Consider the following 57,421-nt stretch of genomic DNA (forward strand, 5'->3'; position numbering starts at 1 on the left):
CCGCGACCCTCGCGACGCCCGGGACCCTCGCGACGCCCGGGACCAGCGCGACCAGCGCGACGCCCGGGACCCTCGCGATGCCCGGGACCAGCGCGACGTCCGCGGCGCCCGGGACCAGCGCGACCCTCGCGACGAGCGCGGCGCCCGGCGGGCCGATGACCGCGACCGGCGGGCCGTGCCGGGCGAGCGTGGCACCGACTCGCGACTGCGCCGCCCCATCGACAACGAACTGGACATCACCGACTCACGACTGCGCCGCCCCGACGCTCTCGACAGCACCGACTCACGACTGCGCCAGGCTGGCCGGATGGGCGAGCGCACCGCGTTCTGGGACCCGGCCGACGAGCAGGACCTGGCGGCGCGCCGTTCCAGTGGCTACGACCGCGCCTCCACCGGCTACGAACGCACCTCCTCGCCCCAAGACCGCGCCTCCACCGGCTACGAACGCACCTCATCGCCCCAAGACCGCGCCTCCGCCGGTTACGAGCGCACCTCGGGATATGAGGACGCTTCGTCCGGGCCCGAGCGCACCTCCGCCGGGTATGCGCGGCGCCCGGACCAGCACTACCGCGACGAGCGCCCGGAGCAGGACGTCCGCCGGCATGCCCGGCGCGACGGAGAATCGGCGCCGGTAACCGCGATCGGCGACTACGACCGGGGCTTCCGACCGGTCGGCGGCACGGGTTGGGACGACCCACGCGGCGGCGAGCAGGAGACGTGGTCCTCGGACTCCCGTGAAACCGGCTGGACCACCGACGAGAGCTGGTCCGAGGACGGCAGCCGCGTCACCGCCTGGGACATCGACGGCGAGTCCACCTGGAACGACGAGCCGGACACCACCGACGAAGCGGGCCTCGACCTCCCGACTTCCGAGACCGACGGTGACCAGGACCAGGGCACCGTCCCTCGCGTACTCAGCAAGGCCCCACCGCCCACCCCGGCCCGGGTGATCAGCCGCGAGGATCCCCCACCGACCCCCCGCGTGGTCAAGAAGGCCGAGCCCGAGCCGCCACGCGTGGTCGGTCCCGCCCCCGTCACCCCCGCCGCCCGGGTGGTCAGTCCGCCCGCGGCCGGCCCGACGCCGGCCACCGAGGCCCCGCGTCAGCGCCCGCCTGCTCCGGAGCAGCGCCCGCCGGCCCCGTCGTCGGACCAGCGGCCCGCTAGCCAGCGGCCATCGGTCCCGGACCAGCACCCCGACGCCGTCCAACCCTCGGCGCCGAGCCAGCACCCGGCGGCCGCGCAGCATCAGACCACCGCCGTACAAATGCCGCTGACCCCCGGCCGGCGCCCGGCCGGCGGGCAGCCCCCCGCGGCTCAGCAGTATCCCGCCGTGGCGCAACAGCCGTCGGAAACCGGCCAGCAGCCGCGCCGGCCGTCTCCGGTCCAGCCAGCCGCAGCCCCGGTCCCGCCGGTGGTTCCCGGCGGGCACCGTTCCGGGGCGGACGGCCAGGACCAGCGTCCCGCCGCCCGGCAACAGCCGGGCCAGCAGGCGCCGGGTTCGCCGTGGGACACCAGCTCACGAATGCAGCCGCCCTGGGACACCAGCGCGCGCATGCGGGCCGACCAGCCGACTCAGCCGCCCTGGGAGACCGGGACCCGGACACCCGCCCCGACGCAACCCGGCGATCCCCACGAAACCGGCACCCGAATGTCGGCCCCCGGCGACACTGGCACCCGCACGCCGGCCCCCTACGAAACCGGCACCCGCACACCGGCGCCCTATGAGACCGGCACCCGCACACCGGCGCCCTATGAGACCGGCACCCGCACACCGGCGCCCTATGAGACCGGCACCCGGATGCCGGCACCTGGCGACACCGGCACACGCATTCCGGCGCCCTACGAAACCGGCACCCGGATGCCGGCGCCGGGAGAAACCGGCACACGCACACCGGCCCCCTACGAAACCGGCACCCGGATGCCGGCGCCGGGGGAAACCGGGTCCCGCATGCAGGCGCCGTGGGAGAGCGGCAGCCGCCTCGACTCGTCCGATGGTTCACCTCGGTCGCGACGGTCTCCGCGTACCGCCCATGTCACTCTGTCCGAATCGGACGGCCCGTGGGCGATGGTCCCGGACCAGGCACCGCCGGCTTCCCTGCCGGTCAGTGGTCTCGCCCCGCCGATCGTCCCGACCGACCCGAACCAGCCCGGCGTTCCCGGCCAACCGCCGGGCGACGGACGCCCGGCGGCAATGCCGCCGTCGGCTGCCTACCCGGCGCCCGCACAGCCGATCAACCCGGCCACTCGCGAGCCCGGCCATCGGTCCGGGGCCATCCCGCCCGCCGCCTACACGCAGCCGCAGCACGGTATGCCGGGTGCCTCGGTGCCGCCGGCGCCTGGCACGTGGCCGGTCTCGCCGGCCGCGCAAGGAACGCCGGCTGTGCAGGGAACGCCCGCTGTGCAGGGAAGGACGGCAGCCCAAGGAACTACCGCCGCGCAAGGAACGACGGCGGCGCCGGGCTTTGCTGGTGGACACGGATCGGCTGCGGACATGCCTGCGGCCAGTCGGCCGGCGATGGGTGCGGAGGCGCGTGCCGCCGCTCCGACGCCCTCGGGTCAGGATCCGAGCGCCTGGCCTCGGCCGCCGATTCCCGCCGGCACCGACGAAGCCCGCCCGGCCGCGCCGACACCGGGCCAGCAGGCGACATCGGCCGCGTCGGCACCTGGCCAGCAGGCGATGCCGGACCAGCAGCTGCCGGGGGCGGCGGCGCCGGACCAATCGGGCTTGGCCGCGACAACGCAGAACGAGCAGCCCCGGACCGCGCACAGCGGGCGGCCGACGTCGCTCGCCTCGGCGCCGACCAGCCCGTCTGCGGGCCGCGGGAAACGCCGGGCGATCACCTCGGCGCGGGATCGGCAGCCGACCGTGGGCACGCCTGGCGAGCAGGGTACGACGCCGCGAAACGACGTTCCGACGCAGCCGCTCGCCAAGCCCGGTCACGGACCGGAAGTGGATCAGGCCGCGGCGCGCGCCGGCACGCCCGGTGCGCCGGCCGGCCCGTCCCGGCATGCCGCGCCGGAGGACCCGCCACGGACCACCGCGCCGACGAGCACGCCCGCGTCGACGGCGTTCCTGCGCCAGACCACGCCCAGCCAGGCCACTCCCGCCCAGAGCATTCCCAGCCAGAGCGTTCCCGGCCAGAGCGTTCCCGGCCAGAGCGTTCCCGGCCAGAGTCTTCCCGGCCCGAACAGCGCCACGGAAACGCCAGGTCCGGGCACGGCAGCGCAGCCAGGGACGCCATATCAGGGCGCGCCTCCGCACCAGGGAGAGCCTGGGCAGAACACCGCGCCGGGAACCACCGGTGGGGCGACGGGGCACGTCGCGGCGCTGCTGCAAGGGGCTCTCACGCAGCACGGTCAGCCGAAGCAGAACCAGGTCGGCGAACCCCCGCACGCGACGCCCGACCAGGTGAGCGCTCCGCAGTCGCACGGTGGAGCGCAGCCCGACGATCCGCGCCCAGCCGACAAAGACCAGACAGAAACGGGCTGGGCGGAAACAGGTTCGGCGGCGCAGGTCTCGGTGCCGATGAAGCGACCGCAAGCCGACGGGGTCGCACCTCCCGTCGAGGAGGAGGCACGGGTTCCCCGGCACGGTGCGCCCGAGGCCGACGCCGACACGCCCGATGCCGAGGCGGCCGAGCGGGCGGCAAAGACCGAGCGGGCGGCAAAGACCGAGCGTGCGGCGCAGGCCGAGCGGCAAAGCACGCCTGCCGGCGGGGTCGACGCCGAGCCCACCGCCGGAGCAGCCGAGGGCGGGCGGCCGGGGGCGCACGCGGCGCCGTACATGGATCCGGACGGAACTCTGCACAACCTGCGGCCGATCGGTCGGCTTGATGTGTCGGGGCCGGACGTGCAGCCGCAGCGGGACGCCGAAAGTGAGTTCGGCGGGCAGTGGTTCGCCAAGAAGGATCCGCCGCCGCCGGCGGTGAAGAACGAGGCCGACCGGGTGGTTCTCGACCTCGATCTGGCCGGGCTGTTCAACGGCGTCGCGCTCGACGCGGCACCGGACCTGGGTGCGGAAGAGACTGCGGAACAGACTGCGGAAGAGGGCGCGGAGGCGGAGCAGGGTGCGCCGAAGATCGACGTACGGGGTGAGCTCGCGGAGCTGATGGCCACGGCGGAGCCGGTCGCGGGGCAGGATCCGGCGGACCGGGAGCCGGTCGAGAGGCAGGCCCCGTTGTCCGCGGAGGACCTCGAGGCCATGCGCTGGCGGCTCGACGGCGGGACTCTGCGGGAGGTCGTCGACAACAAGGACGCGCTGCGCGAACTCGGGGAACGGCTGGACGGGCCACTCTTCGAGGAGAACGAGAACATCGCCAAGGCGGGCGTGCTGAGCGTCCGGGCCGAGGTCTACCGGCTGCTCGGGGAGCTCGGCATGGCGGCCGCCGCGAGCCGGCTGGCGCTCAACCACGCGGAGGCGGCGAAGGACATCCAGTCGACCGTCATCGCGCAGGCCGAGCTGGCGCACGTCTTGCGGCTGCGCAAGGACTACAAGGAGGCGGACAAGCTGTTCGCCAAGGCCGCGGCCGCCGACGTACCGGACACGCTGCGCAGCGTGGTGCACGAGAACGCCGGGCGGTCCTGCTTCGATCAGGGGCGGCACATGGAGGCGCTCGACCACTTCGCGCGGGCGGTACGACTCGGACGACCGGACGACCAGGAGCTCGCCGAGCGGATCGGGGTGTCGCTGGAGGCGGTCTACATCCACGTACTGCGGGACGGCTGGGGCCCGTACCCCCGGCACGGCGAGAAAGCCTAGACCGCGACGCCGTGCGGGGCCGGCGGGTGGGCCATCGCGGTCCGGCCCCGGCCACCCTGCTTCGCCTCGTAGAGGGCGGCGTCGGAGGCGGCGCCCAACTGTGCCGCAGTGCCGGCGTGGTCGGGCAGGACGGCCACACCGATGCTCAGGCCGGGCGGCCCGCCCGGCAGGGACTCGACCGCCGCCACCGCGGCGCGGATGTCGTCGGCGGCGCGGCGGGCACCCAACCGGTCGGTACGCAGGAGCACCACGAACTCGTCGCCGCCCAGTCGGCCGACCACGTCGTCGTCGCGCCGGGCCACCGTACGCAAAGCAGCCGCCACCTCCTGCAGCGCCTGATCGCCGACCGCGTGTCCGTAGGTGTCGTTGATCTTCTTGAAGTAGTCGATGTCGATGGTCAACAGGGCGATCGACTCGGGACCGCGCTTCGCCCAGGTGACGGCGCGGGCCAGCTCGCCGTCGAAGGAGCGCCGGTTGGCCACGCCGGTGAGCGGATCGGCGTACGCCTGGGTCTCCAGAACCTCGCGCAGGCGGTCGTTGCGCGACCGCAGCGAGGTCACCACGACGGCGGTGAGGATCATCGCCACGGTGAGCGAGACCCAGTCGGTGAGGCCCCGATCGGCGCCCTGGATCGGGAAGAGCACGGCCGCGGCACCGGCCGACACGCACGCCATGGACACATAGTTGGCCAGCCGGCCGAGGAAGTTCGCGGTGTAGAGCACCGGCCACAGGTAGAAGAACTGGGCGCCGGTGCTGGCGTCACCGGTGAACGCGTTGAGGAACGTCACCAGGGCGGTGCCGGCGAACGGCGCGAGGAACCACATCAGCGGCGGCACCCACTCCGGGCGCCAGCGGCAGATCACCCCGCCGAGCGCGAGCACGACCGTGAGCACCCCGAAAATGCTCACCCCGGCGACGGTACGGGTGGTCGGCAGCACCACGCCGGTGACGAACATGAACGGCCCGGCACCCATCAGGAGGTACGCGACGGAACGCGACGCCCCCGCCTGGTCCCGCAGTTGGTACCGCACGCCGCCTCCTACTTCCGGTAAGACCTTTCGGTACCGGGGGCGGACAATTGAGCCTTTCCAGAAACCGGCGCCGTCTCAGGAGGCCGGCGCGGCCTCGCGCACGCGGTCGCGGCGGGCCAGGGTGACGCCCGCGCTGGCGGCGGTGACGAGCAGCAGCGCGGCGATCTCCACCGGGCCAAGGCGTTGATGCAGGACGAGCAGTCCGGCGAGGGCGGCACCGGCCGGTTCGAGGCTCATCAGGATGCCGAAGACCCGGGTGGGAATGCGGCGCAGCGCGTTGATCTCCAGGCCGTACGAGAAGACCGACGAGAGCAGGGCGACCGCGGTCGCGCCGATCAGCAGAGACGGCTCATGGCGTACGGCACTCGCGCCCCCGGCCCCGAAGGGCAACACGAGCACGGCCGCGACGGCGAGCGACACAGCCAGCCCACCGGTGCCCGGGACGAGACCGCCGAGCTTGGCGCTGAACACGATGTACCCCGCCCAGCAGAGCCCGGCCACGAACGCGAGGAGCAGCCCACCGATCGGTGCCGCTCCCCCGTTGGCGGTGCCGAGCAGCACCACCCCGGCCGCCGCGAGCGCGGCCCACAGGAAGTCGAGCAGGCTGCGGGTCTGCACCACCGAGAGCAGCAGCGGCCCCAGAAACTCGACGGTGACCGCGATGCCGAGCGGCACACTTTGCAGCGCCAGGTAGAAAACCAGGTTCATCCCGGCCATCACCGCACCCAGCAGCCCAGCCGCCCGCCAGGCCGCCCCCGACCAGCCCCGAACCGCCGGCCGAGCGACGACCGCGACAATCAGCGCCGAGATCGACAGCCGAAGCAGCGTCACCCCCGCCGCCCCGAGATCATCGAACAGGGTACGGGCGATCGCACTCCCGAACTGCACCGAGGCGATCGACATCATCACCAGCAGCGGCGCCGGTACCCCAGTCCGTCTCACCCGGTCAGCATCTCCTGCCCCGAGCACCCCTTACCACCCGGACGCCGCCGAGGTGTGCTCCCTCACCCGCCCGGCGACCTCCACTTCCTGGATCCGGCACGCTCGAGGCCCCTTTTCACTGAAGTTGTGCTCCCTCGCCCCGGAGACCACAACTTCAGTGAACTTGCGGCCGACCACCGCAACGCCCCACCACCCGTGGCGCGGTCACGGCCGGCGGCGGGCCAACTGCGCCGGACCCCCCTGGACGACAGGGCCGCCTGCGCCGGGCCCAAGGCCGACCGGGCCGGACCCTGGGCCGTCCGCACCGGACCCTGGGCTGACAGGGCCGGACCCTGGGCCGTCCGCGCGGGCCCCGAGGCCGACAGGGCCGGCCCCAGGACCGTCCGGAGCGGGCGCGGCGCCGGCCCGGGTGAGAGCCGCGGGTTCCAACTCGGCGGCGGGCGGGTCGGCGGCCGGCGGGTCGGGCAGGTGCGGGTCGGGCAGGTGCGGGTCGGGCAGGGGCGGGTCGGGCAGGGGCGGGTCGGGGGCTGGGGCCCGGCGATGGGTGGTGGTGGGCCACAAGCGTGGGGAGCGGCGGGCGGCCAGGTCTTCGGCCCAGCCGAAGAGGAGGACCGCCAGCGCGGTCAGCAGCAGCGCCAGGCCCAGGTCGGCCAGTTCGCCGCGTCTGCCACCCAGGTCGTCGAGGGCGACCAAGGTCAGGGCGGGCCAGACGGCGGCGATGGCGATGTTGTGCCAAAGGTAGACGGTGACGGCTCGGTTGTTGAGCAGGGTCACCGCGCGGTCGAGTGGCCGCAGACGGGCGAGCCAGCCCATGGTCGGCTGCCAGCGGAGCACGATCAGCACGAAGGCCAGGGACCACAGGGCCTGCGACTCGGCGACGTCGTTGAGGTCCCAGGGGTCCTCGCCCTGGTGGCCGCGCAGCCAGGAGAGTGCGGCGGCGCCCATGATCGCGGCGAGGGGGTAGGTGATCCACGGCTTGGCGCGGGCCAGCCGGCCGTCGTGGTGGGCGAAGCCGGCGATCCAGCAGGCGCCGTAGGTGACGAAGTCCCACAGGGCGGCGTCGGCGGTGTCCGGCAGGCTGCGGTCGGTCAGGTCCAGCAGGCCCATGACCAGCAGGGGGGCGGCGACGGCGGCCCAGCCGAAGCGGCGGTAGGCGGCGTACATCACCGGGGAGAGGACGACGAACCAGAGGTACGCCCGGAGGTACCAGAGCGGCTCCCACCAGTCGATCAGTTGGTCGCTGCCGGGTGGGTCGCCGATCGGCAGCAGCCAGAACAGCAAGCGGGTGACGCTGAACGGGTGTTCGCCGTCGGTCTCCGCCCGCCAGCCGACGATCAGCATGACCGGGACGGCGATCAGGCCGAGCAGCCACAGTGGTGGCAGCAGGCGGCGCAGCCGGGCGAAGACGACCTGGCCGGCGTCGCGCTTCGCCAGCGAGCCGGCGGTGAGGGAGCCGGCCAGGGCGAACATGATGCCCATCGCGGGGAGCAGGATCGACAGCCACGGCCAGCCGAACAGGTGGTAGACGATCACCCGGACGATCGCAGCGGCACGGAGCAGGTCCAGGTAGCGGTTTCGCACTGGGAAAAATTAGCCAGCGCGGCAGTTCCGTAGACACCGATCGATCGGTTCCGAGAAACAACGGACAGGCTTACCACGAAGGAATGAACTGTCCGAATTGTCTGTGCGGTTGTGCGATCTCCTGGTGTCCCTCTCCGTCCGGCGCCGTTGATCCGGGGCATGGAGGCGACCGGGCCGGCCGGCCGCTCATGATCGGTGAGGTGTCTTCACTAAATGCGGAAACCTTGGGTGGCGGTCTGCGCGGCGGCGTCGGCGCTGTTGGTCGGGACGACCGTGGTGGCGACGACGGCGGGTGCGTCGGAGAGACCGGACTCGTCGGGGTTCCTGGCCTTCGTGCCGGCCTTCGGGGAATCCCCGCAGTCCCGGGTCAGCGCCGGTGCCACCGTCGCGGCTCGCCCCGACGATCCGGGCGCTTCGCATGCGGAGCCCGGCCGGTACGGTCAGCCCGGCCGGGCCGGCAAGCCCCGGGTGACCCGGACCTTCGACGACAACGACGGCCGCGGGGACGGCTCCGACGTGGGCGACACGGCTGCCGACGTACCGCGCAAGAAGCCGGCGCGAAAGCGCCCGGCCGAGACCTTGCCCGCCCCCGCGCGGCAGGCCGTGACCAGTTCGGATGTGACGACGAATCCGTCGGCGCGGGCGCAGCAGCAGATCCTCGCGCTGGTCAACCTGAACCGGCGGCGCAGCGGGTGCGGCAGTCTGTCGCTGGACCGGCGGCTGATCACCGCGGCCAACCGGCACGCCGCCGACATGGCGCGGCGGGCCTACTTCGCGCACGTGTCCCGCAACGGCGCCGACTCCGGCGCCCGGCTGCGCGCGGCGGGTTACCGCTGGGCGAGGTACGGCGAGAACATCGCGCGTGGGTTCAACAGTCCGTGGGACGTCGTCAACGGTTGGATGAGAAGTCCGGGCCACCGACGGAACATCTTGGACTGCCGTCTGCATCAGATGGGCATCGGTTTGGCCATCTCTCGTGATCACACCACGTACTGGGTTCAGGACTTCGCGACGCCGACGGCGTAGATCGACCCGATAAATCCTCTCAACTCCCCCCGGCGCGAACCGAAATCTCCTCACAGATTCGCGCCACGGTCGCTTCCCTTGACGCCGCGGCGGGCGTGCCTGTGCTTCGATATGCGAACACATGTCCTGGGGAGGACCAAGTTGCGAGTGAGACGGGTTTCCGCCCGCCTTGCCGGAGGCGCCATGGCGACTCTGGTGGGCGGCGGCCTCGGCATCATGGTGGTGGCGCCCACGGGCGCTTCCGCCGCGATGCGCACCGCCCCGGCCACCACGGTGGTCACCAAGGCGGCGGCCGCGAGCTGTGCCACCGGTAAATTTCAGAAGCAGGTAGAGGGTTACCTCAACACCATCGGTGGCTACGGGAAGCTCTCGGCCGACGGCAAGCAGTCCGCCGCCGACTGCGCGGCCATCAAGAGTTTCCAGGTCCGGTTCGGCGTCAAGCCGGCCTCGGGCCTGGCTGGTCCGACGACCTACGACGTGGCCAAGCGGCTCGCGTCGACAAACACGGCCGCCTGCAAGGCCAGCAAGTCGGGCCAGACCTTCTGCGTCGACCTCACCCACCAGACCACGTGGGTGATGAAGAACGGGAAGGTGCTCGTCAAGCCGACGATCACCCGCACCGGGATGAAGGGCTACCGCACGCCGGCCGGCACCTTCAAGATCAACAAGCGGACCACGAAGGAGTGGTCGGACCCGTACCACGTCTGGTTGCCGTACTGGCAGCGTTTCATCGGCGGGCGCGGGTTCCACCAGACCACCACCTACATCCACGACATGTGGCGTGGTTCGCACGGCTGCGTCAACCTGTTGCCGCAGGACGCGAAGAAGTACTGGAGCCTCGGCAAGATCGGTTCCACGGTGAAGGTCTTCGGCAAGCGGCCGGGCACCTGATCCAGCAGTTCCTGAACGCCCGGACCGAGTCAGGTCCGGGCGTTCGCTGTACGTACGTGTGTCGTCAGCATGTCGTGCCGCGGGATGAGTCGCTCGTCGCCCAGCGCCGTGCACAGCAGTAAGCCCGCACGGCTCAGGGTGTACGTCACGTCAAGGAACCGGCTCACGGTGTCGTCGTGGTGCACCACGGTCAGCTCGTCGGCCCGCTGCATCTGGTCACGTCCTTCACGGTCACGGTTGCCTGCATGAGTACGGGGCGGGGCCGGGGGACGGTTCACTCAGGGTGACTCGCCGGGTCAAGTGACGTGGCCCCGGTGTACGTGCTCCGACCGTTCACCGGACCGGCATAGAGTGACTTCTGTGTCCAGCACCCCTCGCGCCCGGCTCCGGCCGGGCGTTGTCGCGCTCTCCCTCGTCCTGCTGGTGTCCCTGACCGCCGCGTCCTGCGGCGATGACGACGACGGCGTGACCGTCGGCGCGGCGGCGCGCGGCACCGTCGACGAGATCGTCGAGGCGCCCGGCTCGGTCACCGCGCGGGCGGCCGCCACGCTCAGCGCCCCGGCCGCCGGCACCCTCACCGAGCTGCGGGTCGAGGCCGGTCAGCGGGTCAGCAAGGGCACCGTGGTCGCGGTCATCGACTCCCCCGAGCTCGAGGCCCGCCGCGAGTCCGCCGCGAAGGCGCTCGACCAGGCCTCCCGGGGCGGCGGTTCGCCGGGGGTGAGCACGTCCGGGTTCACCGCCGTGCGGCGCAAGACCGACAAACAGGCGGCGTCGGCCTTCGGGGACGCCCGCGCCGCGGCCACCAAGATCACTGACCCGAACCTGCGGGGCGTACTCCTCAAGCAGGTCGACGCGGCCGAGCAGCAATACACGGCGGCGTCGGCGTCGGCCGCCGCGACGCTGAGGTCGGTCCAGCGCGGGGTCGCTTCGCTCGGCCAGGCCGTCTCCTCCCTGTCGGCGGCCCAGAAACTGCAGGCCCAGCAGGCGTACGACCTGGCCGACGCGGCCGTCGAGGCGCTGACCCTGCGCGCTCCGGTGGCCGGCACGGTCCAGTTCGGTGGGGTCGGTTCGGCCCCGGCCACCGGCGGCGCGTCGGCGCTGAGCTCGCTGTTGTCCTCGGCCGGCGGCGCCGCGGCCGCCGGTTCGGCCTCGACGTCGCTGCCCGGCGTCGACACCGCGGTGCCGCAAGGTGGTTACGTGGCCGCCGGGACCCCGCTGATGACCATCGTCGACGTGTCCCGGCTGGGCCTGACCGCCGCGGTCGACGAGACCGACGTGCTGCTCGTGCAGTCCGGCGTGGCCGCGACCGTGGAGCTGGACGCGGCCACCGGCGCCACCTACCCGGCCACCGTCCGTGCGGTCGACCTGCTGCCCACCACGTCGGCGCAGGGCGGCGTCTCCTACCGGGTGCGGCTCGACCTGGAGGCCGGCAAGTACGACGACGGGATGACGGCGCCGACCCCCCGGCCCGGGATGAGCGCGGTGATCCGCCTCCAGGTGCGCCAGGCCAAGGACGCGGTGACGGTGCCGGCGTCCGCGATCGTCAACTCCGCCGGCCGGGACACCGTGTGGACCGTGCGCGACGGCCGCTACCAGCGGGTCGACGTCAAGGTCGGGGTGCAGGGCGAGGACGTCGTGCAGGTGACCTCGGGCCTCGACGCCGGCCAGCCGGTGGTGGTGGCCGGCGCCGACCTGGTCCGGCCGGGCGCCGAAGCCCGATCATGACCTCGGCCGAGCCGGCGATCGTCGCGGTCGACGTGACCCGCACCTACGAACTGGACGGGGTCTCCGTGGCGGCGTTGCGCGGGGTGTCGCTGACCGTGTCGGCCGACGACTACGTGGCCATCGTGGGGACCTCCGGCTCGGGCAAGTCGACGCTGATGCACCTGCTGGGCGCGCTCGACCGGCCGACCAGCGGCACGCTGCGGATCGGCGGGCGGGACGTGTCGTCGCTCGGACCGGCCGAGATGGCGCACCTGCGCAACCAGACCATCGGGTTCGTCTTCCAGTCGTTCCACCTGCTGGCCCGCACGACGGCCCGCGACAACGTGGCGCTGCCGCTGGTCTACCGGGGTGTGAGCGGTAAGGAGCGGCGCGCGAAGGCGACCGAGATGCTTCAGCGGGTCGGGCTCGGGCACCGGCTCGATCACCGCCCCAACCAGATGTCCGGCGGTGAGCAGCAGCGGGTGGCGATCGCCCGGGCCCTGGTCACCGACCCGTCGGTGCTGCTCGCCGACGAGCCCACCGGCAACCTCGACTCGGCGACCGGCGAGCAGGTGCTCGGCCTGCTCGAATCGCTCAACGGCGAGGGGGTGGCGGTCGTCCTCGTCACCCACGACCGGGAGGTGGCCGCGCGGGCGGGCCGCCAGATCGTCATGCGCGACGGGCTCATCGTCGAATGAGGATCGCGGAGGCCTGGCGGGTGGCGGTCGGCGCGCTGCGGGCCAACCGGCTGCGCAGCATCCTGACCATGCTCGGCGTCATCATCGGGGTGGGCGCCGTGGTCGCGCTCGTCGGCATCGGCACCGGCACCAAGCAACTGATCGAGCAGCAGGTCGAGGGGCTCGGCTCGAACCTGCTCATCGTGGTGCCCGGCCGGCTCGACCCGGGGGCCGCGCCCAGCGCGTCGACGCTCGACATGGACGACGTCGACGCGGTCACCCGGGTGGTCGGCGACCGGTCCCGGGTGGCGGTGACGATCAGCTCCGGGGAGACGGTGCGCGCCGGTTCGCGGGAGGCGTACGCAAGCATGCAGGGTGTTCTGGAAACGACGCCCGATGTGTTCGTCCGGCGTCTCGACCGAGGGGCCTATCTGACCCGCACGGACGTGACCACCGGGCGGCGGGTCGCGGTGCTCGGGGCCGGCGTCGCCCAGCAGTTGTTCGGCGACCGGGACCCGATCGGCCGGCAGATCACCATCGGTGGCGTGCGGTTCCGGGTGATCGGCACGTTCGAGAAGCTCGGCCAGAGCCTCGGGGTGGACCGGGACAGCGAGGTGCACGTGCCGGTGACCGCGGCGCAGCGCCTGCTCGGCACCACCCGCATCGACGGCCTGGCGATCCGCGCGCCCGACCGCGACACCATCGACACCCTCGGCCGCAACGTGGTGGCCACGCTCGTCAAGCGCCATCCCGACACCGATTTCAGCGCCGTCACCCAGGAGCAGATCCTGGGCGTGCTCGGCGACATCCTCGGCGTGCTGACCGGGGTGCTGGCCGCGATCGCCGGCATCAGCCTGCTGGTCGGCGGTGTCGGCGTCTCCAACATCATGCTGGTGTCGGTGCGGGAGCGGACCAAGGAGATCGGCCTGCGCAAGGCGGTCGGGGCGAGACCCCGGGACATCGGCGTGCAGTTCCTGCTGGAGGCGGTCCTGCTGACCACGATCGGCGGCATCCTCGGGATGAGTCTGGGCATCGCGGCCGCCCTGGCCGTCGATCGGCTGTCCCCGGTGCCGGCCGCGATCACGTGGTGGTCCCTGGCGCTGGCGTTCGGCGTCTCGGCGGCCGTCGGCATCGTCTTCGGGGTCATTCCGGCCCAGCGAGCCGGCCGCCTCGACCCGGTGGTGGCCTTGCGAACCGAGTAAAGCTCGGATTTATTAGTAAAAGTCTCGCTAACCTCGACTTGTGCGGCAATACGGACAAGAGCGCGAGGTCGAGCCTGTCGTGATGACGGCGCTCGTGTTCCGCGCTGGGCCGCTCCTGTGCGCGCTGCGGCTCGAGGAGGTCATCGAGACCATGCGGCCGCTCGAGACCCAGCCGCTGGCCGGCACGCCGCCGTTCGTCCTCGGCATCAGCGTGCTGCGCGGCGTGCCGACGCCGGTGATCGACGTGGGGCGCCTGCTGCGCGGGGATCAAGGCGAAGCCGAACGGTACGTCGCGGTCCGCACCGAACGCGGCGCGGTCGCCCTCGCCACCGGCGAGATCATCGGCATCCGCAGCGTCGACACCACCACCGGTGCCCACCCGGCGCTGCTCGGCGGGCGGTCGAGTCGCCTCGTCGCCGGGGTCGGCACGGTCGGCGCCGAGCCGTTGCTGCTGCTGCAGAGCATGCGGGCGGTGCCGGACGACGTGTGGGAAGCGGCCGCCTCGGCCGGTGTGCCGTGACCACCGAGGCGGAGATCGGCCGGTTCCGTGAGCTGCTCGCGCGCTCGCTGGGCTGGACCTTCAGCGACCGCGACGCGCGCCAGCTCGGCCCGCTGCTGGCCGACCGGGCCCACACCCACCGGATGAGCCGCACCGAGTACGTCAACCGGCTGGCCGCCCGCCCCTGGAACGACGAACTGGTCGAACTGATCGAGCAACTGAGCATCACCGAGACCTACTTCTTCCGGCACGGCGAGCAGTTCCGCGCCCTGCGCGAGGAGGCCATGCCGCAGCGGGTGCTGGCTCGCGCGCCGCAGAAGGTGCTCCGGGTCCTCTCGGTGGCGTGCTCGTCCGGCGAGGAGGCGTACAGCCTGGCCATCGTGGCCCAGGAGGCGGCACCGGGGCCGGACTGGACGATCGACGTGACCGGCATCGACGCCAACCCGGCGGTGCTCCGGCAGGCCACCGAGGGCTGGTATTCGCCGTGGTCCCTGCGCGAGACACCGGCGGAGGTCAAACGACGCTGGTTCCGGGCCGGCGAGCGCGGCTTCCACGTGGTCGAGGAGATCCAGCGGCTCGTCCGGTTCCACCGGCAGAACGTCGCCGAGCCGGAGGATCTCGTCTGGCGCCCCGGCCAGTACGACGTGATCTTCTGCCGCAACCTGCTGATGTACCTGGTGCCGGAGGTGGCGCAGGCCCTCGTGACGCGGATGACCGAGTGCCTCGTCCCGGGCGGGTACCTGTTCCTCGGGCACACCGACTCGCTCGGCGCCGCCCCGGCCGGCCTGGAGCTGCGGCACACCCACGACGCGTTCTACTACCGGCGGCTGTCGGCTGCCGGCCCTCCCCCACCGCCCGCACCCCGGCCGGCCCCACCGGTCCCGCCGGTCGAGCCGTCCCGGCCCGCGGAGGACGTCTACCAGCGCACGTTGCTGCTGTTCACCGACGAACGCTACGCCGAGGCGCTCGCCCTGCTCCCGCACCCCGCCGGCCCGGCCGAGCGGCTGCTGTGCGGCGTGCTGCTGGCCCAGGCCGGCCGGCTCGACGAGGCGGTCGATGCGGCCCGCCGGCTGATCGACGACGACGGGCTCAACCCGGACGCGCATCAGCTGCTCGGGCTCTGCCTGGAGGGGGCCACGGCGGTGCCGGAGGCGCTCCAGCAGTACCGGCTGGCCGCGTACCTCGATCCGGACTTCGCCCTGCCACGGATGCGACTGGGGCTGCTGGCCCGGCGACAGGGCGACGACCGGGCCGCGTCCGGCGAGCTGGAGCGGGCGTTGGCGTTGCTGCCCGGTGAGCACGAGCTGCGGATCACCCTGTTCGGCGGCGGGTTCGGGCGGCTGGCGCTGACCGCGCTGTGCCGTTCCGAGCTGGAGGCCTGCGGGGTGCGCCGGTGACCACGGTCGAGCGCCGGATCACCCGGCTGCGCACCGACTTCGACCGGTCCTTCGCCCAGCCGCAGGACAGCCACGACGTCGAACACGTCGAGCTGCTCGCGGTGCGGGCGGCCGGCCGCCCGTACGCCCTGCGGCTGGCCCAGACCGCCGGCCTGCACCCCGACCGCCCGGTGACCCCGCTGCCCGGACCGTTGCCGGCACTGCTCGGCCTGGCCGGTTTCGTCGGCGCGGTGGTGCCGGTGTACGACCTGGCCGCGCTGCTCGGCCACCCGGCTGCCGACCGGCCGCGCTGGCTGGTCATGGCGGCCGGCACCCCGCTGCTGGCCCTGGCCTTCCACGACGTGGACGGGCACGTGCGGGTCGCGGCCGAGGCGATCATCAGCGAGGCGTCCGGCGACGGACGGCGGGGTGTGCTGCGCGGCATGGTCGCGCTCGACGGCGCCACCCGCCCGATCATCGACGTGCCCGCCGCCCGGGCCGTGGTGCATCAGATGGCCGGGCACGCGCCCGGAACCGAGGAGGGAGCGGCTCATGATGTCCGGTAAGACCTTCGGCTACAAGCTGGCCGGCGGCTTCGGCGTGACGCTGGCGCTGACCGTGCTGATGATCGCCACGTCGGTGCTTGCGCTGCGCTACGTGGTGCAGAGCAAGGACCAGGTGATCAAGTCGACGACCACCAGCCTGGTCGGCGCGGTGGAGCTCAGCCGCACGATGGAACGCCGGATCGGGGGTTACCGGGCCTTTCTGCTCAGCGCCGGGGACGAGTGGCTGACCGCCACCAACGCCGACCGCGCCATGTTCCTCACCCAGGTCGACCAGCTGCGCGGCACCCTGTCGGATTCGGCCGCGCTGAAGCTGCTCGACACCGTGTCGCAGGACGAGGCTACGCACAACACCATCGTCAACAGCCTGCTCGCCAAGCGTCAGGCCATGCGCGTGCCGGACATGGCCGCGCTCAACGATCCGCGGATCAAGCCCGCCCGGGACGCGATGCTCGCCGCGATCGACGCTCTCGTCGCCCGGATCCGCACCGACGTCGATGCCGACCGCTCCGCGTCCTCGACCCGGGCCACCTGGTCGATCGCCGCCATCATCGCCCTCGGCGTGGTGCTGGTGCTGGCCGCGGCCGCGGTGGCCTGGCGGCTCAGCCGGGACCTGCGCCGCGAGGTCGGCGCCGCGGTCGGGCACATCCAGAGCTCGTCGGCGCAGCTCGAGGCGGCGGCGGCGCAGCAGGCCTCGGGCGGGCGCGACCAGGCCAGCGCGATGAACGAGATCACCACGACGATCAGCGAACTGTTGATCACCTCGAGGCAGATCGCGGACAGCTGCCAGCGGGTGTCGAAGGTCGCCGAGGACACCGCGGACGCGGCCCGCACCGGCGACGCCACGATCGACCAGACCCGGGCGTCGATCACCGCCATCCGCACCCAGGTGGACCAGATCGTGCAGCACATGCTGGCCCTCGGCGAGAAGTCGCAGCAGATCGGCGGGGTCGTCGACCTGGTGTCCGAGCTCGCCGAGCAGACGAACATCCTGGCCATCAACGCGACCATCGAGGCCAGCGGGGCCGGCGAGTGGGGGCGCCGGTTCGCCGTGGTGGCCGAGGAGATCCGCAAGCTGGCCGACCGGACGGCGGGGTCGGCCAAGGAGATCCGGGCGATGATCGAGGACGTCCGCGGCGCGGTGAACACCACCGTGATGGCCACCGAGATCGGCGCCAAGGCCGTCGACGCCGGGTCCCGGCAGTTCGACGACGCCACCAGCTCGTTCCGCCGGATCGCCCAGCTCGTGGCCACCACCAGCGACGCCACCCGGGAGATCGAACTGTCCACCAAGCAGCAGACCACCGCTGTCGAGCAGGTCAGCTCGGCCGCCTCGGACACCGCCCGGGCCAGCCGGGAGACCGAGGCCAGCGCCGTGCAGACCAAGCAGACGGCGGCCCACCTGAGCACGCTCTCCGGTGACCTGCTCGATCTGGTCGGCAGCGGACGGCACTGAGGTGGCCGAGGCTCGGGACCCGCTGCGCTACTTCCGGATCGAGGCGCGCGAGCTGGTCGATCAGATCAGTGCCGCCGTCCTCGATCTGGACCAGGAGCCGGGGCCGGACCTGGTGGCGCGGCTGCTGCGCTACGCGCACACCCTCAAGGGCGCGGCCCGGGTGGTCAAACAGACCGAGATCGCCGACCGGGCGCACGAGTTCGAGGACGTCCTGGTGCCGCACCGGGGGTCGGCGGTCACCCAGATGCCCGCCGACGAGATGCGCGAGCTGCTGCGGCTCAACGACGAGATAGTCCAGTTCGTCCGGGCCCTGGAGCATCCGCCGCGGGAGAAACCCGCGGTGGAGCAGATCGACGACGAGGTGCCCGCTCCCCGCGCCGCCACCGCCGACCTGGACGAGTTGCTCGACGCGGTCGGCGAGGCCAGCGCCCGGATCGCCCCGCTGCGCGACGGCAGCCGCACCCTGGCCGGGATCCAGCGCCGGGTGGAGGCGTTCAGCGACCGGCTGCGGGTGGCCCGGCCGGGCGGCGACGCCGGGACCCGGGCCGCCGCGCAACGGCTCGCCGGCGACATGGGCGCGCTGGGGCGCCGCCTCATCGACGCGGTCGACCAGGTGGAACGCGAGCTCGACGAGGTGCGCGGCCGGGCCGAGGGGCTGCGGCTGGTCTCCGCCGGCACGATCTTCACGGCGCTGCACCGGGCCGTGCATGACGCCGCTGACGCCGAGGGCAAACGGGTCCGGTTCGCCGCCCACGGCGCCGAGACCCGGCTCGGCCCGCAGGTGCTCAACCAGGTCAACGGAGCCTTCCTGCACGTGGTGCGCAACGCGGTGGTGCATGGCATCGAGCCGGAGGCGCAGCGTATGGCGGCCGGCAAACCGGCCGAGGGATCGATCACCGTCGACGTGCAGCGGCGCGGCCGGTGGATCCATTTCCGGTGTACGGACGACGGCCGCGGCTTCGACCTGGCCGCGTTGCGTCGGGTGGCCGAGACGCGCGGCCTGCTCCCGGCCGGCAGCGAGCCCGACCCGCAGGAGCTGATCGATCTCGTGCTGCACGGGGGGATCAGCACGTCGGACGCGGTGACCGAGGTGGCCGGCCGGGGCATCGGCATGGACGTGGCCCGCGACGTGGCCCTGCAGCTCGGCGGCACGGTCAACATCAAGAACTGGCCCGGCCAGGGCGCCACCGTGGAGATCTCGCTGCCGCTGACCCTGCTGTCGATGAACGGGCTGATCGTCGAGGCCGGCGGCACGGTGGTGACGATGCCGCTGGACGCGGTACGCCGGTGTGTGCGGCTGCCCGCCGAGGACGTGACCACCGCCGCCGCCAGCGGCCGGTTCGCGCACGAGGGTCAGGTCGTGCCGTTCCTGCCGCTCGCCCGTTCGATCGCCCCGGCCGCGCCGGACCGGACCGGCTCCGGGGTGGCGATCGTGCTCTCCGCCGACGACGACACCGTCGCGGTCGGCGTGGACCGGCTGGCCGGCACCACCACCCTGGTCGCCCGGCCGTTGCCCGACCTCGCCCCGGCCGCGGCGGTGATCGGCGGCGTCGCCATCGACATGGACGGCAATCCGCGCCTCGTGCTGGACGCGCACGGCCTGGTCGCCGCGGCCCTGCAGGACATGAGCGTCGCGGGTTCCTCGCCCGAGCCCGGCCCCCGGCTGCCGATCCTGGTCGTCGACGACTCGCTGACCACCCGGATGCTGGAACGAAGCATCCTCGAGTCGGCCGGCTACGACGTCGATCTGGCCGCCTCCGCCGAGGAGGGCCTCGAGCGCGCGCACAAGCGGGACTACGGCCTGTTCCTCACCGACATCGACATGCCCGGCATGGACGGCTTCGGATTCGTCGCCACCACCCGGGCCGACCCGGCCCTCGGGCACATCCCGGCCATCCTGGTCAGCTCCCGCGCCACCGCCGAGGACCGGCGCCGGGGCCAGGAGGTCGGTGCCTCCGCCTACGTCATCAAGGGCGAGTTCAACCAGGAGGAACTGCTCGCCCACATCCGGAGGCTGATCCTCTGATGATCCGTGTGCTGCTGGTCGAGGACTCCGCAACGATGCGCGGGCACCTGCGCGAGTCACTTGCCGCCGACCCGGAACTACATGTCGTCGGAGAAGCAGCGGACGGGAAGCAGGCGGTCGAACTGGTCGGCCGGCTGCGCCCGGACGTCGTGACCATGGACATGATGCTGCCCACGATGAGCGGGCTGGCCGCCACCGAGCACATCATGGCCGAGCACCCGACCCCGATCCTGGTCGTCTCGTCGGCCGATCGGCAGGAGCTGTTCAGCACCTACAACGCGCTCGCCGCCGGGGCCGTCGACGTGCTGGAGAAACCGCGCGGCGACGCCAGCGACGCGGACTGGGGGCGGCGGCTGCGCTCGGCCGTCCGCCTCGTCTCCCGCATCCGGGTGATCACCCACCCGCGGGCCCGGCTCGACGGCCGCCGGCCCGAACCGCCGCCGCTGACCGCCGCCCCGCCGGACGCCCTGCGCCTGGTCGCGGTGGGCGCCTCCACCGGCGGGCCGCGCGCGCTCACCGACCTGCTCCGCTCGTTGCCGGGCGGCTTCCGGCCGCCGGTGCTCGTCGTGCAGCACATCGCGGCGAGCGAGCCGTTCGCCGTCGCGTTCTCCGACTGGCTGGCCGGGCAGACCGGGCTCGACGTCACCTACGCCCGCGACTGGACGCCCGTCGAGACCCTCGCCGGGCGGGTCGTGCTCGCCCCGCCCGACCGGCACATGCTGGTCCGCGACGGGGTCGTGCGGCTCAGCGACGCGGCCACCCGGCACTCCTGCCGGCCCTCGGTCGACGTGCTCTTCGAGTCGGTGGCGGTCGAGTGCGGCGACAAGGCGGCCGGCTGCCTGCTCACCGGCATGGGCCGGGACGGCGCCGAGGGGCTGTTGCGGATGCGCTCGCACGGCGCGGTCACCTTCGCCCAGGACGAGGCCAGCTGCGTGGTGTACGGGATGCCCCGCGAGGCCGCCCTGCTCGGCGCGGCCGCCTACGTGCTGCCACCCAACCGGATCGCGGCCCGCCTCGGCGAGCTGCACCCCGCCGGGAGCCGCCCATGAGTTTCCGGGTGCTCATCGTCGACGACAGCCTGACCGTACGGATGGACCTGCACGACATGTTCACCGCCGACGGCTTCGGCACGATCCTCTGCGCGACCGGCGCCGAGGCCCGCGACGCGTTCGCCGGCGACGAGTTCGACGCCGCCGTGCTCGACGTGCTGCTGCCCGACGCCGACGGCCTGGAGCTGCTGCGCGAGCTGCGCGGCAACCCCGGCCGCGGGCAGGTCGTCACCGTGCTGCTGTCCAGCGAGGACGAGGTCGCCGACCGGCTCGCGGGGCTGCGCATCGGCGCCGACGAATATGTCGGCAAGCCGTACGACGCCGGCTACGTCGTGGCCCGGGTGCGCCAACTGCTGGTCTCCGGGACGGTCGTGACCACCGCCGATCGCACCACCGTGCTGGTGATCGACGACAGCATCACCTTCCGCGAGCAACTGCGCGAGCTGCTCGAATCCGAGGGCTACACGGTGCTCACCGCGCCGAGCGGGGAGGAGGGGCTGCGCGTCGCCGCCGACCGCCGCCCGCAGGCGATCATCGTGGACGGCGTGATGCCGGGCATCGACGGCGCCACCGTGATCCGCCGGGTGCGGCTCGATCCGGCGCTGCGCGACATCCCGTGCATCCTGATGACCGCGGCCGACGACTACGCCACCGAGCTGCAGATGCTCGACGCCGGCGCCGACGCCTTCGTGCGCAAGCAGCAGAACCTCGCGATCGTGCCGGCCAAGCTCAACGCGGTGCTGCGGCAGAGCGCCGAGCAGCTGCCGATCGAGGTCACCGGCAGCCTGCACGGCCCGAGCAAGGTGCTGGCGCTCACCCCCGAACGGGACCAGCTGGCCGAGCTCGTCGGGGCGCTGCGGGCCGAGGGGTACGACGTGATCCCGGTCGCCTCCCCCGCGGACGCCCTGGACCTGCTCGCGGCCCAGCCGGTCGACTGCATAGTGCTGGGTCTGGGGCTCGTCGGCGAACTCGGCCGCGACGCCTGCCGGCGGATCAAGGAGGTGCCGGTGATCGGCGAGACGCCGATCGTGATGACCGGCGAGAACGATGACGACATGCTGGCCTGCCTGAGCGCCGGGGCCGACGACTACGTACGGTCGGGGGCCGGCGCCGAGGCGCTGCGGGCCCACGTGCGTACGCAGATCCGCCGCAAGCAGTCGCACGACGAGAGCCGCCGGATCCGCGAGGAACTGATGCGCCGGGAGCTCGACGCCGCCGAGGAGCGGTCCGCCCGGCATCTCGCCGAGACCCGGGCCGCCCTGGTCGAGGAGCTGGAGTGGCGCAACCGGGAGCTGGAGGCGTTCTCCGGCTCGGTGTCGCACGACCTGCGCGGGCCGTTGCAGGTGATCAGCAGTTTCGCCGAGCACATGCTCGACGACGACGACGATCCGCTGAGCCCGGAGGCCCGCCGCCGGCTGGGCCGCATCCAGGCCGCCGCCACCCGGATGGCCGATCTGGTGGAGTCGCTGCTGATCCTGGCCCGGGCGAGCCGCGGCGAGCTGCGCCGGGCCTCGTTCGACCTGACCGCCACGATCTGGAGCGTGATCGCCGACGTGGAGGCGCGCTACCCGGACCGCAAGGTCGCCTTCACGGTGCACGACGACCTGACCGTCGACGCGGACGAGGGCCTGGTGCGCGTCATCCTGGAGAACCTGATCAACAACGCGGTGAAGTTCACCGGCAAGATCCCGAGCCCGGCGATCGAGATCGGCTCGACCACGCTCGGGTTCTTCGTGCGGGACAACGGGGCCGGGTTCCCGGCCGGCAAGTCGGGTGAGCTGTTCCGCCCGTTCGCCCGGCTCCATCGGGCCGAGGACTTCCCGGGCACCGGAATCGGGCTGACCACCGTGCACCGCGCGGTGGAGCGGCACGGCGGGGAGATCTGGGCCGAGGGCGAGGACGGCCGGGGCGCGACGTTCTGGTTCACCCTGCCGGCGGCTACGGCGGTCAACGGCGATCGCAGAGCGCAAGCACGCAAACACGGATAACGATTTGAAATACTTTAAGTTTTCATTAATCCAATTCGCTGTCTCAGCTTTCGGAATGGAACGACGTTCTTATTTGCCGTCCAGCAAGAGATTAACAATCGCGCTGTGGATCATTTATCAGGGAAGCGCGGTAGATCGTTTTCTGCGCGTAAAATTGGCATTGATCCGCTTATGTTAGAATCGAGGATTCCGATAGCTTTAGTCCTTATTGACCGATTTATACGGCATTTCGGACAGTGGACAAACAAGCCTTGACCTGTGGCGCTTAGGCCTAATAGCGTGTGGAACCTCGCCACTCGGCCACCCCCGAGTGTGAGCCCGGACGGCCGTTCGGGTAAATTCGGCCAGCCCGGACGGTTGGAAACAACTGCCGACCGTCGAGCAACACGCAACTGACAGCGTCCTCGATTTATCTCAGAAAACGTGCAGGATTGCCGAGTCCGCCGCCACGGATTTAACCCGCGGCTAAGGACTAAGCAACCCCACGATCCTGGAGCTTGTGTGTCCGTCGACGACATCCTTGGCAGCGACCGATCCACGGAACTCACCGTGCCGCGAGCGCCGGTCCGTGCAGGCGACAGCAGTCGCCCGCGGGTCAGTGTCGTGATCCCGGCCATGAACGAAGCCCGGAACCTTCCGCATGTTCTGGGGCACATGCCGAAAGACATCGACGAGATCATCCTCGTCGACGGCAACTCGGTCGACGACACCATCGCCGTCGCCGAGGCCAACTGGCCGGGCATCAAGATCGTGAAGCAGGCCCGCCGCGGCAAGGGCAACGCCCTCGCCGCCGGCTTCGCCGCCTGCACCGGCGACTACATCGTCATGATCGACGCGGACGGGTCGATGGACCCGCGCGAGATCCCCCGCTTCACCGCGGCTCTCGACGCCGGCGCGGCCTACGCCAAGGGCAGCCGGTTCGCCGAGGGTGGCGGCAGCGACGACATCACCGCCCTGCGCCGGGTCGGCAACTGGGGCCTGAACTACATGACGAACGTGCTGTTCCGCACGAGCTTCTCCGACCTCTGCTACGGCTACAACGCGTTCCGCAAGGAGTGCGTGACCATCTTCGCGCTGCCCGACCACGCCGACACCAGCGGCCCGCGCTGGGGCGACGGTTTCGAGATCGAGACCCTGATCAACACCCGGGTAGCCAAGGCCCAGGTGCGCATCGACGAGGTCGCCAGCTTCGAATTCCGGCGGATGTTCGGCCAGAGCAACCTGCTCACCTTCCGCGACGGCTTCCGCGTGGTCCGCACAATCATGCGCGAGCGCTTCGGCTTCGGCGCCCCGCACGAGGTCCCCGCCGGCCAACCCACCAAAGCCGCGTAACTACACACACCGAGGCCGTCCGGCGACATGCCGGACGGCCTTTTCGTCCGGGAATCGCGAGTTGCCTGCCTTGTCCATATCTGCGACTGCGTCTCCCCAGCGAACGGAGGCTGGCCAAAGCGGCAAATTCCACAGACCATTGCGGTCGACCCACACTGCCGACCGGCGCGGAACGCTGGACCTAGGGCGCTGCGCCCGACCCGGTGCGGGACGGGAGAATTGGCTCGCCCGATCATGCGTGAGCAGCGCCGCTCCCGCAAGAGGCCCCAGCCCACGTTCAGCCGGATGGCGTACGGTCGCTGACCGGTCCCAGGCCCGCCCACCGATGCCCTCGACAGGAGTTTCGACCTCGTGAACCACCGCCGCTGTTACCGTGATGGCATCTCCCAGGCGATGCTGTCCCGGCTCGAGAAGGCGGTGCGCCGTGGGCGCTGAGAACCGGCCCGCCGGCCGCGTCTACGGCAGCTCGCAGCCCCACGACTCCGACGACGAGCCCGCCGCGGCCAACGGATCGCACCCGCAACAACAGACCCCCGGCAACGTGTACGGCGGCGCCCAGCCCTCCTCGGCCGCCCAGTCCCCCTCGGCCGCCCCGCCCTCCTCGGCCGCCCAGTCCCACCCGGCCACCCAGCCCTCCGCCGCACCCGCCCCAGCCGCACCCAAGCCGGGCCTGCCTCAGTCCGCGCCGCCCAAGCCCGCGCCCCCCAAGTCCGGCAGCGTCTACGGCGGTGCACCCGCGGCGAATCCCGCCGCCCCGCCGCCGGCCGCGCCCGTCTCGGCGCCCAGGCCCGGGAACGTCTACGGCGGCCCGCAGGCCAAGCCCGCCGAACCGTCGTCCGCGCCCAGGAGCGGCGCCGTCTACGGCGGCGGACCGCAAGCCAGGCCCGCCGAACCGTCATCCGCCCCCAGGAGCGGCGCCGTCTACGGCGGCGGACCGCAAGCCAAGCCGGCTGACCCGAAGTCCGGCAACGTCTACGGCGGCGCGTCGCAGGCGAAGCCCGCCGAGCCGTCATCCGCCGCACCAGCGTCGGCCGCTCCCAGGTCCAACGGCGTCTACGGCAGCGGACCGCAAGCCAACCCAGCCGCCCCGACGTCCGCCACGCCCAGGTCCGGCAACGTCTACGGCGGCGGCGCACAGGCCAAGCCCGCCGAACCAACGTCCGCCCCCAGGAGCGGCAGCGTCTACGGCGGCGGACCGCAAGCCACCCCGGCCGAACCGGCCCCCGCCGCACCCACGTCCGCCGCGCCCACATCCGCAGCGCCCAAGTCCGCTCCACCCAAGGGCGGCAGCGTCTACGGCGGGTCCCGAAGCAGGCCGGCCGAATCCACGTCGCCCGCGTCAGAGGACGACGTGAACAGCGGTCCGCAGGCCAAGCCCACGTCCGCCGCCAGGTCCGGTGGCGTCTATGGGGGGAGCCAGTCGAGGACCGACCAACAGCCGGCGATGCCCGACTTCGTCTCGCCGACCGTCTCGGTGCCGGCAGTGCCTGGCCGGCCGACGTCCGGCTCGGCGCCGGGTAAGCCGGCCGCCCGGGTCTACGGCGCGCCGCAACCGAAGGCCGACGAGGCCGAGGCTGCCGAACCCCAGGCCCCCCAGCCTCAGACCGCCGAACCGAGGGCAGCCGAACCGAGGGCCACAGGACTCAGGGCCGCCGAACCGATGGGCGCCGACCCGAGGGCCGGCGGACCGAGGACCGACGGACCGAGGACCGACGGACCGAGGACCGACGGACCCGGAGGTGCCGACCGGGCGGGGACGAAGGTCGACGCCACGACGGCGATGCCGCCCGTGGTTCCGGCTGACTCGAGGACGGCTGGGAAGAACGCAGCCGGCCCGAAGTCGGCCGCGAACAAGGTGGCCGAGACGGGGCTGGCTGAAATAGGGCTGGCTGAGACGAAGCCGGCCAAGACAGGATTGGCTGAGACAGAGCCGGCCGAGACGAGGTCCGCCGGGGTCAAGGCGAAGAAGGGCAAGAAGAAGCCGGCGGCGCCGCCGGAGCAGGCGATGACGGAGATTCTGCGCGCTGATGCGCCGGACCTCACCGAGGTGCTGGTGGTCGACGAGCCGCCACCGAATCCCACGCATGCGGTTCAGACGCGCAACGCCGCGATCGCGGCCCTGATCGTGTCGGTGGTGGTGGCCTTGAGCACGGGGGCCGACCTGCATTATCCGGGTCGCATGGCGTTCACCGTACTGTTCGCCGGGTTTGTGTCGGGGTGGGTCGCGGTGGCCTACATCCGGTTCCGGGAGCGGCTTGTCGAGATCGTCGCGTCGGTGGCGTTGAGTGCGTCGATGGGCATCATTCTGGCGATGACCCAGCTGCAGACCCACCTGTGGCATTCGCGGATCTGGGTCACCGCGTGGGCCGTGCTGGCCGCCGGCGCCGCCATCCCGCACATTCTCCGGAAGGGCCGTGACCTGTGACCGTCTATGCCGCAACCGGACCGCGGGCGGACACGGCCGCCAAGCCGGCCCCCGCCCCCGCCACCGGGCACGCCTGGCGTGACCGGGACACCCTGATCGCCGCCGGCACCACCCTGCTCGGGGTGATCCTCTGGGTGGTCGGCGCGATCATGACCAACCCGCGCAACGCGAACGGCTGGGGCCTGGCGTCGGTGTTGCCGTGGCCGGTGTGGGCCGGCCTGGTCCTGACCGCGGGCGGTTTGGCCTGGGCGATCCACCATCGGCTGGCGCGGGAGCAGCTGGGCGTCACGCTCGGCCTCCTGATCTTCCAGATGTTCGGCCTGCCGCCGCTCGTCGAGGGCTGGGCGCGGACCAGTACGGCCTGGGTGCACCTGGGCTTCATCGATCAGTACGCGGTGTTCGGCGAGAGCGCCAAGAACATCGACGCGCGGTTCAGCTGGCCCGGCTTCTTCTCCTGGTGGGGCATGCTGACCGACGCGATCGGGGCGCAGCGGGTCGCCCAGGTCGCCAACTGGTGGCCGCTCGCGTGCGCGCTTCTCACGGCGGCGCTGATCTGGCGGCTGGCGCGGGCGCTGGACGTCTCCTATCGCGGTGCCTGGTACGCGGCGGCGCTGGCCAGCGTGCTGAACTGGATCGAGCAGGACTACTTCTCGCCGCAGTCGGTGGGCTTCATGCTCTCGCTGGCCGTGGTGGTGCTGCTGCTGGCCGAGCCGCAACAGCGCCGGGCCCGGGAGCGTGTCGGCAGCCTCGTGCTGGTCGCGATCTTCGAGATGGCGATCGTGGTTACCCACCAGCTGACCCCGTTCATGCTGGGTGCGCAGCTGGTCGTCCTCCTGATCGCGCGGCGCAAGGTACGCGCGGTCAAGGGCGTGTGGACCGCGATCGTCGTGCTGGCCGCGTCGCTGCTGACGTGGTTCGTGCTGGGGGCGCACGAGTTCTGGTCGGGTCAGGCGCTCAAGCTGCTCACCGACAACTTCGGCGACGTCGGGGCGTCGGTCGGCGTCAACCTCACCGACCGCATCGTCTCGGTCGACGAGGGCATCGCGGTGATCCGCAAGCTGCGCATCGTCTACTTCCTCGGCACCCTGCTGCTGGGCGCGATCGGGCTGTTGCTGCGGCTACGGCGTACGAAAGCGGGTTGGCGCCTCTGGAGGGCCGACCGCTCGTTCTGGTTGCCCGCCCTGCTGATCGCGGCGCCGTTCCCGGCGGTGGTGCAGAGCTACGGCGGCGAGCTGTTCCTGAGGGTCGCGCTGTTCGCCATGCCGGTGTGTGCGGTCATGGGTGGCGAGGCGCTCGACCGGCTCAGCTCGTGGAAGCCGAAGCTGGCCGTCGTGCCGATCGCCGCGCTGGCCGTGCTGTCGTGCGCGCTGGTGCTGGTGCGCGGCGGTAACGACGGGTTCGCGTACATCTCCGGCAACGAGGTCAAGATCGTGGACGCGGCGGTGGCGGCGACGCCCCGGAACGGCGTCCTGATGTTCGCCCGCGACCAGGGCCCGGAACGGCCCGAGGGGGTGACCACGATCCAGTGGGCGTCGGTCGGCGGCGTGTGCGGCGAGCAGGTCGCCCTCAGTGACTGCGCGGGACAGCAGAACGCCGACACGGTGGTGGTGACGCGGTCGATGGTCAAGTGGGGTCAGCTCGGTGAGGGCATGCCGGCCGACTGGGCCCAGTTGGAGATCACCAAGATGGTCAGCGACGGCTTCTACCGCGTACTGACCCAGAACAGCGACGGCATCGTGCTGGTCCGCACGAACACGGAGGCCACGACCAATTGATCCAGGCGCTGAACATCATGTCCGGCATCCTGTTCGTACTGGTGCTGGCGACCGCGCTCGGCCGCGGCATCGTGGCCGAGCTGGACGGCAATCCGGCCGGCAACACGCCGCCGGTGACCGTACGGGGCAGGCAGTTCCACGTGATCGCCAAGATCATGCTGATCGTGCTGCTGGCCGCCCTGGCCGTCTGTCTGTTCCTGCGGATGTATGTCGAACTCCGCCACCGCTGACCGCGTCCGGAAGGTGCTCGTCGTTGCGTTGTCACTGGCCGTACTCAATGCCCTGCCCGCGGCGGCCAAGGTGACGCCGCGTCATCCTGGCCCGGTGCTCGGGGTCTCGCACACGCAGTTCACCGCCGACGGGCTGAGCGCCGCCGACCAGCGGGCCCGCGACTACCTGGCGTCCGCGCCGATCGCCGGCAACCAGCACATCATGGGCTGGGGCGCGCTCAACCCGGAGCCGGCCCCGGGCGTCTTCGACTGGGCGTCGCTCGATCACCGGATGGAACTGCTCAAGCAGACCACCGCCGACCCGGTGATCACCCTGTGCTGCGCGCCCGACTGGATGAAGGGCGGCCGGGCCGGGCAGACCGACTGGACCAGGATCGAGGCGCCGCCCGTCGAGAAGCACTTCGACGACTTCGCCCGGCTCGCCGGCGCGGTGGCGGCGCGGTACCCGTACGTGCGTAATTTTCTGGTCTGGAATGAACTCAAGGGTTTTTTCGACCTTGATCGGAACACCTGGGACATCGAGGCCTACACCCGGCTCTACAACAAGGTCTACCTGGCGGTCAAGAAAGCGAACCCGCAGGCCCGGATCGGTGGCCCCTACATGGTGATGATCTCGTGGGCCGAGGACCGTTCGTCGATGAGCGGCCCGTGGGGCGGCGTCGAGCAGCGGATCGTCGACTCGATCGACTACTGGATGCGGCACAAGGTCGGCGCCGACTTCATCGTGGTGGACGGCTCGAACGCGACCCGCGACGAGAAGCTGCCCGGCGGGGACGCGGCGGCCACCCAGAAGTTCGCCGACATCACCCGCCAGCTCTACCGACGCACCGGCCTACCGGTGTGGTGGGCGGAGATCTACCCCGAGGTCGAGGACGACAGCCTGCCCGCCGACTCGCCACGCCGCGCCGCGATCACGCTGCTGGCGCTGGCCCGGATGGTCGAGGCGGGCGCCGAGAAGATCCTGCTGTGGCAACCGCAGGCCGATGACGGCTTCGACTCGGTCGCGCTCTGGAGCGACACCCGCGTGACCGACGGTGGCCGGCCACTGCCACTGGCCGCCGCTTTCGCGTGGCTGGCCCGGGCGGCGGAGGCGGGCCGCCCGGTCACCTCCGAGTTCGACGGCCGGAGCGTCCGCGTCAGCGACGGCCGTAGCAGCGTGTCGATCTCCTTCTAGGGAATGTAGAACAAACCGTCCGAAACGACGTTCGACCCCGGCGCGACCACGGCCACGGTGTGTCTACCCGGGGCCAGACTGCGGACCCACAGCGCCGCCGACCGCCCGGTGAACGTCCAGGTCAGCTTTGCGTTCTTGGCACCGGCGACGAGCGCCTTGCCGCCCAGACAAGACCCACCGGACCGCGACGACCATTTACCTGAGCGTTTGGCCGAGCTCTCCGCGACGGGCACGGCCCGGCCAATCCTTCGCCGAGATCGTGAACGTGGTCGTGGTGTTCGGCCGCACTCCACTGTTCCACGAGGTCGACGTCACGGACAGTGCGGCCTTCGCCGGTGCGGTCCCGTTCAGCGACCCGACACGCACGTCATCGGCGGCCCGATAAGTCAACGTCACCGGCGCGTACGCGGTCGAACAGGTTCCGCCCTCGCAGCACGACACCGGGCGCCCCGGGAACGTCGGCGTCGTCACGTCCCCGAACACCCGGGCGGCGTCGGTGACGGCAGTCGCCCCGTACAGCTGAATGGCCCTGACCTCGTGACTCGGAGTAGCCGCCGCCGATGGACAGCTTCCGAACCACGCCTCGACAGTCGCCGATCTTCATGGAAAAGGGGCCGTCAGCCGCGGAGACAAGACCGCCGGCCGCGAAATGAGGCCACCGGCCACGAGGGTGGAGGCCGCCCGGTCTTGTTGATCTTCCGGAGGAGCGAAGCCGATCGGCGGTCGCCGGGGGCAAGCGGGCGACCGCCGATCGGGGCTCATCTACTCGGTGCCGGCAATGGCACCGGGCCGCACCTACTCGGTGCCGAGGGCGGCCACCGGGCTTACCTTGGCGGCACGCCGCGCGGGCAGGATGCCGGCGGCTGCGGTCAAGAGGACCAGGATGACGAAGACGACTGCCAGCTGAGCGACCGGCAGGCTCAAGGGTGCGTTGACGCCCAGGGCCTTGACCAGCAGCCAGGCGTACGGGACGCCGAGCAGCAGGCCCAGCGCGGCGCCGATCACACCGTAGAGCGCGGACTCGGTGGTCAGCATGATGCGCAGGGCGCCTCGGGACAGGCCGACCGCGCGCAGCAGGCCGGATTCGCGGACGCGCTCGACCACCGAGAGGGCGGTGGTGGTGCCGACGCCGACCACGGCGATCATCACGGTCAGGCCGATCAGGCCCAGGGCGATGCCGAGCAGGATCGTCAGTTGCTGGTCGATCTCGTCGCGCTGGTCGGCCAGGACGTTGACGCCCCACTGGCCGCCGCCGGACTGCGCGTTGAGGTCGGTCAGGGCGCGCCGGCCGTCGGTGCGGCCCTGTTCGCCGGTGGTCGAGGCGTCGGCGAGCAGGCCGGAGAAGCCGGCGCCGGCGCCGAGGGCGGTCAGGTCGGCCGGGTCGATGACGGCGGCCGAGCCGAGCGGCGCCGAGTCGGGCAGTTTCGCCACCACGGTCAGCGTGGCCTTCTTGGCCTCGTGCGACACCGTTGCCTTGTCGCCGACCTGCAGGCCGGTGAGGTCGGAGGTGAAGCCGGAGATCGCGATCTTGCCGGGGCCCAGGTCGGCCAGGCTGCCGGCGGCCACGTCGAGTTTCTTCAGTTCGGGCAGGGCGGCGATGTTCAGGTCGTTGGCGTCCAGTCCCTTGATGTCGTGGCCGGCGAACTGGATCTCGAGGCGCCGGTACGGCGTGACATTGGTGAGCTCCTTACGGCTCTTGAGCGTGTCGACCGCGGCCGCGGTGATCAGTGGCTCGTCGCGGGCGGTCAGTTCGTAGTCGGCGGGGGCCGACGAGGCGACCTCGCGGTCGGCGAGCAGCCGGATGGAGGCACCGCCGACCAGGGCGCCGGCGATGAGGGTGACGCCCAGCGCGACGACCACGCTGACCGCGGCGGCCCGGCGGGGGGCACCGCCCACGCCCCCGGCGGCGAGCCGGCCGACCGGGCCGGAGCGCCGGATCGGCATGCCGAGGACGGCGAGGACGGGCCGCACGAGGGCCGGGCCGAGGGCGATGAGGGCCAGGAAGGCGAACCCGCCGGAGGCGACGACGGCCAGCATGTTCTGCGTGGGGTCGTAGTCCTTGGGGTCACGGCCGGGCAGCTGGCTGATGACGAATGCGGCGAGCGAGCCCGCGATGGCGAACATCAGCAGGCCGACCGCCCAGCGCAGCTTGCCGATGTCGGTGCGGCCGCCGGTGGTGCCGGAGCCGCGCAGCGCTTCGAGCGGCGAGACCCGGGCGGCGGTGAAGGCGGGTGAGACCACCGCCACCGTGGTGATCACCACGGCGAGCACGATGGTGAGCAGGGCCGGTTCGAGCGGGAAGCCGGGCGAGGCGATGTCCGGTCCGAACGCGCGGGCCAGGGCCGGGACGAGATGCCCGGCGCCCAGGGCGAGCAGGACCCCGACCGTGCCGGTGACCAGGCCGGTCAGAACGCCCTCGACGGCCAGCGACAGGCTGAGGCCGCCGCGTCCGGCACCGACCGCGCGGAGCAGGGCGAGCTGCTTCATCCGCTGGGCGAAGACGATGCGGAAGGTGGAGGCGGCGACGAGGCCGGCTGCGACGACCGAGACGGCGACGAACACGAAGATCACCGTGAAGACGTCGTCGACGTCGGCGGCTTTCTGCCGCGCCTCGGCCAGCCGCACCTCGGCGCCGGTTTCGACGGCCGGCTTCGTGCCGTCCTTCACCTTGGCGGCACCGGCGGCGACGATCGTGGCGATCTGGTCGCGTACGCCGGAGGTGTCCGAGCCGCCGTCCAGGCGTACGTCGATGCGCTGCAGGAACTTGGTGTTGATCAGTGTGGAGACGGTGCTCTGCGGCGCGTACGCCTGGAAGCCGTAATCCTCGGGGCCGGAGACGATCCCGACCACCGTCAGCGTCCGGGGGTTTAGCGGTTTGCCCTCGTCGGAGTATTCGAAGGTGGCCTTGGTGGTGCCGCCGACCTTGAGTCCGAGCCGGTCGGCCGTCCGCGCGGTCACGGTGACCTCGCCGGGTGCGGTAGCCAGCCGGCCGCTGGTCAGCTTGATCACCGACAACGGGCCGCTGCCCGGGTCGCCGGAGACGTTGAGGTATTCGGCGCCGATCTGGCCGCCCGCCTCGACCCGGCCCACCGTCTCGGCGACTCCGGGGAGCTTGGCGATGGCGGCGAGCTCGGTGGTCCCGACGGTGCCGTTGGAGACCACCAGGTCGACGGCCTCGGGCGTACCCGACAGGCCGTTGAGCACGCTCCGCTCGGTGATCGTCTGGGCGAGCACGGTGGCGAAGACGACGAACGACACGACGAGCACGGCCAGGCCGGTGAGCAGCAGCCGGGCCGGGCGACGCCCGATGCCGCGGAGCTGGGTGCGCAGGACCGCGTTCATCGGTTGGCCGCCAGCGCCTGCAGGGCTTCGGTGACCGACGCGAGGCTGGGCCGCTCGACCTCGCCGGCGACGCGGCCGTCGGCGAGCATGACGACCCGGTCGGCATAGGCGGCGGCGGCCGGGTCGTGGGTGACCATCACGACGGTCTGGCCGAGCTCACGCACCGAGTTGCGCAGGAACAGCAGCACCTCGGCGCCGGAGCGGGAGTCCAGGTTGCCGGTCGGCTCGTCGGCGAAGACCACCTCGGGCCGGGGGACGAGGGCCCGGGCGACGGCGACGCGCTGCTGCTGGCCGCCGGAGAGCTCGCTGGGCCGGTGGCTGAGCCGGGCGGTGATGCCGAGCGACTCGGTCAGGTGGTCGAACAGCTTCCGGTCCGCCTTTCGGCCGGCCAACTCCAGCGGCAGCAGGATGTTCTGCTCGGCGGTGAGCTGCGGCAGCAGGTTGAACGACTGGAAGATGAAGCCGATCCGCTCCCGGCGCACCTTGGTGAGCACCCGGTCGGACTGCCGGGTGAGGTCGGTGCCGCCGAGCAGCGCCTGCCCGGAGGTGGCGGTGTCGAGGCCGGCCAGGCAGTGCATCAGCGTCGACTTGCCGGAGCCGGACGGCCCCATGATCGCCGTGAACTGGGCGCGGGTGAACCCGACGGTCACCCCGTCCAGGGCGCGTACTGCCGTGTCGCCGCTGCCGTAGACCTTCACGAGGTCCACCGCCGCGACGGCGGCGAGCGTGTCCTGGGCCGCCATCTGGGTCTGCATGTCCAACTCCGGTTCAGAAAGTTCGTCGCGTCAGGAGAAATCGATGTCGGCTCAGAGTCTGCGGGCCCCCGCGGCCGGAAAACATCTGCCGAGAGCAAGGAACATGGATCTGTCTTTCGGCCGATATGGCCGCGTTGACCTGCCGTTACGCTGGGTCACGATGCAACCTAACCCGAACCGTCTCGTCCTGCTGCGCCTCGGTCAGGTCGGCGCGCTGGGGATCATGGCCCTGCTCGGCCTCTTCGACGTGGCCCAGGGTGGCCTGCTGTCGGGCGACAACGGCCTGGGTCTGCTCCGGATCCTGCTGGCCGTCGGCGCGGCGGCCGTCTGGCTGCCCGCCCACCGGCCGAACTCGACCGCCCTGCCCAAGTCGGCCATCTGGCTGAGCCTGGTGTCGATGGCGGTCACCTTCGCGACGGGGGTCACCAGCTCCGACTACACCACCGGAAGCTGGGGTCTGGCCGAATCGCTCGCCCTGCTCGGCGTGCTGATGGTGGTGGCGCGGCGGGCCAAGCCCGGCTGGGCGGTCGCCGCGGTGATCACCACCGGCGCGGCGGTCAGCTTCATCCCGCTGCGCGCCGGCCGCTCCACCGACTACGTGATCTTCGGCCTGATCCAGGCCCTGGCCGCGGCCGCGGCCCTGGGCATCGGGCTCTACCTGCGGATTCTCGAAAGTTCACGGCAACGAGCGGTCGATGCCGTACGGGCGGAGCAGCGCGCCGAGTTCGCCCGCGACCTGCACGACTTCATCGCCCACCACGTCACCGGCATCGTGGTGCAGGCCCAGGGCGCCCGGTTCATCGCCGAGCAGGACCCCAAACGCGTACTCCTCGCGCTGGAGCAGATCGAACAGGCCGGCGCCGAGACGATGGCCTCGATGCGCCGCATGGTCGGGGTGCTGCGTGACCCGCAGACCCAGCCGGACGCCCCGCTCGCCCCGGTGGCCGGCGTCGGCGAGCTGGAGCAGTTGCTGGAGCAGTTCACCGCGGCCGGCGGCCCGCTCGGCCGGCTGCACCTGGACGGCACGGTCGACGGCATCCCGGTGGAGGTGTCGACCTCGGCCTACCGCGTGGTGATGGAGGCGCTGACGAACGTCCGCCAGCACGCGGTCGACGCCCGGGTCGTCGACGTGTGGATCCGCCGCACCCCGGAGTGGCTGCTGGTGCGGGTGGCCAACGACGGCACGGCACGCCCCGGCCGCCCGGGCGAACGTTCCGGGTACGGTCTGGTGGGCCTGACCGAACGGGTCCGCGCGGTGGACGGCCGCATCTCGGCCGGCCCCGGCATCGAGGGCGGCTGGGTGGTCGACGCCGCGTTCCCGCTGGATGCCAAGGTGATTTCATGATCAGAGTCCTCATCGCCGACGACCAGGCAATGGTCCGCACCGGCTTCGGCATGATCATCGGAGCTCAGGCCGACATGGAGGTGGTCGGCGAGGCCGCCGACGGCGTCGAGGCGGTGGCCCTGGCCCGCAAGCTGCGCCCGGATGTGGCGCTGTTCGACATCCGGATGCCGAGGATGGACGGACTCGAGGCGCTGCGGCTGCTGGCCGGTCCCGGCGTGGCCGACCCGGTGCGGGTGGTCGTGGTGACCACGTTCGACCTCGACGAGTACGTCCATCAGGCGCTGCGTAACGGCGCGGCGGGCTTCCTGCTCAAGGACTCCGGCCCGGCCCTGCTCGTCGAGGCGGTGCGGGCAGCGGTCGCGGGTGACGCCCTGATCAGCCCGTCGATCACCGTACGGCTGCTCGAGCACCTGTCCCCACCGGCGCCGAAAGGCGACGACGCCGGCCTGTCCCCGCGCGAGCTCGAGGTCGTGAAACTCGTCGCGAAGGGACTGACGAACGCCGAGATCGCCACCGCCCTGTTCATCTCGGTCGGTACCGTGAAGACCCACCTGGGCAGCGTGCAGACCAAACTGGGCGTGCAGAACCGGGTGAAGATCGCCGCCTGGGCCTGGGAACGCCGCCTGATCAGCTGACCCCGGCCGGGCTGCAGGTGCTGACCCAGTAACGGCGGTAGCGGCGGCCGTCGTGTTCGCGGATGTCCTCGCGTACGCCGCCGGCGCGCTCGATCGTGCGGGCGGACGCGGCGTTGGTGTCGTCGCAGGTGATCAGGACGCGGTCGAGGCCGAGGGCCCGCGCGGCGACCAGCATCTCCGCCAGCGCCCAGCCGGCCAGGCCGCGCCCCCGCTCGGCCGGGCGCACGCCGTAACCGATGTGGCCGCCCACCTCGAACAGCAGGGCGTTCAGCTCGTGGCGCAGCGAGATGGTGCCGAGCACCCGGTCGCCCTCGACCATCCAGCGGTAGGTGCAGTGCACCCAGCCGGGCTCGGCGGGCCGGGTCACGTCCGCTTCGGCGAGCAGGCGGGCGACCCACGCCGCGAACCCGTCGGCGGAGTCGACGTCGTCGGTCGGGCGGAGTCCGGAGCCGTCCTGGTGGACACCTCGGCCCCACTCGTCGCGGGCGTCCAGCCAGGCGTGGTGCAGGCGGGTGGTCGGTTCGATCAACTTCGGCATGCCGCCTACCCTAGGGCGGCGATCCGCAGGAGCCGCGCGATCTGGTCGCGGTGGCCGGTGGTCATGCTTTCCGCGAGCGTACGGGCGGGTGGATACGCTCCCCCGGCCTGCTCCATCCTGGACGTCTCGACACAGTTCCCGAGGTGACCCAGCAGCAGGCTCACCGCCGTACGGTCGAACGCCCGGCCCCGGGTTGCGCGCAGTTCCTCGAGGTCCTGGGGACGCGACCGGTGCAGCTCGCCGTGCCCCGCGTGGGCTGCCCGGTCGGGGTCGGCGGTGAGCGGCTGCTGCCAGCCGAGAAGCCAGCGCCGCATGGTGCCGTCCTCCACCGACCACTGCTTCTTCAGCTCGCTCGCGATCGTCGCGGTCTCGCCGCCGGCACGTGTCTCGGCCAGTTCGGCCACCTGGCTGCCGTCGGCGATCTGCGCCAGCGCCATCTGCAGGAACATCACGTCGACGGCGTTGAACGGCCGGGCCCGCTCCGCGGTGCCGGCCGCCGGCTGCTTCGCGCAGCCGGCGACCAGTGCCACGAGCAGAACAAGCCGGATCAGGCGGCTTGCCACAGGGCCGGGACGTTCGGCGGCTCCCAGCCGGCGATGGCGGTGTGCCCCTGCCGGCAGCGGTAGGAGATGCCGTTGTAGGTGACGACGTCGCCGGTCTTGTACGCCGTGCCCGCCTTCCACGTGCCGCTCGACGGCGGGGCGGTGGTCGGCGCGGTGGTCGGCGGCCGGGTCGTCGGGGCGGTGGTCGGGGCGGTGGTCGGCGCGGTGGTGGGTGTCGTGCCGCCACCGCCGATGTTCAGGTCGACACAGGAGTAGAACGCGTTCGTGGTGTCAGCGACGTTCCACCGGGCGAGCACGGTCTGCCGGCCGGTGAAGCCCTTCATGCCGACCGTGTGCGATTTGGTGGCGCCGGGCTGCGCGCCGCCGTCGTTGAAGCTGGCCAGCAGGGTGTTGCCGATGAAGTACTCCCACGTGCTGGTGGAGTGCCGGGCGGTCAGCACCCAGTTGAACGTGACGGTCTGCCCGGCGGCGGCCGCGGGCCAGGCCTTGGAGTTGTCGTTCAGCACGGCGAACCGCGATCCGCCGCCGTTGCACTGCGTCGAGCCCTTGGTTGCCTCGACGCTCTGCGGCTCGTAGACGATGTCGCCGCAGCCGGCGACGGCGCCGCTGGCACAGTTGGCCTGGCGGCTGGGCGGGGAGGAGATGTAGCCGTGCGCCGACGCGGGGGACACGGCCACCATCAGGGCGGCGGCCGTCGCGGCGACGGTCAGTACGGGCAGGGCGAACCTACGTCTCATGGAGGGCTCCTTGTCGTTGTGGGCTCTTCATGAAGGGGGACGGCGTTCCTGCTCCCGAACATAAGTTAAAGGTTGTTAACAGTAAAGAGACCTAACGAAGTTTTTCGATGCGTCGTTAATCAGCTGCCCGGTCCCGGGCGATCCGTTACGTTCGCCCGATGGAACCACTGACCGAGCAGCAGATCCGCGGGTCCTTCGTCAACTGCTCCAAGGGCGAGGCCGGCCGCGTCAAGATGCCGCTCGACCTGGCGGTTCAGCCGTGGCACGACCTCGACTTCCTCGGCTGGACCGACCCGGGCGCCCCGCAACGAGCCCTGCTGGTGGTCCCCCTCGACGGCGAGCCGGTGGGCGTGCTGCTGCGCCGCCCCGAAGCCCGCCGGACGAGCGCGATGCGCTCCAGCATGTGCCGCATCTGCTTCACCGGCCACAGCTCCAACGGCGTCACTTTGTTCGTCGCCCCGCTGTCCGGCGCGGCCGGCCGCAACGGCAACTCGGTCGGTGAGTACATCTGCACCGACCTGGCCTGCTCGCTGTACCTGCGCGGAAAGCGCCGGCCCCGCGGCCGCCTGGTCGGCCAGGAGGAGACCCTGTCCCTCGACGACCGGGTCGACCGGGCGATGACCAACCTGCACGGCTTCGTCAAGCGGGTCGTCGCCGGCTGACACCCGCACGCAGCGGACCCACCGACGGGGGGATCTCGTCCACGCCCGCCGGTGGGGTTGTTCAACCGCAGCGGTCAGGCGGCGGCCGACTCGAAGAGCTGGTTCTCCGGGCTGACCGTCCTGGCGTGCCGGTAGCCGAGGCCGGTCAGGACCAGCAGGATCAGGGCGCCGGCGAACGCGGCGATCGCCGAGTAGAGCGCGATCTGGCCGAACTTCCAGAAGGCGTAAGCGTTGAGCAGCATGCCCCGCAGCGTCTCGCCCCGGAACAGTGTCTGGACCTGACCGGCGAGCTTGGCGTCGTCCGGGTTGGCCTGCGCCTCGCTGCTGATCTGCGCGTACGTCTTACCGCCGGCGATCTCGCCCAGGTGCACCTTGATGAAATGGTCCGCATAGGCCTCCGCCTGCGCGCCGGTCGTCAACTTCTGACCGGCGTACTTGTTGAGGTAGGGCCCGATCTCGTCGGACTTCAACGCGTCGCTGCCCTGGGCCGGGAAGTAGATCTCCTGGGCCGCGAGCTGGTCGTGCACCGTCGAGTTGGCGAAGCTGTAACCCCAGGTGAGCAGCCCACCGGCGAGGAGCAGGCCGGCGGCCAGGACCGCACCGACCGCGGTAAGAATGATGTCGAAAGTCCTGCGTCGCATCGTGCACCTTCGGAGACTCTGGTCATTTGTTCGATCAACCGAAGTCTGTGCGCCCCCGGGACCCCGGACCAGGGACTTGCTCCCCACCCGGCGGGGCCACAGGTCCCGCCCGCAGGACCACGACTTCCGGCGGCGGGGATTGATGACTATCTTTCCGGCATGAACGCCTCGAAGGTCCTGCGGCGGGCCGCCGTCGTCGCCGGAGCGACCGTCCTGCTCGTCGCGACTCCCACGGCGGCCTTCGCGGCCGACCCCTCCTATCGGACCCTCGGCACCGCCACGAACACCGACTGGATGCGCGGGCTGGCCGACTCCCGCAGCCTGGCCTCGCTCAGCATTCCGGGGACGCACGAGACCATGGCCGTCCACGGCGGGGCCTGGACCCAGACCCAGGAGAATTTCGGGGACTCCGGGGGCACGCTGACGGCGCAGCTCGCCGCCGGGATCCGGATGATCGACATCCGGGCCCGGGTGAACAGCGGCAACACCTTCACCATCCACCACGGGGCCACCTACCAGAACGCGAACTTCGACGACGTACTGACCAAGTTGTCGGATTTTCTGGGAGCTCATCCCGGTGAGACCGTGCTGGTACGGCTCAAGCAGGAATGCACCGGGGAGATCGGCTCCTGCACGGACGCGGCGGGACAGGCCGGATTCACCGACATCTTCGACTCCTACGTCGCGAGAAGACCGGCCTTGTTCTGGACGGCGAGCGTCGACAAGACGAACGCCGCCGTGCCCGCTCTCGGTGCGGTGCGGGGCAAGGTCGTGCTCGCCGTCATGAACGGCGCGCGCGGCGGACGGTACGCGAATTACGGGCTCGCCCAGTTCAGCGACTGGAACGACGGCTCGTCGACCTATGTGCAGGACAACTACGACGTGCCCAACATCGGGGCCATCGCGACCAAGCGGGACCAGGTGCGCCGTTTCCTCGACGCGACGAGCGCGGGCGACGCCGGCAAGATCTACGTCAACTTCGCCGGCGGCTCCAGCCTCTTCGCGCAGCCCCAGCAGGTGGCCGGCGGGGCGTTCGGGGTGCAGGGCGTCGACCCGTTCCTGTTGAGCTACCTGAACCAGGGCTCGGTGGTCCGCGCGGGCGTGCTGATGCTCGATTTCCCGGGCGGCGCCTTGATCAACAAGGTGATTTCCCTCAACTGAGCGCGGTCTCGCCGATAGGCCGTCCGTGGGAGGGCCGATGAGCGAGAACGCGCGACAAGCGGCACGGCTGCTCGAGATGGCGCAGAGCGGCCGTGCCGCCGAGGCATTGTCCCGGGCGGAGGCGGCTCTCGCCCACCAGGAGAGCGCCGGCATGCATTTCGTCCGGGCCCTCGCGCTGACCAATCTCGGTGAGCCGCACGCCGCCGTCCCCGCGTTCGACCTGATGGCGACGGCCGCGGTGCGCGAGGGCAGGCCGGGCTGGCTGGCCTGTGCGCTGGCCAGCCGGGCCGCCGCCCAGCTGCGGCTCGGCGAGGGTGAGGGCGAGAGCGGCGTCCTGCAGGACCTGGTCACCGCGGAGGCGGCGGTCGCCGCCGAGACCGAGCCGGTGGCCGCGGTCAACGGGCGGGTCGCGGTCGCGATCGGCTATTTCGAGCTTCGACTGTACGAGCTGGTCGGCCCGCACTACGACGCGGCGTACGAGATGAGCCCGCCCGGCAACGGCAACCGCGCCATGTGGCTGTTCAACCAGGCCGAGATGCACCTGTTCTGGGCGCTGGAGTTGTACCAGGTCGACCAGCCGGACGCCGCGGAGAGCCACACCGCGCAGGCCGAACGGTACGCGCTGTGGGCGGCCGACGAGGCGCAGGGACCGGACGCGGCCCGGTGGCGGGACTTCGCCCTGCTGGCGGCCGCCTGCGCGCGGGCCGACCGGCATGATCCGGAGGGCGCCGCCGCCGACATCGCGATCTACCTCGAGAAGGTGGACGGCCATGGCATCGGCGGCACCGCGCTGGCCTACACCCGGCCCTTCCACGCGGTGGCCCTGCGCCGCTCCGGCCGTCGTGCCGAAGCGCTCGCCGTCATGGAGCAGGCCGTGGCGCAGCTGACCGCCGACGCCGGCTGGCTGATCACCTCGGCCACCCACCGCACCCGGGCGGTCCTGCTCGGCAGCGACGACGCCGAGATCGGCCTGCGGTACGGCGACGCGCTGGCCGCGGCGATGTGGCGGCACCGGCTGCGCACGCTCCAGTCGGTCGAGGCGATGAAGTCGCTGGAGCTGCTGCGCGCCGAGCACGCGCAGGCCGAACGGGCGGCCGCGCTCGACACGTTGACCGGCATCGCGAACCGGGGCGCCTTCGACCGCGCCGTCCGGGCCGCCCAGGAGCACCCGGCCGACCGGGTCACCGTCATGGTGGTGGACACCGACAAGTTCAAACAGATAAACGACACCGCCGGGCACGCGGCCGGCGACGCGGCCCTGCGGGCGATCGCCGTGGCGCTCGGCGCGCAGCTGCGGGAGCAGGATCTGCTGGCCCGGCTGGGCGGCGACGAGTTCGCGATCCTGCTGCCGGGTCTCGGTGCGGCGGGCGCGGCAAGCGTGGCGGAGCGGATGGTCGCGGCGGTACGGGCGATCCCGGACTGCCCGGCCACGGTGAGCATCGGGGTGGCCGGTTCCTACGCGGCCGACCTGAACGAGGCGTTGAAACTGGCTGACGAGGCGATGTACCGCGTGAAACGTCGAGGTGGCGACGGCGTGGAGATGGGTATAGCTGCCTCATGCGAGAACACCCCCTCGGCGTACGCCTGACGGTTGCCGCGGCCGCCGCGGCGCTGCTCCTGATGCCGGCCGCGATGGTCGGCGCCCTGGTCGTGGGGAGGGTGGACTGGCTGCACAGCCTGGACATGGCGGTCACGAACGGCCTGCACGGTTACGCGCTGCACCACCCGGGGTGGGTGTGGTTCATGAAGGCGTGGAGCCTCGTCTTCGACCCGAACTCCTGGCGGCTGGCCGTCCTCGGCCTGGTGATCTGGCTGATCCGCCGGGGGCAGGGATCGCCGGCGTGGTGGGCGGGCATCACGATGGCGACCGGCGGCGTCCTCGGCGCGGTGCTGAAGCTGCTGGTCGGCCGGCACCGGCCGGATCTGCTGGACCCGGTGGCCCAGGCGACCGGCTACTCGTTCCCGTCCGGGCACGTGCTCAACAACGCGCTCGGCGCGGCGGTGTTTCTGCTGATCCTGCTGCCGTACACCAGGGGCAGCACGGCGAAGCGGGCGCTGCTGTGGGCCGGCGCGATCGTCATCCCGCTGATGACCGCGGTCAGCCGGGTCGCGCTGGGCGTGCACTGGACCAGCGACGTGCTGGCCGCCTGGTTCCTCGGGGTCGCGCTGGCCGCCGCCACCGCGGCCGCCTACCTGGCTCGCAGCCGCCGCAAGCAGGCACATGTGGCAACCGAGGGTCTGCACGCATGAAAGACTCTCGATCCGGGTAAACGGCCCGCTCATGCTGGCGAATCGGGCGGTACTCGAACACCGGGCTGTCTACTACGGCAAACGCATCCTTCCCTGGCTGATCGCGCTGCTGCTCGGCATGATCGCGCTAGGCCTTCTCATCACTCGGGTCGCCGAGCACATCTGGCCGTTCACCGTGGAGGACAGCGTCAACCGCTGGTTCGCCGCGCACCGCACGCCCACGATGAACACGGTCACCTTCATCGGCAGCCTGTTCGGCAGCACACCGGTGATCATCGCGCTCACCGCGGTCGCCGCGCTCATCCTGCTCTGGCGGCTGCACAGCTGGTTCGAGCCGCTGTACCTGTGCGCGGCGGTGACCGCCCAGGCGCTCGTCTTCTTCTTCACGACGCTGGTGATCGACCGGCAGCGCCCGGCGGTCAAGCGCCTCGACGCCTCACCGCCGACCTCCAGCTTCCCGTCCGGGCACACCTCGGCGGCGGTCGCGCTCTACTGTGGCCTGGCCCTGGTGCTGGCCGGCCTGGTCCACCGGACGTGGCAGAAATGGCTGTGCTGGGCGCTGGTGCTGATGCCGATCTTCGTGGCGACGTCGCGGATGTACCGCGGCATGCACCACCCCTCCGACGTGACCGCGTCGTTCCTCAACGGGGCGCTCTGCATCACCCTGATGAGCTGGGCCATCCTCAGGTCAGCGGAGCGAGGCGGAGCTTCGTCACGGCGACCGGTCCGATCGACGACTTGAGCAGCACCTGATCGATGCCGCCCTTGGCCGCGCCCTGGTCGGCGGGGACGGTCAGGTTGGTCACGGTCTGCCGGGACAGGTCGCGGAACGTGACCTCCATGGTCAGCGTGTTCGGGGTGAGCGGAACGACCTGGATCGCCCCGGCCGGGGTGTCCTGGAGGAAGTCGATGAGCAGCGGCACCTCATGGCACCGGGTCGGGTCGTCCGGCAGCGCCGAGGTCATGAACTTGCCGGTCGGGTCGTCGACGACGGCGGCGCTGCGGGCGTTCTCGCAGCCCGCCACCACTATTGCGTTGGGGTCGGCGCTGACCAGGAAGCCGTCGTTGCGGAAGAAGTCACTCGCGACGGCCCCGGGCGGCGGCGTGGTGAGGTCGACCTCGCGCGCTCCCCGACCGGCCGGCGGCGCGGTGGTGGTGGTGGCCGCGGCGGCCGAGGTGGGGGCGGCGGCGCTGGGCTGAGCGGGCGGGGCGGCGGCGGACGGCGCCTGGGCCGGCGGGGCGGCCGCGGACTGCTGCGTCGCCGGGGCGGCCGCGGTCGGGACGACAGCCGGCTGCTGCCCGGCGGCCGGGTCCGGCTCGTCCTTGGTCTTGGTCAGCAGCGTGGGCACGGCGATGGCGGCGGCCAGCACGACGACCCCGGCCGCGATCCCGGCGATCTTGATGAACTTCGACGCTATCCGGGGCTGCTGCACGAACGTGGCCGTACCGGTGATCGGCGTGGCCCCCGGCAGATCCGGCGTCGCGGCCAGCGTCAGCTGCCGCTGCTTCTCCTTGTTCCACGGCACCGGCGCCGACACGTCGAGCAGCGCCCGAGCCGTCGTGCCCGGGGGCAGGTCGAGCCAGCCCGGCTGGAAGACCGCGCTGACCCGCCGCTCCGGATCGGTCGCGGTCAGGTAGAGCCGCACCGGCGCGTTGCCGCCGTTGCTGACCTCCAGCGAATACTGGCCCGAACCGCCGCCCGTCACCACCTCGGGCGTCGTGCGCAGGGTGATCGCCTCGACGCTGGCCAGCTCGATCGGCACCTCGACGCAGCGGGACACGTCATGCCGGTATTTCGACCGCACCAGCGCGCCGACCACATAGGTGCCGGCCGGGGCGGGCGGCTGCACCGGAAGGTTGACCTTGACGATCAGCGTGCCGCTCTCGGCCGGGCGCAGTTTGGCGACCTCGGGCTCGGTGCGCACGGTCGCGCCGTCGGGCAGGCCGAGCAACTCGACGCCGTAATGCTCCACGATGTCACTGGCATTGCGCACGGTGACGTCGAACTGGAGGTTGTCGCCGGGCGAGGCATCCGCCCGCTCCGGCGCGACATTGACACGCAGCGGCAGGGTCACCCGCTCATGCTGTCACTTCGCGTCGAGCAAAGCTCTATAAGATCCCCGACACAAGATCTTCGAGCGTCGCTCGCGCTCCGTTGCGGTGCAGGCCGGCAAGCACCGAGCGGTACGCCGAGACGAAGCGCTCGTGGTCGACGAGGTCGCCGAAGACGTCCCGGTTCGAGATGAACGCGAGCGGCTCCCGCCGTTGCCGGCCCGCGGCCGCCGTCAGGGTCTCCGCCAACCGGTCGACGACCTCGATCGGCTCGCCCCGCTCGTCGACGCCCTCGGCGTACCGGGCCCACGACGCGACGATCGCGGTGGAGAGCAGGATGTCGCCGCCGGTGTCGAGGTTGCGGCGGATCACCGGGAGCAGCCACTTCGGGATCCGGTCGGAGCTCTCCGCGCACAGCCGGGCGACGGTGTCACGGACCTGCGAGTTGGAGAACCGGTCGATCAGCTGGTGCTGATATTCGCGCAGGTCGACGCCGGGCACCGGTTCGAGGGTCGGGGTGGCCTCACGTTCCATGTAGCCGAGCAGGAACTTCGCGAACAGCGGGTCCTGGGCGGCGTCGTGCACCAGGCGGTAACCGGCCAGCCAGGCGAAATAGCACAGGCCCTGGTGGGAGGCGTTCAGCAGGCGCAACTTCATCAACTCGTACGGTTCGACGTCGGCCACCACCTGCACGCCCACCTCCTCGAACGGCGGCCGGCCGGCGCGGAACGCGTCCTCGAGGGCCCACTGGGTGAACGGCTCGCACACCACCGGCCAGCCGTCCCGCACCCCGAACCGCTTGCCGACCTGCTCGCGGTCCTCGTCGGTGGTGACCGGCGTGATCCGGTCCACCATGCTGTTCGGGAAGTCGACGTGCTCGGCCACGTAGGACGCGAGGCCGGGATCGCGCAGTCTTGCGTACTCGACGAAGCTGCGCCGGGCCGTATCCCCGTTCCCCTGGATGTTGTCGCAGCTCATGATCGTGAAGGGCGGCAGGCCGCGCTCGCGGCGCCGTTCGATCGCGGCCGTGACCAGCCCGAACGTGGTCCGGGGCGGGTTTGCCGGGTCCAGGTCGTGCTGGATGTCCGGGTTGTCGGCCCGGAACTCGCCGGTGACCGCGTCGACGTTGTAACCACCCTCGGTGACCGTCAGCGATACGATCCGGATCTCCGGCGCCGCCATCTTCTCGATCACCGCCGCCGGATCGTCCGGCGCGTAGAGGTAGTCGACTATCGACCCGACGACCCGGGCCTCGAGACCGCCGTCCGGCGCCTTGACGACGAGGGTGTAGAGGCCGTCCTGCGCGGTCAGCACCTGACGCATCCGCTCGTCGGCGGGCATCACCCCGACCCCGCAGATCGCCCAGTCGAGAGCCTTGCCCTCGGTCATCAGCCGATCGAGGTACATCGCCTGGTGGGCGCGATGGAAACCGCCCACGCCGAAATGCACGATCCCGGCCCGCAACCGCGACCGGTCGTAGGACGGGACGGCGACGTCGGTCAGGGACTTCAGGTTGGCGTTATTGAGCGGCAGCATCGGTCATGACCTCCCGGCGGTGGATCGGGGATGACTGCCAGCATCCCACCGAAGCCCCTAGGTCACCGGCGACCGAGTCACCTGATCTTGTGCCCGCCCCCGGTCACCGCGAACCGGCCTCGTACGCGGCGCGAAGCTCCGCGGTGGCCCGCGGCCGTTCCGGATCCGGCCGCGGCGTGCCGAGGTGGGTCTCGCGCAGTTCGTCCATCAGGCGGCCGAGGAGCTCGGGACCGCCGTCCCGCAGCAGTTCGGCGCGCACCCGCAGGCGTCGCTCGCCCTCGCGGTGGGCCAGCCCCCAGGCACCCAGCGCCACCATGATCGGCAGTACCTGGATGCCCGATTCGGTGAGCGAATAGGCCGCTCGCTGGCCGCGCCGGGCGACTTCGCGGGTCAGCAGGCCGGCCTCGGTGAGCCGCTTCAGCCGGCTGCTGAGGATGTTGGAGGCGATGCCCTCCTCGTTGTCGGCGAGCAGTTCCCGGAAGTGCCGCCGGTTGCCGAACATGATGTCGCGCAGCACGAGCATCGCCCACGGATCGCCGAGCACCTCGACGGCTTGATTGATCGGGCAACCCGACCGGGGGGTGTCTTCCGGCGCCATAGTGGTTGCAATCTACCACTGCTTTTCCTAGGGTCATCCGCATGCCTGGACGATTCGTGTACTGGATGAACGTGTCCGCCGACCTGAAGATCGAGCACGCCGCGGGCGAGGAGGGCGGCGGAAACTGGATGCGGATCGGGGAGCAGTTGCACGGCGAGTTCAACGCCCGAGCCCGCAAGCTGTCGACCATGGTCCAGGGGCGCGTCATCTTCGACACCATGGCGGCGTTCTGGCCGGCCGCCCGCACCGACGACACCCTGGAGGACGTCCTGCGGGAATACGGCGAGATCTGGACCTCGAAGCCGAAGATCCTGGTCTCCCGGAGCCGGACCACCACCGAGCACAACACCCGCACCATCGGCGGTGACGACGACGCCCTCGAGCGACTGACCGAATTGCGCGCCGAGACCGAGGGCGACATCGGCGTCGGCGGCGCCACCCTCGCCACCCAGCTGCTCGACGCGGGCCTGCTCGACGAACTGCTGCTCTTCACCCACCCGGTGATCCTCGGCTCCGGCCGCCCACTGTTCGACCACCACACCCGGCCGATCGAGCTGGACCTGCTGGAACACGCCGCCTTCGAGGACGGCGTGACCATGCACCGCTACGCCGTCCGCTACCCCTGACCGGGCCGCGAGCGCTCAGCCCACCCGCTCCCGCAGCCTCCTGCCCAGCTGCCAGGACTCGTCCCGCATGGCGTCGACAAGACAGTCGAGGGCGAAGGCCAGAGTGGACACGCCGATGGTGTTCGCCGGTCTGCTGCAGTCGAACATCAGGTCACGCCCGCACAGCACGGGCACATGGCGGCCCCGAGTTCGCTCACGTCGTACGCCGAGAGGAGGTTCGTCGAGACGAAGTCGAAGTATTTCACCGCCCGCTGTTCGGCCGGGGCGGCGCCGACCAGTGAGGCTTTCGGCGTAACAACCTGAGTGCTATGAGTACTGGTCGGTGGGTGTCGGGTGGACACGCCCGGACTCGTTGTGCAGCACTGGTGATCCGGCCCGTCGAACACGACCGGAGTACCTGAGAAGGACCGTCACCTGGCGTCGAAACGGCCGTTGCTCGGAAAGCCTCATCGCCCGATTCAGCGGCGTACGCGAATGGGCCTTTGCGATTTCGCCGCCCTCTCCGAATTGCTTGTCGAGTTACCCGCCCTCGTCGAGGGTTGATGGTTGCCGCCGCGGGCCGACCGGCCGCACCGGCGCACGCCGCCCGATCGCGGATGCCGGCCACGCGACTCCTCGACCTGCGCTCGCCCGAGTAGGACGAGCATTTCGGTCCGCGTCATTGTCTTTTCCTTTACTCGGAATTGCCAGGGGGAATCGGGGCTGGTTAAGATCTGAGCCGCTCCAGGACGCGCATCAACTGGTCGTGTGTCGGCGTGGTCGCGCCGACCGCCGGGCTGATGCCAGGAGCACGTGGTGGGAGCCCCGCCGGGACATGCGCTCTTCCGACAGCGCGTAGTCCCGGGTGCAGGTGGGATCCCGGAATTCGCCGAGGCAGCGAAGCTCTGGACTCGTGCATGCCACACGCCTTCCGTGACAAGTCGATGCTGGTCGAGTGGCAGCGACGGACACCCGTAGGGGGACGAGTGCCCGCCGCGCCTGAGGCCCATCGTGGCTACGGCGATTGGGGTGCACAACGATCCGCACGGATGAATTTCGGCTACTCGCCAGTATTCGGCGAGATTTCTCGACAGGCATTCCACGAAGGACTTACGAGCATTCCACGATGGAGTACGAACCGACTCCATGGCGAATAGTTCAGAGGCACGAAGGCGAGGCAACATTCCATGGAGACCGAAAGCGCCGACCGAGCCAGCTCCTCGGTTCCCCGGCGTCAACTCGGGCGGTTCCTCCGGCAGCAGCGCGAGGCCGCGGAGCGAACGTTGAAGGTGACGGCCGAGTACATGGAGTGCTCGGTGCAGAAGCTGTGGCGCATCGAGAAGGGCGCCGTCCCGGTGCGCGGGCCGGAGGTGAAGCAGTTGTGCCACTTCTACGGGACCGACCCGGCGCTCACCGAGGCGCTGGTGAGCCTGGCCAAGCAGACCCGGGCCCGGGGCTGGTGGCAGTCCTTCGACGACCTCGCCATGCCGGAGTGGTCGGAGCTGCACGTCGGGTTGGAACAGGCGGCCGGCCGCATCCGCAAGTACGACCCGCAGGTGGTTCCGGGACTGCTGCAGGCCCACGCCTACATGGAGGCGGTTCTGCGAGCCGGCCCGCCGGACGTCTCGGACGAGCAGGTGAAGGCCGGCATCCGCGTCGAGCAGGAGCGTCAGCGGCTGCTTTCCCGGCACTTCCCGCCGCCACCGCGGCTGGAGGTGATCCTCGCCGAGGCGGCGCTCCTCGGTGACGTGGAGCCGCAAGGTGCCATGCAGCAGCAGCTGTGGCATCTGCTCAAGGCGAACGAGGAGGGCCGGGCGATCGTCCGGGTGCTGCCCCGATCGGTCGCGCTCCATCGGGCGTCGCGCACCGGCCGGTTCACGATCCTGGAGTTCCCGCCACCGGCCCGCGGGGACGGCAACGCCCCGGAGCCACCGACGGTCTACGTCCGGAGCCTGACCGGCGCGCTCTATCTGGACCGGCCGCCGGAGATCGCGGCGTACGAACGGGTCTGGAGCGATCTGGACGCGCGCTGCCTGTCGGTGGCCGGTTCGAACGCGCTGATCAGCGGTCTGCTTCTGGGCACGGGCTGAGAAGGACGGCGCGCCCGCGGTGCCGTGCGGCGCGCCGTCCTCCGTTCACCGGTCAGGCCGCGACAGTGGCCTGCTCGGTGGCCGGGGTGCCGGCGCCACCGGACATGTGGCGCAGGTACGCCGGCAGGGTCAGGAACTCGGGGCAGGTGCGTTCGGTCATCAGCACCGTGAGCAGGGTGCGGGCCTGACCGAACAGGCAGGCCTGCTCCTCGTCCAGGGCGCCGGTCTCGCTCAGCACGTCGAGCTCCTCGCGCAGCATCCGGGTGACCAGGGCGGCCGAGACCGGGACGCCGTAGTCGGTCGGGGTGCCGTGGTGGATCCACTGCCAGAGCTGCGCGCGGCAGATCTCGGCGGTGGCGGCGTCCTCCATCAGACCGCCGAGGGCCACCGCCCCGCGCCCGCCCAGCCAGGCGGCGATGTAGCGGAGCGCGACACTCGCGTTGGTGCGCAGCGCCACCTCGGTCACCTGGACCCCGGCCGCCTTGACGTCGAGCAGGTCGGCCGCCGTCACCCGGACGTCGTCGCGCTTGCGGACGATCTGGTGCGGCTCGTCGCCGAGCCACTGGTCGAACACGTCCCGGCAGGTGTCGACCAGGCCGGGGTGCGCGACCCAGGAGCCGTCGAAACCGTCGCCGACCTCGCGCCGCTTGTCCTGGCGGACCTGGTTGAGCGCGCGTTTGGCGGCCACCGGATCCCGGCTGGGGACGACGGCGGCCATGCCGCCGATGGCGTGCGCTCCGCGCCGATGACAGGTACGGACGAGCAGTTCGGTGTACGCCCGCATGAACGGTGCCGTCATGGTGATCTGGGAGCGTTCCGGGAGGACCACGTCGGGCCGGTTCTTGATCATGCTGAACAGGTAGTCCCAGCGTCCCGCGTTCAGGCCGGCCGAGTGTTCGCGCAGCTCGTACAGGATCTCCTCCATCTCGAACGCCGCGGTGATCGTCTCGATCAGCACCGTGGCCCGGATGGTGCCGCGCGGCAGCCCGAGCTGTTCCTGGGCGAACAGGAAGACCTCGTTCCAGAGGCGGGCCTCCAGGTGCGACTCCAGCTTGGGCAGGTAGAAGTAGGGGCCGCTCCCCCGGTCGAGCTGGCGCTGGGCGCAGTGGAAGAAGTACAGGCCGAAGTCGAACAGCGAGGCGGAGACGGCCCGGCCGCCGATCCGCACGTGTGCCTCGGGCAGGTGCCAGCCCCGCGGCCGCACCATGATCGTCGGGGTCCAGCCGTTGACCCGGTACTCCTTGCCGGACGGGTCGGTGAAGTCGAGGGTCCCGTCCAGCGCGGCGCGCAGGTTGGCCTGGCCGAGCACGACGTTCTCCCAGGTGGGCGAGGTGGCGTCCTCGAAGTCGGCCATCCACACCCGGGCCCCGGAGTTGAGCGCGTTGACCGTCATCTTGCGTTCCGGCGGCCCGGTGATCTCGACCCGGCGGTCGAGCAGGTCGGGCGCGGGCGGGGCGACCTGCCACGCCGGATCGTCACGCACCGGCCGGGTGGCCGCCAGGAAGTCGAGCGAGTCGGTGCGGGTGGTCCGCCGCCGGCGCCGCCGCTCCAGGAGCTGCACCCGGCGGGCGCCGAACTCGCGGTCCAGCGCCACCACGAAGGCGATCGCCTCGGGGGTCAGGATCTCGGCGTAGCGGCCCTCGGTCGTACCGGTGATGGTGACCTCTTCGTTCATCAGAACTGCTCCGTCTCGGTCGAGCCCGCCAGCGCGGTGGTCGAGCTGTCGGGGTTGAGCGCGGTCGAGACGGCGTCGAAGTAGCCGGTGCCGACCTCGGCCTGGTGCTTGGTCGCGGTGTAACCGTCGGCCTCGGCCGCGAACTCGGCCTCCTGCAGCTGCACGTACGCCGTCATGCCGGTCTCGGCGTAGCCGCGGGCCAGCTCGAACATCGAGTGGTTGAGCGCGTGGAAGCCGGCCAGGGTGACGAACTGGAACTTGTAGCCCATCGCGCCGAGCTCCTTCTGGAACCGGGCGATGTCGGCGTCGTCGAGGTTCTTCTTCCAGTTGAACGACGGCGAGCAGTTGTAGGCGAGCATCTTGTCCGGGTGCGAGGCGTGCACCGCCTCGGCGAAACTGCGAGCGAACTCCAGGTCCGGCTTGCCGGTCTCGACCCACAGCAGATCGGCGTAATCGGCGTACGCGACCCCGCGGGCGATCGCCGACTCGGCTCCGGGCCGCACCCGGAAGAAGCCTTCGGCCGTCCGCTCGCCGGTGATGAACGGCTTGTCGCGCTCGTCCACATCGGTGGTGAGCAGGTCCGCCGCCAGCGCGTCGGTACGGGCGATGACCAGCGACGGCACCCCGGCCACGTCGGCGGCGAGGCGGGCCGCGTTGAGCGTACGGATGTGTTGCTGGGTCGGGATGAGCACCTTGCCGCCCAGGTGGCCGCACTTCTTCTCGCTGGCGAGCTGGTCCTCCCAGTGCACGCCCGCCGCCCCCGCCGTGATCATGGCCTTCATCAGCTCGAACGCGTTGAGCGGGCCGCCGAAGCCGGCTTCCGCGTCGGCCACGATCGGGGCGAACCAGTCGCGGTCCTTCTTCCCCGCGGCGTGGTCGATCTGATCGGCGCGCAGCAGGGCGTTGTTGATCCGCCGGACCACCGCCGGGACCGAGTTGGCCGGGTAGAGCGACTGGTCCGGGTAGGTGTTGCCGGACAGGTTCGCGTCCGCGGCGACCTGCCAGCCGGACAGGTAGATGGCCTTGAGGCCGGCCCGCACCTGTTGGACCGCCTGGCCACCGGTGAGCGCCCCGAGCGCGTTGACGTAGTCCTCGCTGTGCAGCAGCTCCCACAGCCGCTGCGCGCCCCGCTCGGCGAGAGTGTGCCGCTCCTGGAGGCTGCCCCGGAGCTTGACCACGTCGTCGGCGGTGTACGTGCGCTTGATGCCCATCCAACGGGGATCGCCGGCCCACTGCTGAGTGAGGTCCGCTGCGGTACCGCCCCGGGTCAGCTGATCAGTCATCGAAATATCCCTTTCCTGCCCTGTCGCCGTGGTGCTCGGTGGAAGAATTCGACTGTCGCGTATCCCGCAACCCCCTTGGCAGCCATTTGTGAGCAGAAGAAACGCCGAATTTCTGCTAGCGTCAAACCCGTGACCGCTTCACCTTCCGCCGGCCCCGAGATGGATCTGGTGACCCTCGGCCAGCGCCTGCGCCACCTGCGCAAATCGAAGAACATGACGCTCGAGCAGATGAGCGAGGCGGTCGGCCGGGCCCCGTCGCAGCTCTCCATGATCGAGAACGGCAAGCGCGAACCGAAGCTGTCCGTCCTGCAGGCCATCGCCGCCGCCCTGGGCGTACCGCTGCAGGATCTGCTCCGCCCGGAAGCCCCCTCCCGGCGGGCCGGACTCGAGATCGACCTGGCCCACCTTCAGCGCGAAACCGCGTACGCGAGCCTGGGTCTGCCGGTCGTTCGCGGTGGCCCCCGGCTGCCGACGGACGCGCTCGAGGCGCTGGTCGGCCTGCACCGCGAGCTCGGCCGGGTCCTGGCCGAGCAGAGCGCGACACCCGAGGTGGCGCGCAAGGCCAACGCGCAGCTCCGGGTCGACATGCGCGACCGTGACAACTACTTCCCCGAGATCGAGGCGGCCGCCGTCAAGGTGTTGCAGTCGGTGCGCTACACGACCGGGCCGCTGTCGCAGCGCGGCATCCTCGACATCGCGGCATCCCTGGGCTTCTCGTTGCACTACGTGAACGACCTGCCCGGCTCGACGCGCTCGGTGACCGACCTCAAGAACCGGCGGATCTACCTGCCCCAGGTGGCCAGCGGCAAGGGCCACGATCCGCGCGCGGTGGTCCTGCAGACGCTCGGCCATTTCGTGCTCGGGCACAACGACCCCAGCGACTACGGCGATTTCCTGCGGCAGCGGGTCGAGGCCAACTATTTCGCGGCGGCGCTGCTCATGCCGGAGAAGTTCGCCGCCGATTTCCTGCGCGAGGCCAAGGCCGACCGGGCCCTGGCGATCGACGATTTCCGGGACGCGTTCGGGGTGTCCTACGAGACCGCGGCACACCGGTTCACCAACCTCGCGACGCACCATTTCGGCATTCCGGTGCACTTCACCCGAGTGCACGAGAACGGCACCGTCTACAAGGCGTACGAGAATGACGGTGTTCGATTCCCGTCGGATGTCACCGGGGCCATCGAGGGTCAGCCGATCTGCCGCAAGTGGGCGTCCCGGACGATTTTCCAGGCCGACGACCCCTATTCGTCGTTCTACCAGTTCACCGACACGTCGGCCGGCACCTACTGGTGCACGGTGCACATCGAGTCGACCCGTTCCGGCGAGTTCTCGGTGACCGTCGGCACGCCGTACGAGCATGCTCGCTGGTTCCGCGGCGGCGACACCACCCGGCGTACCGTCTCCCGCTGCCCCGACCCGGACTGTTGCCGGCGGCCGCCGGCCGACCTGGTGCATCGCTGGGCCGGCAGCGCCTGGCCCAGCGCCCGGGTCCATTCCCATCTCCTCGCCGCGTTGCCTCCGGGCACCTTTCCCGGCGTCGACAACCAGGACGTCTACGAATTCCTGGACCGGCGCGCCTAGGTCGAATCGGTGCCGATGATCCGCATGATCCGCTCGGCCGCGGAGCGCCGGTGCGGGCTGCGTGACCACATGTGGGTCAGCGCCGCCCCCATGAATACGAGAGATCTTGTCAACGGCCAGGCGAGCAACGCTATTGCGATCATCACGGGGTCCGGCATTTCCTTCTCTCCTCGTCCAGTCGCGGCATTGCGACCACGCTACGAGCAGAAAAGCGCTGACCAGGGCCGCGCTGACATCTGTTGTCCCGGGCCTGACAGGATCTGTCGAGATCGGTCAGTTGTTCACCGGACCGGCCACATGCGATCCTTGTCGCGCGGTTGAAGCCCCGGCAACGACTCGGAGCGTGCGGATTGTCCATCGCCCTGCCGGGCCCCGACAAGGTGCCGGACGGACCCCACCGCGACCTGCTCGTGCGACTTCACGACCTCTACAGCCAGGCCGGCAAGCCGGCGACCCGGGTGATCAGCAAGCGCATCGACGACGAGAAGCTCGAATCGGTGTCCTACGAGACGATCAGTGCCCTGCTGCGCGGTGACAAGGTTCCCGGCTGGGCCCGCCTCCAGTCGATCATCGTGGCGCTGTGCCGTACCTCGGTGCACAAGGTCGACGTCAGCGAGGAACTGGTCCGCTTCAACCTTCTGTGGCGTCGTTTCGAGTCACCGCAGACACCCCCGCGCCCCGCCGTCGAACCGCCCCGCGCCGCACCCGTCGCCGCGGCCGAGGTCGTTGCCCTCCGGGCGCCGGTGGTCGCCCCCCGGATCCACGGTGAACTGCCCCCGCGGGCCGCCCTGTTCACCGGCCGCGAGCAGCTGCTGGACACGATGGCGCGGCAGCTGACCGAGGAGCCGGAGAAGCCGCTCGTGCTGTTCGGCCCGATCGGCTCCGGCAAGACCCAGCTCGCCGCCGAGTACGCCCGCCTGCACCGCGACCGGTACGCGGTGACGTGGTGGGTGCCGGCCGTGAACGCCGACCAGGCCGGCGAGTCGCTGCGGGACCTGGCCGGCCGGCTCGGCGTCGACCTCCACCAGGCCGGCCCGTACCTGCTGATCTTCGACGGGGTGGTCAGCGGCGACGTCCGTAAGCTGCTCAACACCCGCGGCGGCAACGTCATCGCGACCACCCGCAACGGTGGCTGGGCACGGGACAGTCCGCACGCCGAGCTGGAGATCCCCGACCTCGACCCGAGCGAGTCCGCCCAGCTGCTGCGCAAGCTCGATCCGCGGATGACGCGGGCGGAGATGGCCCGCCTCGCCGGTCGGTACGGCCGGTCCCCGGCCGGCCTGGCCGAGGCGGGCCGGGCGGGCGAGCTGCTGGACGGCGAGGTCGCGCGCGAGGTCCGGCGCGTGCACGACTCGCTCGCCGGCGATCCCGTCCTGATCCGCCTGCTCACCCTCCTGCTCGGCTTCGGGCCCAGCCCGGTCTGGCGGTGGATGCTGCGCGCCGACGTCAACTGGGACGTCTCGGCCGGCGTCCACCGGCTGCTGCGCGACCAGGCCGGTCTCGGCCAGGCGATGCGCATCCTGGCCGGATCCGGTCTCGGCCGCCGGCATCCCGACAACGAGTGGATCGAGATCCCGGCGATCATCCGGCTGGTCCTGCGCGAGCTGCTGCCCGACGCGGACGGCGAGGTCAACCGGCACGACGTGGTGCAGATCCTGGTCGGCTGCGACCCCGGTCACCCGGACGACCCGGACAAGCGGGCCGAGCACCGCGCGATCGCGCCGCACATCCGGCCGGCCGCGCTCGTCGACACCCACCGCCCCACCGCCTACCGCACCATCCACCACCAGGTGCGGTTCCTGTTCCTCACCGGTGACCTGCGGGCGGCCCGGCTGCTCGGGCAGGAGGCGCGGGCGGCGCTCGCCGGGCAGGACGCCCTGGCCCCGACCGACGAGCTGGTGCTGCAGATCAAACGCGATCTGGCCGGGACGCTGCGGGCCGACGGCCGCTATCTCGACGCCTACCGGCTCACCACCGAGACGATGGCCGACGTCAGCGCCGACACCGACGCCGACCTGGCGCTCGACCTGGCCCGCAGCTGGGGCCACGACCTGCGGATCGCCGGCGAGTTCGAACGGGCCCACGACCTCGACGAGCAGACCATGCGGCGGCACACCGCCAAATACGGCGAGCACGATCTGCGTACGGTGGCGAGCCGTTACAACCTCTCGGTCAGTCGCCGCTTCCACGGTCGCTATGCCGACGCCGCGGCGGCCGACAAGCTCGATCTCGACCGCCTGCGCGAGCTCGCCGACCCGCGCCAGGTGCGCTGGGCGAACTCGCTGGCCGAGGACCTCTGCGCGCTGGGCCGCTACCGGGAGGCCGAGGAGTTGGTGCGTCCGCTGCTCGGCCTCGAACCGGGGCGCCAACTGCTGCGGGCGCGTCGCACGGCCGGGATCGTGGCGCGGCGGCTCGGCCGGCTCGGCCACGCCGCCGAGCAGCTCGGCCTGTGCTACCAGGAGTGCGTCAGCCGGCTCGGCCCCGACCGCGAGCTGACCCTGGCCGCCGGCATGAGCTTCGGCAACGCGCTGCGCGAGCTGGGCCAGTTCGAGACCGCGTTGCACTACTGCACGCTCGCCGTGACGGGTTATGCCAGGGCGATGGGCGCCGACAACCCACTGGTCCAGGTGGCGCGGATCAACCGGGCGGCGGCCACTCTCGCGAGCGGAGAGTCAACGACGGAGTTCGACGAGGCGTACGGTGTTCTCGCCGACCGGCTCGGCCCGGACCACCCCTTCACGGTGGCGGCCGAGGTCAACGAGGCTCCGTCGTTTGCGCGGGCGAGGGCGGTCTTCGGTGCCGAGCACCCCGACACGCTCGTCGTGGCCGCCGCCGACGACACGCCGGGCACCCCGGGACCCGACGAGATCATCGCGACCCTGCGCCGCCTGTTCGGAGCCGATCATCCGCTGGTCACCCGGCTTTCCACGGGGATGCGGGTGCCGATCGACGTGGAGCTCCCGTCAGGCTGACACCGACTGTTGTCAAATCTTGTCAGCTGACGTCCGAATCGGCACGGAAGCGGTTCACCGCCGATTAGTTTGGTCGGGCTTCGCCCGATTCGTATTCCGCACAATTTTGACGCCCTCCGACAGGCTCAGGCCATGCTCGGTGCGACGGAGGCCATAATGATCGCCGCTGACCCTTACCCGGACGGGGAGCGCTGGACGCCCCTCGTCGACGTGTCCCGCCTCCCCCTCGAGCCGTTGAGCCCGGACGACGACAGCGTTCTCGGCCGGTCGCTGCGCCGGGTGCTCGACAGCCTGCACGATCGCAACGGCGTGCTCAGCGCGTTCGGCTCAGCTTTCCCCGAGGACTAGACCGTCGTGGACGAGGTCGCGGCGGCGCATCTGAGCGCGGCACCCTGGCCGTACGCTCAATTGGACGTCGCCGCCCTCCGGGCCGGCGGCCATCCGCGCGTGCCGTTCCGCGAGTTCGTCCTGAAGATCCATCAGCGGTGCAACCTGGCCTGCGACTACTGCTACATGTACGAGCACGCCGACCAGAGCTGGCGCGACCGCCCCCGCACGATGTCCGACGAGGTGCTCACCGCGACCCTGGAGCGCATCGCCGAGCACGCGCGGGGGCGGGTGCGGATCGTGCTGCACGGGGGCGAGCCGCTCCTCTACGGCCGCGACCGTCTCGCCGAGCTGGTCGGCCGAGCAC

The 57,421-nt window shown here is 71.3% G+C and carries 48 protein-coding genes and 1 pseudogene (2 of these 49 only partly in view); 31 read left to right on the forward strand and 18 right to left on the reverse strand.

Features of this window, described 5'->3' with window-relative positions; all coding sequences use genetic code 11:
- Positions 1-4,759, forward strand: the 3' portion of a protein-coding gene (locus Afe05nite_RS31710; RefSeq protein WP_203820938.1) for a hypothetical protein. It extends 1,865 nt beyond the left edge of the window; only the last 4,759 of its 6,624 coding nucleotides appear in the window; its start codon lies beyond the left edge, outside the window; the stop codon is at positions 4,757-4,759.
- Here the strand turns inward: Afe05nite_RS31710 and Afe05nite_RS31715 are convergent.
- The 3 genes from Afe05nite_RS31715 to Afe05nite_RS31725 form a co-directional block, all read right to left on the reverse strand.
- Positions 4,756-5,790 carry a GGDEF domain-containing protein gene (locus Afe05nite_RS31715; RefSeq protein ID WP_203820939.1) on the reverse strand — a complete coding sequence of 345 codons (1,035 nt, stop codon included), beginning with the start codon at positions 5,788-5,790 and terminating at the stop codon, positions 4,756-4,758. The two genes, Afe05nite_RS31710 and Afe05nite_RS31715, sit on opposite strands and share 4 nt — an antisense overlap.
- 75 nt (positions 5,791-5,865) lie before the next feature.
- Positions 5,866-6,732: an EamA family transporter gene (locus Afe05nite_RS31720; protein ID WP_239118328.1), complete on the reverse strand. Its 867-nt coding sequence runs from the start codon at positions 6,730-6,732 to the stop codon at positions 5,866-5,868.
- A gap of 204 nt (positions 6,733-6,936) precedes the next feature.
- On the reverse strand, positions 6,937-8,313 hold the full coding sequence (locus Afe05nite_RS31725) for an acyltransferase family protein (RefSeq protein ID WP_203820940.1): 1,377 nt from the start codon (positions 8,311-8,313) through the stop codon (positions 6,937-6,939).
- A 213-nt stretch (positions 8,314-8,526) separates the two neighbouring features.
- Between Afe05nite_RS31725 and Afe05nite_RS31730 the strand changes: the two genes are divergently transcribed.
- Positions 8,527-9,339: a CAP domain-containing protein gene (locus tag Afe05nite_RS31730; protein ID WP_203820941.1), complete on the forward strand. Its 813-nt coding sequence runs from the start codon at positions 8,527-8,529 to the stop codon at positions 9,337-9,339.
- 183 nt (positions 9,340-9,522) lie between these two features.
- Positions 9,523-10,230, forward strand: coding sequence for a L,D-transpeptidase family protein (locus Afe05nite_RS31735; RefSeq protein WP_203820942.1), 708 nt, complete (start codon positions 9,523-9,525; stop codon positions 10,228-10,230).
- Positions 10,231-10,259: 29 nt separating this feature from the next.
- On the opposite strand, the gene Afe05nite_RS31740 is transcribed toward Afe05nite_RS31735, so the two are convergent.
- Positions 10,260-10,442: a hypothetical protein gene (locus Afe05nite_RS31740; RefSeq protein ID WP_203820943.1), complete on the reverse strand. Its 183-nt coding sequence runs from the start codon at positions 10,440-10,442 to the stop codon at positions 10,260-10,262.
- Positions 10,443-10,590: 148 nt separating this feature from the next.
- Here Afe05nite_RS31740 and Afe05nite_RS31745 point away from each other — a divergent pair, with 148 nt between their 5' ends.
- From Afe05nite_RS31745 to Afe05nite_RS31795, 11 genes and pseudogenes are all read left to right on the forward strand, one after another.
- Entirely contained in the window at positions 10,591-11,955 is a 1,365-nt protein-coding gene (locus Afe05nite_RS31745) for an efflux RND transporter periplasmic adaptor subunit (protein WP_239118329.1), read from the forward strand.
- Positions 11,952-12,626, forward strand: a pseudogene (locus Afe05nite_RS31750) (ABC transporter ATP-binding protein); the annotation flags it as partial. The gene Afe05nite_RS31745 and the pseudogene Afe05nite_RS31750, both read left to right, overlap by 4 nt.
- Positions 12,627-12,628: 2 nt before the next feature.
- Positions 12,629-13,813, forward strand: a complete 1,185-nt coding sequence (locus Afe05nite_RS31755) for an ABC transporter permease (RefSeq protein WP_203820946.1) — start codon at positions 12,629-12,631, stop codon at positions 13,811-13,813.
- 82 nt (positions 13,814-13,895) lie between these two features.
- Positions 13,896-14,333: a chemotaxis protein CheW gene (locus tag Afe05nite_RS31760; protein ID WP_203820947.1), complete on the forward strand. Its 438-nt coding sequence runs from the start codon at positions 13,896-13,898 to the stop codon at positions 14,331-14,333.
- Positions 14,330-15,709, forward strand: coding sequence for a CheR family methyltransferase (locus Afe05nite_RS31765; protein WP_203820948.1), 1,380 nt, complete (start codon positions 14,330-14,332; stop codon positions 15,707-15,709). The genes Afe05nite_RS31760 and Afe05nite_RS31765 overlap by 4 nt, the downstream gene beginning before the upstream one ends.
- On the forward strand, positions 15,706-16,254 hold the full coding sequence (locus tag Afe05nite_RS31770; protein ID WP_239118330.1) for a chemotaxis protein CheW: 549 nt from the start codon (positions 15,706-15,708) through the stop codon (positions 16,252-16,254). Before Afe05nite_RS31765 ends, Afe05nite_RS31770 begins: the two co-directional genes overlap by 4 nt.
- Positions 16,241-17,707 carry a methyl-accepting chemotaxis protein gene (locus Afe05nite_RS31775; protein WP_239118331.1) on the forward strand — a complete coding sequence of 489 codons (1,467 nt, stop codon included), beginning with the start codon at positions 16,241-16,243 and terminating at the stop codon, positions 17,705-17,707. Before Afe05nite_RS31770 ends, Afe05nite_RS31775 begins: the two co-directional genes overlap by 14 nt.
- The gene (locus Afe05nite_RS31780; RefSeq protein WP_239118332.1) at positions 17,670-19,733 is read left to right on the forward strand and encodes a hybrid sensor histidine kinase/response regulator; all 2,064 of its coding nucleotides are present in this window, start codon (positions 17,670-17,672) and stop codon (positions 19,731-19,733) included. The genes Afe05nite_RS31775 and Afe05nite_RS31780 overlap by 38 nt, the downstream gene beginning before the upstream one ends.
- Complete coding sequence (gene cheB / locus Afe05nite_RS31785; RefSeq protein WP_203820949.1) at positions 19,733-20,782, forward strand: chemotaxis-specific protein-glutamate methyltransferase CheB; 1,050 nt, start codon at positions 19,733-19,735, stop codon at positions 20,780-20,782. Before Afe05nite_RS31780 ends, cheB begins: the two co-directional genes overlap by 1 nt.
- On the forward strand, positions 20,779-22,770 hold the full coding sequence (locus tag Afe05nite_RS31790) for a response regulator (protein WP_203820950.1): 1,992 nt from the start codon (positions 20,779-20,781) through the stop codon (positions 22,768-22,770). Before cheB ends, Afe05nite_RS31790 begins: the two co-directional genes overlap by 4 nt.
- A 615-nt stretch (positions 22,771-23,385) precedes the next feature.
- Positions 23,386-24,102, forward strand: coding sequence for a glycosyltransferase family 2 protein (locus Afe05nite_RS31795; protein ID WP_203820951.1), 717 nt, complete (start codon positions 23,386-23,388; stop codon positions 24,100-24,102).
- A gap of 456 nt (positions 24,103-24,558) precedes the next feature.
- Here the strand turns inward: Afe05nite_RS31795 and Afe05nite_RS31800 are convergent, their stop codons facing one another.
- Positions 24,559-24,765 (reverse strand): hypothetical protein, encoded by a 207-nt coding sequence (locus Afe05nite_RS31800; protein WP_203820952.1) that lies wholly within the window; start codon positions 24,763-24,765, stop codon positions 24,559-24,561.
- A gap of 1,117 nt (positions 24,766-25,882) precedes the next feature.
- Here Afe05nite_RS31800 and Afe05nite_RS31805 point away from each other — a divergent pair.
- Genes Afe05nite_RS31805 through Afe05nite_RS31820 form a run of 4 tightly spaced genes read left to right on the forward strand, consistent with a single transcriptional unit; the run spans position 25,883 to position 29,706 of the window.
- Complete coding sequence (locus Afe05nite_RS31805; protein ID WP_203820953.1) at positions 25,883-26,527, forward strand: hypothetical protein; 645 nt, start codon at positions 25,883-25,885, stop codon at positions 26,525-26,527.
- Positions 26,524-28,302, forward strand: coding sequence for a hypothetical protein (locus Afe05nite_RS31810; RefSeq protein ID WP_203820954.1), 1,779 nt, complete (start codon positions 26,524-26,526; stop codon positions 28,300-28,302). Before Afe05nite_RS31805 ends, Afe05nite_RS31810 begins: the two co-directional genes overlap by 4 nt.
- A complete protein-coding gene (locus Afe05nite_RS31815) occupies positions 28,299-28,532 on the forward strand; it encodes a hypothetical protein (RefSeq protein WP_203820955.1) in 234 nt (77 codons plus the stop codon). Before Afe05nite_RS31810 ends, Afe05nite_RS31815 begins: the two co-directional genes overlap by 4 nt.
- Positions 28,533-28,545: 13 nt before the next feature.
- A complete protein-coding gene (locus tag Afe05nite_RS31820; protein ID WP_203820956.1) occupies positions 28,546-29,706 on the forward strand; it encodes a GH39 family glycosyl hydrolase in 1,161 nt (386 codons plus the stop codon).
- Positions 29,707-30,501: 795 nt separating this feature from the next.
- Here the strand turns inward: Afe05nite_RS31820 and Afe05nite_RS31825 are convergent.
- Together Afe05nite_RS31825 and Afe05nite_RS31830 are read right to left on the reverse strand one after the other, a co-directional pair.
- On the reverse strand, positions 30,502-33,048 hold the full coding sequence (locus tag Afe05nite_RS31825; RefSeq protein ID WP_203820957.1) for an FtsX-like permease family protein: 2,547 nt from the start codon (positions 33,046-33,048) through the stop codon (positions 30,502-30,504).
- Positions 33,045-33,803 carry an ABC transporter ATP-binding protein gene (locus Afe05nite_RS31830; protein WP_203820958.1) on the reverse strand — a complete coding sequence of 253 codons (759 nt, stop codon included), beginning with the start codon at positions 33,801-33,803 and terminating at the stop codon, positions 33,045-33,047. Before Afe05nite_RS31830 ends, Afe05nite_RS31825 begins: the two co-directional genes overlap by 4 nt.
- 160 nt (positions 33,804-33,963) lie before the next feature.
- On the opposite strand from Afe05nite_RS31830, the gene Afe05nite_RS31835 reads away from it, so the two are divergent.
- Complete coding sequence (locus Afe05nite_RS31835; protein WP_203820959.1) at positions 33,964-35,148, forward strand: sensor histidine kinase; 1,185 nt, start codon at positions 33,964-33,966, stop codon at positions 35,146-35,148.
- Entirely contained in the window at positions 35,145-35,783 is a 639-nt protein-coding gene (locus tag Afe05nite_RS31840) for a response regulator (RefSeq protein WP_203820960.1), read from the forward strand. Before Afe05nite_RS31835 ends, Afe05nite_RS31840 begins: the two co-directional genes overlap by 4 nt.
- Here Afe05nite_RS31840 and Afe05nite_RS31845 read toward each other — a convergent pair.
- From Afe05nite_RS31845 to Afe05nite_RS31855, 3 genes are read right to left on the reverse strand one after another with little or no spacing between them, the layout of a single operon-like run.
- Positions 35,776-36,321, reverse strand: coding sequence for a GNAT family N-acetyltransferase (locus tag Afe05nite_RS31845; protein ID WP_203820961.1), 546 nt, complete (start codon positions 36,319-36,321; stop codon positions 35,776-35,778). The two genes, Afe05nite_RS31840 and Afe05nite_RS31845, sit on opposite strands and share 8 nt — an antisense overlap.
- A 5-nt stretch (positions 36,322-36,326) precedes the next feature.
- A complete protein-coding gene (locus Afe05nite_RS31850) occupies positions 36,327-36,884 on the reverse strand; it encodes a DUF305 domain-containing protein (protein WP_203820962.1) in 558 nt (185 codons plus the stop codon).
- Entirely contained in the window at positions 36,869-37,621 is a 753-nt protein-coding gene (locus Afe05nite_RS31855) for a lytic polysaccharide monooxygenase (protein WP_203820963.1), read from the reverse strand. Before Afe05nite_RS31855 ends, Afe05nite_RS31850 begins: the two co-directional genes overlap by 16 nt.
- A 158-nt stretch (positions 37,622-37,779) precedes the next feature.
- Here Afe05nite_RS31855 and Afe05nite_RS31860 point away from each other — a divergent pair, with 158 nt between their 5' ends.
- A complete protein-coding gene (locus Afe05nite_RS31860; protein ID WP_203820964.1) occupies positions 37,780-38,283 on the forward strand; it encodes an FBP domain-containing protein in 504 nt (167 codons plus the stop codon).
- 74 nt (positions 38,284-38,357) lie between these two features.
- On the opposite strand, the gene Afe05nite_RS31865 is transcribed toward Afe05nite_RS31860, so the two are convergent.
- Positions 38,358-38,924, reverse strand: coding sequence for a hypothetical protein (locus tag Afe05nite_RS31865; RefSeq protein ID WP_203820965.1), 567 nt, complete (start codon positions 38,922-38,924; stop codon positions 38,358-38,360).
- A gap of 159 nt (positions 38,925-39,083) precedes the next feature.
- Here Afe05nite_RS31865 and Afe05nite_RS31870 point away from each other — a divergent pair, with 159 nt between their 5' ends.
- Genes Afe05nite_RS31870 through Afe05nite_RS31885 form a run of 4 tightly spaced genes read left to right on the forward strand, consistent with a single transcriptional unit; the run spans position 39,084 to position 43,077 of the window.
- A complete protein-coding gene (locus Afe05nite_RS31870; protein WP_203820966.1) occupies positions 39,084-40,085 on the forward strand; it encodes a phosphatidylinositol-specific phospholipase C in 1,002 nt (333 codons plus the stop codon).
- A 37-nt stretch (positions 40,086-40,122) separates the two neighbouring features.
- The gene (locus tag Afe05nite_RS31875) at positions 40,123-41,673 is read left to right on the forward strand and encodes a GGDEF domain-containing protein (RefSeq protein ID WP_203820967.1); all 1,551 of its coding nucleotides are present in this window, start codon (positions 40,123-40,125) and stop codon (positions 41,671-41,673) included.
- A complete protein-coding gene (locus Afe05nite_RS31880; RefSeq protein ID WP_203820968.1) occupies positions 41,643-42,335 on the forward strand; it encodes a phosphatase PAP2 family protein in 693 nt (230 codons plus the stop codon). The genes Afe05nite_RS31875 and Afe05nite_RS31880 overlap by 31 nt, the downstream gene beginning before the upstream one ends.
- A gap of 31 nt (positions 42,336-42,366) precedes the next feature.
- Positions 42,367-43,077: a phosphatase PAP2 family protein gene (locus tag Afe05nite_RS31885; RefSeq protein ID WP_203820969.1), complete on the forward strand. Its 711-nt coding sequence runs from the start codon at positions 42,367-42,369 to the stop codon at positions 43,075-43,077.
- Here Afe05nite_RS31885 and Afe05nite_RS31890 read toward each other — a convergent pair.
- The 3 genes from Afe05nite_RS31890 to Afe05nite_RS31900 form a co-directional block, all read right to left on the reverse strand.
- A complete protein-coding gene (locus Afe05nite_RS31890; protein ID WP_203820970.1) occupies positions 43,019-44,410 on the reverse strand; it encodes a COG1470 family protein in 1,392 nt (463 codons plus the stop codon). The two genes, Afe05nite_RS31885 and Afe05nite_RS31890, sit on opposite strands and share 59 nt — an antisense overlap.
- Before the next feature lie 34 nt (positions 44,411-44,444).
- Positions 44,445-45,923 carry a mannitol dehydrogenase family protein gene (locus Afe05nite_RS31895; RefSeq protein WP_203820971.1) on the reverse strand — a complete coding sequence of 493 codons (1,479 nt, stop codon included), beginning with the start codon at positions 45,921-45,923 and terminating at the stop codon, positions 44,445-44,447.
- A gap of 103 nt (positions 45,924-46,026) precedes the next feature.
- Complete coding sequence (locus Afe05nite_RS31900) at positions 46,027-46,521, reverse strand: winged helix-turn-helix transcriptional regulator (RefSeq protein ID WP_203820972.1); 495 nt, start codon at positions 46,519-46,521, stop codon at positions 46,027-46,029.
- 41 nt (positions 46,522-46,562) lie between these two features.
- Between Afe05nite_RS31900 and Afe05nite_RS31905 the strand changes: the two genes are divergently transcribed.
- A complete protein-coding gene (locus tag Afe05nite_RS31905) occupies positions 46,563-47,147 on the forward strand; it encodes a dihydrofolate reductase family protein (RefSeq protein ID WP_203820973.1) in 585 nt (194 codons plus the stop codon).
- A gap of 15 nt (positions 47,148-47,162) precedes the next feature.
- Here Afe05nite_RS31905 and Afe05nite_RS44680 read toward each other — a convergent pair whose 3' ends face one another.
- Positions 47,163-47,294 carry a hypothetical protein gene (locus Afe05nite_RS44680; RefSeq protein WP_275407527.1) on the reverse strand — a complete coding sequence of 44 codons (132 nt, stop codon included), beginning with the start codon at positions 47,292-47,294 and terminating at the stop codon, positions 47,163-47,165.
- 1,019 nt (positions 47,295-48,313) lie between these two features.
- On the opposite strand from Afe05nite_RS44680, the gene Afe05nite_RS31910 reads away from it, so the two are divergent.
- Positions 48,314-49,216 (forward strand): helix-turn-helix domain-containing protein, encoded by a 903-nt coding sequence (locus tag Afe05nite_RS31910; RefSeq protein WP_203820974.1) that lies wholly within the window; start codon positions 48,314-48,316, stop codon positions 49,214-49,216.
- A 52-nt stretch (positions 49,217-49,268) separates the two neighbouring features.
- Here Afe05nite_RS31910 and aceB read toward each other — a convergent pair whose 3' ends face one another.
- Positions 49,269-50,891: a malate synthase A gene (aceB, locus tag Afe05nite_RS31915; RefSeq protein ID WP_203820975.1), complete on the reverse strand. Its 1,623-nt coding sequence runs from the start codon at positions 50,889-50,891 to the stop codon at positions 49,269-49,271.
- Positions 50,891-52,174 carry an isocitrate lyase gene (gene aceA / locus Afe05nite_RS31920; RefSeq protein ID WP_203820976.1) on the reverse strand — a complete coding sequence of 428 codons (1,284 nt, stop codon included), beginning with the start codon at positions 52,172-52,174 and terminating at the stop codon, positions 50,891-50,893. Before aceA ends, aceB begins: the two co-directional genes overlap by 1 nt.
- A 129-nt stretch (positions 52,175-52,303) precedes the next feature.
- On the opposite strand from aceA, the gene Afe05nite_RS31925 reads away from it, so the two are divergent.
- Positions 52,304-53,755 carry a helix-turn-helix domain-containing protein gene (locus Afe05nite_RS31925; RefSeq protein ID WP_203820977.1) on the forward strand — a complete coding sequence of 484 codons (1,452 nt, stop codon included), beginning with the start codon at positions 52,304-52,306 and terminating at the stop codon, positions 53,753-53,755.
- On the opposite strand, the gene Afe05nite_RS31930 is transcribed toward Afe05nite_RS31925, so the two are convergent.
- Positions 53,752-53,913 carry a hypothetical protein gene (locus Afe05nite_RS31930; protein ID WP_203820978.1) on the reverse strand — a complete coding sequence of 54 codons (162 nt, stop codon included), beginning with the start codon at positions 53,911-53,913 and terminating at the stop codon, positions 53,752-53,754. The genes Afe05nite_RS31925 and Afe05nite_RS31930 overlap by 4 nt on opposite strands.
- A gap of 192 nt (positions 53,914-54,105) precedes the next feature.
- Here Afe05nite_RS31930 and Afe05nite_RS31935 point away from each other — a divergent pair, with 192 nt between their 5' ends.
- The 3 genes from Afe05nite_RS31935 to Afe05nite_RS31945 form a co-directional block, all read left to right on the forward strand.
- Complete coding sequence (locus Afe05nite_RS31935) at positions 54,106-56,727, forward strand: tetratricopeptide repeat protein (protein WP_203820979.1); 2,622 nt, start codon at positions 54,106-54,108, stop codon at positions 56,725-56,727.
- Between the two features lie 156 nt (positions 56,728-56,883).
- Positions 56,884-57,075, forward strand: a complete 192-nt coding sequence (gene fxsA / locus Afe05nite_RS31940; protein ID WP_203820980.1) for an FxSxx-COOH cyclophane-containing RiPP peptide — start codon at positions 56,884-56,886, stop codon at positions 57,073-57,075.
- 6 nt (positions 57,076-57,081) lie between these two features.
- A protein-coding gene (locus Afe05nite_RS31945) for an FxsB family cyclophane-forming radical SAM/SPASM peptide maturase (protein ID WP_239118333.1) crosses the window boundary here: on the forward strand, positions 57,082-57,421 show its start. Its footprint extends 851 nt past the window's final position; 340 of the gene's 1,191 nt are visible here — the first part of the coding sequence; its start codon is at positions 57,082-57,084; its stop codon lies beyond the right edge, outside the window.

The organism is Paractinoplanes ferrugineus, from assembly GCF_016862195.1.
GTDB classification, from domain to species: Bacteria; Actinomycetota; Actinomycetes; order Mycobacteriales; family Micromonosporaceae; genus Actinoplanes; species Actinoplanes ferrugineus.

Excerpts from the sequence above, each read along its gene's own strand:
- Afe05nite_RS31730 (WP_203820941.1), top strand. The coding sequence starts at position 8,527 with ATGCGGAAACCTTGGGTGGCGGTCTGCGCGGCGGCGTCGGCGCTGTTG.
- Afe05nite_RS31735 (WP_203820942.1), top strand. The coding sequence starts at position 9,523 with ATGGCGACTCTGGTGGGCGGCGGCCTCGGCATCATGGTGGTGGCGCCC.
- Afe05nite_RS31740 (WP_203820943.1), bottom strand. The coding sequence starts at position 10,442 with ATGCAGCGGGCCGACGAGCTGACCGTGGTGCACCACGACGACACCGTG.
- Afe05nite_RS31755 (WP_203820946.1), top strand. The coding sequence starts at position 12,629 with ATGAGGATCGCGGAGGCCTGGCGGGTGGCGGTCGGCGCGCTGCGGGCC.
- Afe05nite_RS31760 (WP_203820947.1), top strand. The coding sequence starts at position 13,896 with ATGACGGCGCTCGTGTTCCGCGCTGGGCCGCTCCTGTGCGCGCTGCGG.
- Afe05nite_RS31775 (WP_239118331.1), top strand. The coding sequence starts at position 16,241 with ATGATGTCCGGTAAGACCTTCGGCTACAAGCTGGCCGGCGGCTTCGGC.
- cheB (WP_203820949.1), top strand. The coding sequence starts at position 19,733 with ATGATCCGTGTGCTGCTGGTCGAGGACTCCGCAACGATGCGCGGGCAC.
- Afe05nite_RS31790 (WP_203820950.1), top strand. The coding sequence starts at position 20,779 with ATGAGTTTCCGGGTGCTCATCGTCGACGACAGCCTGACCGTACGGATG.
- Afe05nite_RS31795 (WP_203820951.1), top strand. The coding sequence starts at position 23,386 with ATGAACGAAGCCCGGAACCTTCCGCATGTTCTGGGGCACATGCCGAAA.
- Afe05nite_RS31805 (WP_203820953.1), top strand. The coding sequence starts at position 25,883 with ATGCCGCCCGTGGTTCCGGCTGACTCGAGGACGGCTGGGAAGAACGCA.
- Afe05nite_RS31825 (WP_203820957.1), bottom strand. The coding sequence starts at position 33,048 with ATGAACGCGGTCCTGCGCACCCAGCTCCGCGGCATCGGGCGTCGCCCG.
- Afe05nite_RS31830 (WP_203820958.1), bottom strand. The coding sequence starts at position 33,803 with ATGCAGACCCAGATGGCGGCCCAGGACACGCTCGCCGCCGTCGCGGCG.
- Afe05nite_RS31835 (WP_203820959.1), top strand. The coding sequence starts at position 33,964 with ATGCAACCTAACCCGAACCGTCTCGTCCTGCTGCGCCTCGGTCAGGTC.
- Afe05nite_RS31840 (WP_203820960.1), top strand. The coding sequence starts at position 35,145 with ATGATCAGAGTCCTCATCGCCGACGACCAGGCAATGGTCCGCACCGGC.
- Afe05nite_RS31845 (WP_203820961.1), bottom strand. The coding sequence starts at position 36,321 with ATGCCGAAGTTGATCGAACCGACCACCCGCCTGCACCACGCCTGGCTG.
- Afe05nite_RS31855 (WP_203820963.1), bottom strand. The coding sequence starts at position 37,621 with ATGAGACGTAGGTTCGCCCTGCCCGTACTGACCGTCGCCGCGACGGCC.
- Afe05nite_RS31860 (WP_203820964.1), top strand. The coding sequence starts at position 37,780 with ATGGAACCACTGACCGAGCAGCAGATCCGCGGGTCCTTCGTCAACTGC.
- Afe05nite_RS31865 (WP_203820965.1), bottom strand. The coding sequence starts at position 38,924 with ATGCGACGCAGGACTTTCGACATCATTCTTACCGCGGTCGGTGCGGTC.
- Afe05nite_RS31870 (WP_203820966.1), top strand. The coding sequence starts at position 39,084 with ATGAACGCCTCGAAGGTCCTGCGGCGGGCCGCCGTCGTCGCCGGAGCG.
- Afe05nite_RS31875 (WP_203820967.1), top strand. The coding sequence starts at position 40,123 with ATGAGCGAGAACGCGCGACAAGCGGCACGGCTGCTCGAGATGGCGCAG.
- Afe05nite_RS31880 (WP_203820968.1), top strand. The coding sequence starts at position 41,643 with ATGCGAGAACACCCCCTCGGCGTACGCCTGACGGTTGCCGCGGCCGCC.
- Afe05nite_RS31885 (WP_203820969.1), top strand. The coding sequence starts at position 42,367 with ATGCTGGCGAATCGGGCGGTACTCGAACACCGGGCTGTCTACTACGGC.
- Afe05nite_RS31895 (WP_203820971.1), bottom strand. The coding sequence starts at position 45,923 with ATGCTGCCGCTCAATAACGCCAACCTGAAGTCCCTGACCGACGTCGCC.
- Afe05nite_RS31900 (WP_203820972.1), bottom strand. The coding sequence starts at position 46,521 with ATGGCGCCGGAAGACACCCCCCGGTCGGGTTGCCCGATCAATCAAGCC.
- Afe05nite_RS31905 (WP_203820973.1), top strand. The coding sequence starts at position 46,563 with ATGCCTGGACGATTCGTGTACTGGATGAACGTGTCCGCCGACCTGAAG.
- Afe05nite_RS44680 (WP_275407527.1), bottom strand. The coding sequence starts at position 47,294 with ATGTTCGACTGCAGCAGACCGGCGAACACCATCGGCGTGTCCACTCTG.
- Afe05nite_RS31910 (WP_203820974.1), top strand. The coding sequence starts at position 48,314 with ATGGAGACCGAAAGCGCCGACCGAGCCAGCTCCTCGGTTCCCCGGCGT.
- aceB (WP_203820975.1), bottom strand. The coding sequence starts at position 50,891 with ATGAACGAAGAGGTCACCATCACCGGTACGACCGAGGGCCGCTACGCC.
- aceA (WP_203820976.1), bottom strand. The coding sequence starts at position 52,174 with ATGACTGATCAGCTGACCCGGGGCGGTACCGCAGCGGACCTCACTCAG.
- Afe05nite_RS31930 (WP_203820978.1), bottom strand. The coding sequence starts at position 53,913 with ATGCCGGACCCCGTGATGATCGCAATAGCGTTGCTCGCCTGGCCGTTG.
- fxsA (WP_203820980.1), top strand. The coding sequence starts at position 56,884 with ATGATCGCCGCTGACCCTTACCCGGACGGGGAGCGCTGGACGCCCCTC.